Origin of the sequence: Variovorax sp. SPNA7 (genome assembly GCF_033807855.1) — a bacterium.
GTDB classification, from domain to species: domain Bacteria; phylum Pseudomonadota; class Gammaproteobacteria; order Burkholderiales; family Burkholderiaceae_C; genus Variovorax; species Variovorax beijingensis.
The window spans coordinates 563,432-619,332 of the sequence record NZ_CP138514.1; the positions used below are offsets into that span (position 1 = coordinate 563,432).

A 55,901-nucleotide genomic window follows, 5' to 3' on the forward strand; every position below is an offset into this window, starting at 1 on the left:
AATGGCATGGGGCTCGTCCAGCAGTTCGAGCAGGCGCGCGAACGGCGCCAGGATCGCCGGCGTTGCCGCGCCGATGCCCACCCCCACGCCGACCGGGCGGTCGCGCGGCGGCGGCAGGCTGCCCTGGGCGATCAGCTCGGCCAATATGCGCACGTCGAGCTTCAAGACCAGCCCCAGGCAGGGATGCCCGGCGCTTGCCACCTTCACCTCCGAATTGGCGGGCACGTTCAGCGAGGTGACGAGGAACCGCGAGGTGTCGTAGGCATAGGCCTCGCCGCCCACCCACATCTGCTTGGCGCCCTGGGCAACGAGCACGATGCTCGGCTCGACCATGCAGACGACGGGCGGGGCGGGACATTCGCGCCTGAAGAAGCCCAGGCCGGCGATCGGTGTTTCGAAGTCGCCCGCGCCCGGCGTGCGCGCGCCAATGATCTGCGCCATCGCCTCCTGCGGCGGCCCGCCCTGAACCGACGTGCCGTGGTGTCTGGATGCCATGCTGCGTGGAGCCTCCGCGGAAGACTCTAACGCGCCAGCCGAACCTTCATCTCCAAAAGAGAGGCAAAGCCATAGGATCAGGCAAGAAATCGAGTGGAACGCGCAATCGATGGCCTGCGCATCCGTCGCGATCTCGCTCGAACAACTTGCAGTGCACTGCGGCAGGCGCTCAATCGAGCCGCAGCTTCGCCACCCGGGCCAGCGACTGCCAGGCCGCAAGGTCGCGCCGCACGGTGGCCGCGAACTGGTCGGCGTCCTTGATCGGCGGGCGCGGCATGTTCTGGGCGGCGAATTTCTGGATGATCTCGTCGGCCGCGAGAATCCGGTTGATCTCCTGGTTCAGGCGCAGCACCACCTCGCGCGGCGTGCCGGCCGGCGCGAAAACGCCATACCAGCCGTCCGCATCGAAGCGGTAGCCCTGCTCGGTCAGCGTGGGCACGTCGGGCAGCGCCGGCCCGCGCGCGGAGCCCGTGCAGCCCAGTGCCCGCAGCTTGCCGCTGCGGATGTGGGGCACCGGCGAAGCGATGTCGACGAAGCCCACGCCGATGCTGTTGCCCAGCAGATCGCTCAGCAGCGGCGAGACGCCCTTGTAGGGCACGTGCACCATGTCCATGCCGTACTGCGCCTTGAGGCCCTCCATCACCAGGTGGCCGGTCGATCCGCTGCCCCAGGAGCCATAGGCCAGCTTGCCGGGATTGGCCTTGGCATGGCGCACCAGGTCCGCGAGCGACCCGATGCCCGTGGCCGGGTTCGCCACCAGCAGGATGCCCGCGGCGCCGACCTGGGCGACGGGCAGCAGGTCCTTCTGCGCGTCATAGGGCATCTTCGGCTGGATGACCGGATTGATGGCAATGGCCGAGGACGGCGACAGCAGGATCGTGTAGCCGTCGTGCGGCGCCTTGGCGACCGCGTCGTTGCCGATCAGGCCGTTGGCGCCGGGCTTGTTGTCCACCACCACAGGCTGCCCGAGTGCCTGCTGCAGCGGCCCGGCCAGGAGGCGCGCGAAGATGTCCGAGCCAGCGCCTGCGGGGCCGGACACGACCATGCGGATGGGGCGTGCCGGCCAGCCGCCGGCTTCGCCGGCGCGCAGCGGCGCTTGCAGCGCGAGCAGGCCCGCGCCGGCCAGCAGGCGGCGGCGGGAAACGAGGGTGTCGATCATGCAGAGGTCTCCTTGTCTTTGTTCGAGGGTTCGCCCGCGCCCGCGCCGAGCCGCAGCACCTGCCCCGTCAGGAACTGCGCGCGCGCACCGGCCAGGTAGCCGAGCAGCGGCAGGCAGCTGTCCGGCGCGAGGCCGGGCGGCAGTTCCAGCGCGTTGACGCGCAGTCCATGCGCGCCCCATTCGGCGGCCAGTGTGGCCACCAGCATGCGGGCGGCTTCGGCATCGCCGGCCAGCTCCCAGGGGAGCTGCGCAGCAGGCCGCGGCAGCAGCAGCGTGAGGCTGGCCAGCACCGCATGGCGCGCGCGGAAGCAGCGGGCCGCGTCGAGCACGGCATCGAGCTGCGCGCCCGGCCGCGCATCGAAGGCACGGCCGTCGATGACAGCGGGGTAGCTGCTCTTGTTGTCCGCACGATCCGCATGCGAACGCACCCACGTGTCCAGCGCAGCTTGCCAGCCCGGCTCGCGCACCGACTCGCCGTGCGGCTGCAGCGGCGCCTCGAACGCAAGCGGCGCATGCGCGCATGGCGGCAATGGCTGGCTGCCGCCGCAGACGGAGGAGCCGCCATCGAGCACCAGCAACTGCCCGCTGAGCACGCGCGCATCCGCGCCGGCCAGGAAGCACAGCGCCTCGGCCATGTCCTCGGGCTCGGCCATCCGGCCCAGGGGAATCTTCGAGACCGCCTGCGCCGGGTCGAGCCGGCCGCCATCGATCAGGCGCTGCACGAGCTCGGTTCGCACGAAGCCCGGCGCGAGCGTGGTCACCGTCCAGTCGGGCCGGGCTCGCGCCAGCGCCCTGCCCTGCGCGATCAGCCCGGCCTTGCTCGGGCTGTAGAGGCCGCGCCACGGAATGGCGCGCAGCCCCGCGCCGGACGCCACGTTGACGACGCGCGCGCCCGGCCGAAGCCGCGGCGCGCAGGCCTGCACCATGCGGGCGGGCGCCGCCAGGTTGAGCGCCAGCAGGCGCGCGGCCGTGCCGTCGTCGGGGCCGGAGGTGGCTTCGGCGCCGCCAGCCGACAGGCCCGCGTTGTTGATGAGGGCATCGAGCGGCGGGATCTCCTGCCCCAGGCGCTCGATGCGGGCGGCATCGGTCAGGTCGGCCACCAGGCCGAGCGGCCGCTCGGCCTCGATGGGCCAGAGCGCTTCGAGGCGCTGCAGCGCCTGCGCATCGGCATCGACCAGCACGCAGCGCCAGCCGGCGCGCGCGAAGCCCAGCGCCGCGGCGCGGCCGATGCCGCCGCCGGCGCCGGTGAGCAGCACCGTGGCCATCAGGTGTCGCCCCGCACTGCGCGCAGCAGCGCATACACGGCGTCGTGCGGCGCCGCGGCGCCCACCGGCTGGCGCGCGCCGAACAAGGCGGTGTCGTCCTGCTTCAGCTCGGGCCGCGTGCGCTCCTCGATCCAGTCGTAGATCACGGTGCGCGCGGCCACGCGCCACTCGCCGCCGCGGCGCTCGAAGCGGTCCGCATAGCGGCCGCACAGGAAGGTCTCGCGCTCGGGCTGCGCGGCCGTGGCCTGCAGCGCGAAGAAGCTGCTTTCCACCGCGGCGGCGTCGCCGTGCAGTTCGATCAGCACGTTGCCGATCTGGTGGACGCGGCGGCCGCCCTGGCGCAGCTTTTCGAGCGCCTGCGCGATGAAGCCGGCGGCGCTGCCGTTCCAGGCGCCATGGCAGTCGGTGGCGTCTTCCCAGTAGGCCGAACGCAGGGCTTGCTCGTCGCAGCGGTCGATGCCGCGGCAGTAGCGCAGCAGGCAGTCGCGGATCGCCTCGCGGTCGAGCAAAGCCTGCAGCGCTGCCGGATCCGGCGCGGCACTCATGCGGCTGCAGGCGCCGCGCGCCGGAACAGCTGCACCAGGTTGCCCTCGGGATCGCGCAGCGACAGCACAGCACCATGGCTGCCCATGTCGCGCAGGCCCAGCACCTGCCCGCCGGCCGCGCCGATGCGTTCCGCGGCGCCGTCGAAGTCGTCCACCTCCAGCACCATCACCAGTCCGCTGGTGGCGGGCGCCGCCTCCTCGGCGCAGGCCAGCGCCACGTTGGTGCCGCCCACGCCGTACTGGATCCATCGGTCGCCATCGCGGAACTTCATCGGCAGGCCCAGCGCGCCTTTGTAGAAGGCATGCAGGCTGGCTGGCTGCTTCGCCACGACGAACACGTTCTGCACCCGCTTGGGCGGTTGAACGGCGGCGCTCACAGCGAGGTCTCCGAAGCACCGCCGTCCAGCCGCAGCACGTCCGCGTTGAAGAAGCGCGAGGCGTCGCCGGCCAGGAAGCAGATGGCGTCGGCGATGTCTTCCACCGTGCCCAGCCGCCCGAGCGGCGTGCGGCCGATGCGCCGCGCATCGAGCTCCGCATTGCGGTGCCTGGCGGTGCCTTCGGTGGGCACCGCGCCGGGCGCCACGGCGTTCACGCGGATGTTGCGCGCGCCCAGATCGGCGGCCGATGCGCGCGTGATGCCCAGCACGCCGGCCTTGATGCCGCTGTAGACGACCGAGCGCATCGGCGACTTGAAGGCCGCGATGGAGGCCACGTTGATGATCGAACCGCCGCGCTGCGCATCCATGGCCTCGGCCGCGGCCTGGATGCCCCAGATCACCGACTTGAAGCCGATCTCCACCATGCGGTCCATGACCTCCGGCGTGATCTCGGCCAGCGGCTGGTAGCGCACCCAGGCGGCGTTGTTGACCATCACATCCAGCCGGCCCGCATCGCGCGCGAACTGCGCCACGGCCTCGCGCATGCCGTCGCGCGTCGACACGTCGCAAGGCAGCCCGATGGCCTGGCCGCCGAGCGCGCGGATCTCGGCCACGGCCTCCTCTACGAACTCCGGCTTCAGGTCGTTGATGCCGACGGTGGCGCCCAGGCGCGCCATGGCGCGCGCGGTGGCGCGGCCGATGCCGTGGCCCGCGCCGCTGATGAAGGCCGTGCGGCCTGAAAGAGACATGTTCATTGCTTGCCTTTCATGGCGTGTTCCTCGGGCACCAGCAGCGCGTCGAGCGCATGCGCGCCACGGCCCTGTTCCAGCACCACCAGGGGGTTGATGTCGATCTCGGACACGCTGTCTGCATACCGCACCGCAAAGCGCGACAGCGCCACGATCGCCTTCGCGGCCGCCTGCACGTCGGCCTTGGGGCGTCCGCGCGCGCCGTCGAGCAGCGGGAAGGCCTTGAGCGACTGCAGCATCGCCGTGGCCTGCGCCTCGTCGACGGGCGCGGGCTGCAGCGCCACGTCCCTGAAGATCTCGGCAAAGATGCCGCCCAGGCCGACCATCACCATCGGGCCGAACACCGGGTCCTTCCTGGCGCCCAGGATCAGCTCGACGCCGCCCTGCACCATCTGCGCGACCAGCACGCCGGCGATGCGGGCGCCGGGCGCCTTCAGCGCGACGCGCGCCAGCAGCTGGTCGTATTCCTCGCGCAGCTGCGCTTCGGAACGCAGGCCGACGAACACGCCGCCGACCTCGGTCTTGTGCGCGATGTCGGGCGAGACGATCTTGAGCACCAGCGGAAAACCCATGTCGCGCGCGGCGGCGAGCGCCTCGTCAACGCTGCGCGCGACCGCCTCCCGCGGCACGGGCAGCCCCGCCTCGGCCAGCACCGCCTTGGCGCTGGCCTCGGTGGCGAAGGCCTCGGCGGCCAGCGGCACGCGCGCGATGGCCGGCGCAGCAGCCCGTTCGGCATCGCGCGCGCCGAAGCGCAGCAGCGCTGCCATCGTCGCGCAGGCCGCATCGATGCCCTCGACCACGGGAAAGCCCATCGCGTTGAGCCGCGCGCGCACGTCGTCGGGGGCTCGCGCGCACAGCAGGATCAGGCGCGCGGGATGGTCCTTGCGCACCTGCGCCAGCGCCTCCAGGAACACGTCGCGCAGACGCGGCACATGAAAGGCGTTGGCCGACTGCAGGATCAGCGCATCGCAGCTGTCGTCGCGCGCCACGGCATCGAGCATCCGGGCCAGCACCTCGGGCCGGCTCGACACCTGCGCCGTCATGTCCACGGGATTGGACGGCGCGGCGAAGGGCACGGCCGACAGGATGCGCTCCTGCGTCTGCGCCGCGAGCTTGGGCAGTTCCAGGCCCTGTGCGCTGGCCGCATCGGCCAGCAGCACGCCGAAGCCGCCGGAGGCCGTGAGCACCGCCACGCGGTGGCCGCCCGGCACGCGCGCCGGGCCGGCCACCGACAGCGCATGGCCGACCTCGAGCAGCAACTCGATGCTGGGCACGCGCAGCGCGCCGCCCTGGCGCAGCACGGCATCGAACACCGCGTCCGACCCGGCCAGCGCGCCGGTGTGCGAGGCCGCGGCCGCGCTGCCCGCCTCGGAGACGCCGACCTTGAGCACCACCAGCGGCTTGCCGGCCTCGCGCGCCATCGCCATGGCCTGCATCAGCTTGGCGCCGTCGCGGCAGGTTTCCATGCAGCACAGGATCACCGAGGTGCCGGGGTCGGCCGCCAGCGAGGCGATGGCATCGGCAATGTCCACGTCGCATTCGTTGCCCGTGGTCAGCATGCGGCTCACGCCCAGGCCGCGCTCGCCGGCCAGCCGCAAGGTGAAGCTGCCGAGGTTGCCGCTCTGCGAGACGATGCCGACCGAGCCCGCCGCGGGAAAGGACGATTCCAGCGCCACCGAGAAAGTGGCAATGCTCTTGTCGGGCACGCCGATCGCGCCCAGGCAGTTGGGGCCGACGATGCGCATGTCGCTGGCGCGCGCCACCTCGCCGATGCGCGCCTGCAGGCGGCTGCCCTCCTCGCCCATCTCGGAGAATCCTGCGGACAGGATGACCGCGGCCTTCACGCCGCGCTGCGCGCAGTCCTGCACCGCGTCGAGCACGCCCGCGGGCGGCACCGCGATCACCGCGAGCTCGGGCACCTCGGGCAGCTCCGCCAGGCTCGCATAAGCCTGCAGCGACTGCACCAGGCCGCCCTTGCGGTTGATCGGATAGATGCCGCCCGCATAGCCGTACTTCTGCAGAAACTGCAGCGGCCGCCCGCCGATCTTGCTGACGTCGTCGGAGGCGCCGAAGATCGCGATCGAGCGCGGCTTGAACAGCGCGTCGAGGCCGTGGCCCACTTGCGTTGCCTGCATCTCAACGACCTTTGTAGACAGGCGTGCGCTTTTCGAGGAAGGCCTTGCGGGCCTCCTGCGCATCCTCGGTCCTGGCCAGCGCCATGGTGATGTTCTGCTCGAAGCGGTAGCCGTCGCGCTGCGGCATCAGGTCCATCATGTTGGCCGCCTGCTTCGCATAGGCGACGGCGAGCGGCGCCTTCGAGGCGATCTCCTGCGCGATCTCCATGGCCAGCGGCATCAGCTGCTCGCCCGGCACCACCTCGTCGAGCACGCCGCGGCGGTACAGCTCGGCGGCGGGCACCTTCATGCCGGTGAAGAACATGCGGCGCGTGAACGAGCGGCCGAACAGGGTGCGCAGCATCGAGACGCCGCCGGCCAGGCCGACGTTGATCTCGGGCATGGCGAAGGTGGCGTCCTCGCTTGCCAGGAAGATGTCGCAGGCCGCCATGAGACCGAAGCCGGCGCCCAGCGCAGGGCCGTTGACGGCCGCGATCACGGGCTTGGCGCATTCGCGGATCGCATTGCCGGTCTCGCGCGTCCAGCGGTTGTGGTCGAGGAAGTCGCCGGCCTTCTCGGCATCGGGCCGGTCCTTGAGGTCCGCGCCGGAACAGAAGAACTTGCCCGTGCCCGTGAGGATCGCGACGCGCACGTCGGCGCGCTCGGAGACCTCGTCGAAGATCTCGATCAGGCGGCGGCGCGTGGCGCGGTCCAGCGCATTGACCGGCGGCTTGTCGAGCCGGACGACGGCGATGTATTCGGAAACTTCCAGTTCGATGCTCATCGCACACTCCCGGTCTGGTTGGAAAAAGAAACTTGCGGCGCGGGCTCGTGCGGTGCCAGCAGCCGCGCGGCATGCAGCAGCCGGTCGCCGTAGCGGAACTCGGAGGCGATCAGGCGCTGCGCCGTGCGGGTGGCCAGCACCTCCTCGCTCACGCCCATGCCGCCGTGCATCTGGATCGCCGATTCGGCACAGGCGCGCGCCGACTCGGCCAGCGACACCTTGGCCAGGCGCAGCGTGCGGCGCAGGTCGGGCGCGCCCTGCTCCCAGGCGTGGAAGCAGTGGATCACCAGGCCCTTGGCGCCCAGGTACTTCACGTACATGTCGGCCACGCGATGGCGCAGCACCTGGAAGCTCGCGAGCGCCACGCCGAACTGGCGCCGCTCCTTCAGGTGGAGCACGGTCTGGCGGATCAAGGTGGCCAGCGCCGCAACCGTGTCGGCGGCGGTCAGCAGCAAGGCGGCGTCGGTCGCCTTGGCGCGCGCCTCTCGCACCGCGGCGCCGCGTGCGATGCAGGCGCCCTCGGGCACCGCGAGCCGCTCCAGTGCGAAGTCGGCACCCAGCCGGCCTTCCATCGTCCGGTAGCGGGCCTGCGGCGCGCCGGTGCGCTCGGCATCGACCAGGAAAAGGGCATCGTCGCCATCGTCCAGCTGCGCGGGCACGAGGTAGTGCGTGGCGGGCAAGGTCAAGTCGACGCCCTGCACCGCGCCGCTCAGCGCATAGCCGATGTCCAGGTGCCGGGCCGTGATGGCAGGGTCCTCGGGCGTGGCGGACAGCGCGGTCATCGGCGCGATCCGCGCGCTGCCCTCGGCCACCGCCTCCAGCCAACGATGCGCTGTCTCGGCGCCGGCCGCCTGCAGCAGCAGCGGCACCACGGCGCAGGTCTCGACCACCGGCAGCTGCAGGCCGTGGGTGGCCAGCCCCTCGACGATGGAAGCGAGGTCATGGAGGCTGCCGCCGACGCCGCCGGCCTCCTCGGGCACGAGGGTGGCAGTCCAGCCCAGCTCGCGCACGGGGTCGCCCTGGATCTGCTGCGCGATGTGGTCCTCGGCAAAGCGGCTGGCTGCGTCCAGCAGCATGCCGGGAAAGAGCGATGGAAAAGAAGAAGTGGACATGGCTCAGGCTCCCAGCAGTTCGTTGGCGACCACGTTGCGCTGCACCTCGGAGGTACCGCCGGCGATGGTGCGGGCGCGCGTGAACATGTAGTTCTGGATCCAGGTGGCATCGGGCACGTCTTCCCCGGCATCGGCGAGGAAGCGGTGCGCCGCGTCGGGGCCGACCGCATCGAGGGCGATGGTCGTCAGGCGCTGCGCCACGTCGGCGCAGGTCATCTTGATGACCGATGGCTGCACGCCCAGCGGGCGCTGGTGGATCAGGTCGTCGGTGGCCTCGGCCATCATCACGCGGGCGCCTTTCACGTCGGCCTCGCACAGCAGCAGCTTGTGGTGCAGGCCGCTGAAGTCGCGCCGGCCCGCGGCGGCCCGGCTCGCATCCTCGACCAGCCGCGTGACCTGCCGGCGCATGAGCTCCAGCCGCGCCACGTTGGCCGGTGGCAGGCGCTCGCGCTCGAGCAGGAACTTGGCGCAGGTCCAGCCCTTGCCGATCTCGCCGAGCAGGTTGTCGGCGCGCACGCGCACCTCGTCGAAGAAGACTTCGTTCAGGTGGTGCCAGCCGTCGATGGTCTTGATCGGGCGCACGGTGATGCCCGGCGTGTCCATGGGCACCAGCAGCAGCGAGATGCCCTCCTGCTTCTTCGCTTCCTTCGAAGTGCGCACCAGCATGTAGATCATGCTGGCCTCGTGGGCATGCGAGGTCCAGATCTTCTGGCCGTTGACGACCCACGCGTCGCCCTCCAGCCGCGCACTGGTGGACAGCGAGGCCAGGTCGGACCCCGAGCCGGGCTCCGAATAGCCCTGGCACCACCAGTCGGAGCCGTCGAGGATGCGCGGCAGGAAGCGGGCCTTCTGCTCCGGCGTGCCGAAGCGGATGATCACCGGGCCGATGTGGCCCAGGCCGTGGTGATAGAGCGGCGGGCAGTCGTTCTCGGCCATCACTTCCTCGAAGATCAGGCGCTGGCGGATGTCCCATCCGGTGCCGCCCGCTTCGCGCGGCCAGCTCGGCGCACCCCAGCCGCGGGCGTTCAGGATCTGCTGCCAGGCCTGGTATTCGCGCTTGGTGATCTTCTGGCCGGCCGCGACGACGGCGCGGATCTCGGGCGGGCAGGCTTCGCGCGCGAACGCTTCGAGTTCGCGCCGGAAGCCGGCGTAGTCGATGGACATCTTGTCTCCTGTTGGAAATTGGAAAAGGGCTCAGCCCTTGCGCAGCTGCGTGATCAGTTCGTCCAGCGCTGCGGCGGCGCCCTCGGGGTTGCGCTGGCGCAGGTTGTGCGCCACCTTGCGGCGCAACGGAAAGAGATCGGGCCGCGGACGCACCGAAAGCACATGCGTCATGCGCTCGCGCAGCACGCTGGTCATGGTCTGCGCCATCAGCGTCAGCGCCTCGTTGTGGCCGGCGGCCGCAATCGACGAGAAGAAGGCGCTCGCGGAGGCGATGCGCTCCTTGAGCGGTGCGTCGTCGGGATGCGCCTCGATGGCGTCGGCGGCCTCGCGCACTGCGTCCAGCTCGGCCTCGGTGGCGCGCTCGCTCGCCAGGCGCAGCAAGGTGCCGTAGAGCGTGCGGTAGGCCTCGTCGATGTCGGCGTCTCCGAGCCGGCCCTCCACGACCAGCTTGCGCAGCGACTCGGCCAGCATCATGTAGGCGCCCTTGTAGAACACCAGCGCCTGGTCGGGCACGCCGGCGCTCAGGTGCCGGACCTCGCCGATGAAGATGGTGTGGTCGCCGGCCTCGTGGGCGGCATGTGTGCGGCATTCGAAGCTGGCCAGGCAGTCGTCGATCAGCGGCATGCCGAGCCGGCCGGCGCGCCAGGCCACGCCGTCGAACTTGTGCTCGATCCTGCTCGATGCGAAGCGGCCCGACAGTGCGTCCTGGTGCTGCGAGAGGATGTTGATGACGAAGCCCTCCGCGGCCTGGAAGGTCGGCAGCAGGCGGCTGGCATTGCGCAGGCTGAACAGCACGAGCGGCGGATCGAGCGACACCGAGCTGAACGAATTGCAGGTCAGGCCCGCCGGCTGGCCGTCCGGCGTGCAGGTGGTGATGACGGCCACGCCGGTCGGAAAGCATCCGAGCAGCTGGCGCAGTTGCGCGGGCTCGATGGCGGGGCGGATCCCTTCGGCGGCTTCGGACATGGCGTTTCCTCGCGCTCGGCCTCAGGCCGCGGCAAGCTCGGGCCGAACCGCGGGCCGGTGCGGCGGATCGTTGGCGATCTCCTGCTGCACGGCGGGGATGATGACCTTGCCCCAGGTCTCGAGCTGGCGCAGCATCGTCTTGTGGTCGAAATCGCCCATCTGCGTCTGGAAGCAGTAGTGCACCGGCTTGAGCGTGCGGATCTCGTTGACCACGCGCTCGATCACCGTGTCGACGCTGCCCACGGGCAGCAGCGCGCGCATCTCGTCCAGGCTCGGCTCGCCCTCGACGATGCCTTCCTCGACCTGGTAGTCGTCGGCGATCTGCGCGGTGCGGCGCTTCAGGCTCACGGCGATGCGGCGCTGGTAGCGCGCGCACTCCAGGTAGCGTTCGACCTCGTCTTTGTCGTTGCTGGCATAGGCCGCGCGCAGCAGGCCGACCTGCACGCCGGCCGGGTCCTTGCCCTCGGCCGCGGCCACCTTGTCGATCAGCGCGCGGGTGCCGGCCAGCTTCTCCAGGCCGCCGTCGCCGCCCGAGACGAACACATGGTGGCCGGACTTCACGGCACGCGACAGGAAAGCCGGGTCGACGCTGGTGATCCACATCGGCGGCGTGGGACGCTGCACCGCGCGCTGGCTGATCGCGCTCATCGGCTGGCGGTAGTACTCGCCCTCGTAGCTGAACTTGGGCTGCGTGAGGCCGGCCTCGAGCATGTCGAGCATCTCGAAGGTGCGGCCCTTGGCGGATTCCAGCGAGACGCCGAAGCGCTCGAACTCGAAGTGCTGGTAGCCCGAGCCGATACCCAGGTTGAGGCGGCCGTCGGACAGCTGGTCGACCATCGCCACGTCCGCGATCAGGCGCGCCGGCGTGTACAGCGGCGCGACCACGATGCCGGTGCCCAGCCGGATGTTGCGGGTGACCGCGGCGCAGTGCGCGATCATGGTCAGCGGCGAGGAGCACATGCCGTAGTTGCTGAAGTGGTGCTCGGCGTACCATGCGGCACCAAAACCCAGTTCGTCCGCCAGGCGAGTCTGCTCGACGGCGTCGCGCAGGATCTGGTGGGAGGTTTTGTGCTTGTTCCGCTGCTGCATCAGAATGAAGATTCCGAAATCCATCGCTGTGACTCCTGGTTGGCTGGTTTTGATCGAGGTCCATCGTAGGAACCCGGGGCCCTTGCAGATCACCAGCGAACGCACACCTTCTTTGCGTCTTTCGAAATGAAGGCCCTCGATTCGCTGCGCATCTTCGTGGCCACCCAGAAGAAGGGCAGCCTCTCGGCCGCGGCCCGCAGCCTCAGCCTGTCGCCGGCCACCATCTCGCGGCGCATCAGCGCGCTGGAGGAAGAGCTGGGCGTGCAGCTGGTGGACCGCACCAGCCGCAACCTCAAGGTGACCGAAGCGGGCCAGGCCTTCCTGGAGCGGGCCGAGGCGGTGCTGGAACTCATGAGCGAGGCCGAGCAGGTGGTGCACAACGCGCGGCAGCGCCCCGAGGGCCGGCTGCGCGTGCATTCGCGCACCCACATCGGCCTGCGCGTGCTGGCGCCGCTGCTGCCGCGCTTCGCGGAGCTGTATCCGGACATCCGCGTCGAGCTCGAGCTCTCCGAGCATCCGGTCAACCTGGTGGAGCACGACTTCGACGTCGACATCCGCACCGGCGAGTCCACCGATTCAGGCTTCGTCATCAAGCGGCTGCTGTCGAGCGACGAGGTGCTGGTGGCCAGCCCGGCCTTCCTGAAGACCTATTCGCGCATCCGGCATCCGAGCGACCTGCCCCAGGTGCGCTGCCTCACCTACCGGCGCGAGCGCGAGGTCATCACCTGGAAGTACATCGACGAAGCGGGCGAGCAGCAGGAGCTGGTGATCCAGGGCGTGCTGAGCGCCAACAACGGCGAACTGCTGCGGCTGGCCGCAATCGGCGGCATGGGCGTGGCGCTGCTGTCGGAAGCCACCGTGCGCGGCGATCTGCAGGCCGGCACGCTGGTGCGGCTTTTGCCCGACTACCGCTTTGCGGTGCGGGCTTTTTCCAACGGCGTCTTCGCCGTGTTCCGGCAAAGCCGCGTGCTGCCGCTGAAGGTGCGCGCCTTCGTCGACTATGTGGCTGATGCGCTTCGGAGCGAGAAGCGCTAGCAACCGTCGAAGCGATCGGGCAGGCGCCCCGGCGCAGGCAGCCCTTCGATCCGGAACAGCCCGCCATCGTGCGCCTTGCTCCCTTCCAGCCGCGCGCTGCGCGAAATGCTGGTCAGGTAGATGCAGTCCAGGCGCGGCCCGCCGAAGCAGATGCTGGTCGGATAGCTCGCGGGCAGATCGATCAGGCGCTCCAGCCTGCCGTCTGGCGCGTAGCGCGCAAGCCTGGCGGCGCGGGTCAGCACGGTCCAGACGAAGCCCTCCGCATCGACCGTTGCGCCATCGGGGCCTGAATCGAAGTCGTGCGTCCTCACGAACACGCGCTTGTGGCGCAGCGGGCCGTCGGGGTCGTAGTCCCAGGCCCAGATGGTGCGTTCCAGGCTGTCGGCCAGGTACAGCACGCGGCCGTCGGGGCTGAAGCAGGGTCCGTTGGCAAAACCGATGTCGTCGGCCAGCCGCTCCACGCGGCGGTCGGTGCGCAGACGGTAGAGCCCTCCGATGACCGGCTCGCCGGGCTGGCGGTCGATGTGCATGGTGCCGGCCAGAAAATTGCCGGCCGCGTCGCACTTGCCGTCATTGAAACGGACCTTCGGATGGTCCACCGGGACGCAGGCCAGCGGCTCCAGCGTGCGCGTGGCGAAGTCGTAGCGCGCGAAGCTGTTGCGCAGTGCGACCACCACGGCCGCGCCGCGGCAGGGCGCAATCGAGCCCACGGGTGTCGGCAGCTCGTGCCGCTCGGGCTGCCCGGCTCCGGCCTGCAGCCGCCAGAGCGTGCCGCCCAGCGCGTCGATCCAGCTCAGCGCCTGCCCGTCGGCATCCCAGCAAGGGCTCTCGCCCAGCTGGTCCCGGGTCGTTCCGATTCGGGTGATCTGCACGGTCATCGGGCAAGTGTGCAGGGCCGGGCTGCGCGCTGCCGGCGCATCCCGCAAAGCTGCTTTTCATTTCATGCAGCGCAGCGCCAAGGGCGGCCACCTAGACTGGCCCCAGAGCCCGATTCCGGGCCGGAACAGGAGACAAGAATGAGCTACCGCAAACTCGTGATCGGGCTGGCGCTGGGTGCCTGCGCACTCGCCGCCCCGGCACTCGCCCAGCAGGTGACCCGCATCGTCGTGCCCTTTGCCGCCGGCGGCGGCACCGACCAGTACTGCCGCATCCTGGCCCAGGAGCTCAACAAGCAGGGCCTGAACGTCATCATCGAGAACAAGCCCGGCGCGAGCGGCATCCTCGCTGCCGACTATGTGGCGCGCGCCAAGCCCGACGGGCAGACGGTGCTCGTGTCCTCGCTGGGCACGCTCGCGAACAACAGCGTGCTCTACGACAAGCTGCCCTACGACCCCGCGAAGGACTTTGCCGCCGTCACGCAGATCGCCTACCAGCCCGCCATCGTCGTCGGGCGCACCGACCTGCCCTACAAGAACATCAAGGAAATGGTGGCCTATGCCAAACAGAACCCCGGCAAGATCAACCGCGGCTCGCCGGGCGCGGCCATCCTGACCAACCTCGCGCCCATCGCCTTCGAGAAGGAACAGGGCTTCAGCACGCTGCACATTCCCTTCAACGGCGATGCGCCAGCCGTGCAGGCCCTGTTGAGCAACCAGATCGACATCCATGGCACCTCCATCACGGGATCTCTGTCCCATGTGAAATCGGGCAAGCTGCGCGTGCTGGGCGTGATGGATTCGAAGCGCCTGCCGCAGGTGCCCGAGGCGCCCACCTTCAAGGAACAGGGCTTCGACATGGAAGCCACGCTCTGGTATTCGCTCTCGGTGCCCGCCGGCACGCCGCGGCCCGCGATCGAGCGCCTGAACAAGGCCGTCAACCAGGTGATCGCCGACCCCGACTTCGTGGCGCGCGCCCGCGCCATCGGCATGGAGCCGCGCGGCGGCACGCCCGAGGACCTCGACAAGTTCATCAAGGCCGAGGCGGACCGCTGGCTTCCCGTCTTGCGCGGGCTGAACCTGCCCAAGCAGTCGCACTGAAGGCGCCGTCCAAGAGGAAGGATTTTTTGTAGTTACAAAATAACCCTTGCACAGGGTTTAATCGTTACTACAATAAAATCAATGTTCACGGTGATCGAAACTCCGACGTTCCAACGCCTCGCTGCGGATATCTGGAACGAGGAAGAACGCCTGGAATTCGTATCCTTCATCGCCGAGAACACCGAAGCGGGCGACGTGATCCCGGGCACCGGCGGGCTGCGCAAGGTGCGTTGGTCGCGCCCCGGCATGGGCAAGCGCGGCGGCGCCCGTGTGATTTATTTCAACCGCAACGAGCAGGACGATCTGGTGCTGCTGTTGGTCTACGTGAAGGCCAAGTTCGACAACATCCCCGCCGCGACCCTGCTGAAATTGAAGGAGGCCATCGATGCCGAAGATTGACAAGGAAATGGCGCAATTCGAGAAGGACCTGCTCCAGTCCATCGGAGAAATGAAGCGTGGCGCGCATGCGGCCGTGCACACGCCCGCGCAGATCGAGGCGCGCAAGCGTGGCCGGCCTGCTGGCAGTGTGAAGGCCGACGCCAAGGTGTCGACCACCATCCGGCTGGATGCAGTTGTTCTGGAGGCATTGAAAGCGGCCGGGCCCGGTTGGCAGACGCGCGCGAATGACGCGCTGCGCGATGTGTTCGTGGCGAAGGCGACCCCCGGCACTCGTCCAAGACGCTCGCACAGAGCGCCAGAGCGAAGCTGATCACTCCTCTTCAACAAGTCGTCTGGAGATCGCGTTATTTGATAACGCTCCTGCGCGCCAGCGATTCGAACCGGCCCTCCCCCATGTCCAGCAGTTCGCGCAGCACCTCGCCCGTGTGCTCCCCCAGGTGCGGCGGCGGGTGGCGCACATCCGAGCGCGCGCCGTCGATGACGTAGGGCGGCGCATGGACGGCCTGCGCGCCGGCTTCCGCGTCCTCGAACCGGTGCCAGACGCCGGCCTGCGCCGTCCGGTCGGACTGCAGCGCCTCGTACAGGCCCAGCACCTCGCCGCACGGAATGCCGGCCTTGTCCATGCGCACGAGGAGATCGGCGCGCGGGAACTGCGCGATGCGGCCGAGCAGGATCGGCAGCAGTTCGTGCCGGTGCTTCGCGCGCTCGGTGTTGGTGGCGAACTTCGGATCGGCCGGCAGCTCGGGGCAGAGGATCACCTCGTCGCAGAACTTCCTGAACTGGCCGTTGTTGCCGACGGCGATCACCAGCGGGCCGTCCGCAGCCTCGAACACGCCGTAGGGCACGATGGACGGATGCGAGTTGCCGAACTTCGCGGGATCGCCCTTGTGGAGCCAGGCGGTCAGCCCGTAATAGGACGTGATCATCATGCCGCTGTCGTAGAGCGACATCTGGATGTGGCGGCCTTCTCCGGTGCGCGTGCGCTCGTACAGCACCGCGAGGATCGCCTGGGCCGAGTACATGCCCGTGAACATGTCGACCGCGGCGATGCCGAACTTGAGCGGCCCCTGGCCCTCCTCGCCGTTCATGGCCATGAGACCGGTCTCGCCCTGGATCACCAGGTCGTAGCCCGGCCGCGCCTTCTCGGGGCTCAGCACCGAGTAGCCCGAGATCGAGCAGTAGATGATCCCGGGGTTGAGCTTGCGCAGATCTTCGTAGCCCAGGCCCATCTTCTGTGCACCGCCGTACTTGAAGTTCTGGATCACCACGTCGCACTGCGCTGCGAGCTCGCGCACGAGCGCCTGGCCGTCCTCGTCCTGCAGGTCCACGCAGATGGAGCGCTTGTTGCGGTTGCAGCTGTTGAAGTAGGAGGTGTTGTGGCGGCCGATGCGCACGCCCCAGTCGCGCGTGTCGTCGCCGCGCTCGGGATGCTCGACCTTGATCACGTCGGCACCCAGGTCGGCCAGCGCCATGCCGCACAGCGGGCCGGCCATCACGCGCGACAGGTCGAGCACGCGCACGCCGGCCAGGGGTTGCATGGAAAGGTGGTTCTTCATTCGGGGGTCCTCGGGGCACCCGCCCCGGGGCGCCAGAACACCCAGTCTAGGAGCGCACCCCTCCCGCCATGCACCGGCGCATGAAAAGGTGCTTTGTAGTTTCAGTCGAGCCCGTCGAAGTCCGCGTCGTCGGGCCCGATGTGCGCGGGCGAGCGCCAGCCTGCATCGCGCATCGAGCGCGCCACCTGCTGCTCCACGCCCATCAGCACTGCGAAGATCGCCATGCGCACCGGGATGCCGTTGTCGGTCTGCCGGAAGATCGCCAGCCGCGGATCGTGGTTGAGGTCCACGCTCAGGTCGTTCGCGCCCGGGCGCCCGTCGCGCGGCAAGGGATGCATCAGGATCGTGTCGGGCTTGCAGACTGAATCCACCAGGGCCTTGCACACCTGGAACTCGGGCGTGTAGCCCTCCAGCGTTTCTCCGTTCGCGAACCGCTCCTTCTGCACGCGCGTGGCGTAGACCACGTCGGCCCCGCGCAGCCCCTGCGCCAGCGAGGAGGTCTGCTCGACGACGTGGCCGTTGCGCGCGACCAGCTCGACCAGGTAGGCCGGCATCTCCAGCGAGGGCGGCGCCACCAGCGTGAACTTCAGCCCGCGGTACAGCGCCAGCAGCCGGATCAGCGAATGCACCGTGCGGCCGTACTTGAGGTCGCCGACCATCGCCACGTGCGTGCCGTCGACCAGCTTGCCCATGCGCGAGAACTCGCGCTGGATGGTGTACAGGTCGAGGATGGCCTGGCTCGGGTGTTCGCCGGGGCCGTCGCCGGCGTTGATGACCGGAATGTTGGTGGCGCGCGCGAACTCGGCCACCGAACCCTGCTCGGGATGGCGCACCACCAGCGCATCGACATAGCCGCTCATCACGCGGCTGGTGTCGTAGATCGACTCGCCCTTGGCCATCGACGAGAAGGTGAAGCCCGTGGTGTCGCACACAGTGCCGCCGAGCCGGCAGAAGGCGGCGCCGAAGCTCACGCGCGTGCGCGTGCTGGCCTCGAAGAACAGGCTGCCGAGCACGGCGCCTTCGAGGATGCGCGTGACCTTCTGCCGGCGCGCGATCGGCTGCATCACGTCGGCGACGTGGAACAGGTCCTCGAGGCTGCCGCGGTCGAACTGCGCGACCGACAGCAACTGCGGCTTGCCTTCGGCCGCAATGCGCTGCGCGAGCGGGCGCTGCTGCCCTGTGCCTGCCAGGCCGGCGCCGGTGTCGAGCGCCTCGCGCTGAAGAATCTCGGCAACGAACTTGCCGACCATCTCCGGCATCGCGCGCGACTCGCTCGAATCGGACGGCAGCAGCCAGGTGTCGAGCGCGCGGCGGCGCACGCCCAGCCGTTCGGAAAACGCGTCGCGCGTGAGATTGAGGCGGCGCATCGCGTCGCGCAGGAGGTCTTGCTGTTGGCTCATGCGCGAAATATACGCCATGAGCGAAAATTCAGACAGAAAATATACTCATTGCGTATATTTTGTTCCGCCTGCCGGATCGACGGCTAAGGCGCGCTGCCTCGCGCCTTCTTCTTCGGCGCATTCCGGGCCTCCCGCCGCGACGCGCCCGGCGGGCCAAAGTCCGGCAACGGCCGGCGTGCCATGGCCTCGGCGGCCGCAAAGGACATGCCCAGCCCGCGCAGCACCATGGCGGCCACGGTGATGTCATGGTCCGGCGGCGCCGCGCCACTGGCCGCCGTGCGCATCGCCTGCGTGCAGGTGCCCATGATCATGTCGAGGGCGGCCGCCTCGCTGCTCACCTTGAAGACCCCCTGCGCCTGCCCCAGCCGCAGATCGGCCAGCGCATAGGCCGCGACGTGCGACAGCAGCTGGGGTGCCGCCGCCGCGACGTCCATCATCAGCAATGCCCAGGCGGGGCTTTGCCGGGCCAGCCAGAGGTAGCGGCGATTGCCGATTGCCATGCGCCGGGCACCTTCGGCCACGCCGACCTGGCTGTCGGCAATGCGCTCGCACATCGTTTCCGCGAGCCAGACCGCAACCGCCTGCACCACCTCTTCCTTGGTGCTGAAGTGGTTGTAGACGGTGCTCGGCGTCATGCCGGCCTGCCGCGCGATCTCCTGCATGGTGGAAGCGCCCACGCCGCTTGCGGAGAACGCCTGCACGGCGGCCGCCAGCAACTGGCGGCGTGTGCGCTCGCGCTTGCCGAGGCCCTCGGGCTGGGCCGCCAGGGCCTCGGCCAAGGGCATAGGCAATCCGGCCAGTGCCATTCCCTGAAAATTTATCATATCGTTCAATTTTGGACATGCCATCCAAATTTGTCCATACCGATCATTTTATGGGGATCCTCATGTCGGCCGTCCTGAACCTGGCATATCTGCCGCACCGCCACTGCAATCAACAGGCGGAGGCCGCGCGATGAATGCATCTTCGACAAGACCTGCCACCCGCTGGCTGCGTCGCGGCGCCTGGGTGCTGCTGGTGCTCGGGCTGCTGGCCGCAGCCGTGGTGTGGGGCGGCCTGCAGTTGGCCGACCGGAAGATGGCGCGCCGCGTCGATGTCGACGTGCAGCCGGTGGCCCTGCGCGCACTCACCGACACCGCGGCCATCGCACGCGGGCAATATCTCTATGCCTCGCGCGGCTGCGTCGACTGCCACGGCGCGAGCGGCAGCGGCCGCACTTTCATCGACGACCCGAACGGCCTGCGCGTGGCCGGACCGCAGATCGCCCCCGGCAGCGCGAGCGTGACCGCCGGCTATCGGCCGGAGGACTGGGTGCGCGCGATCCGCCACGGCGTGCATCCGGGCGGCCGGCCGCTGATGATCATGCCCAGCGAGGACTACAACCGCTTCACCGACGACGACCTGGCGGCCCTCGTGACCTACATCCGCAGCATGCCGCCCACGCAGGGCACGCCCGCGGTGGTCGACCTGCCCTTGCCCGTGCGCGCGCTCTACGGCTTCGGCATGATCCAGGATGCCGCCGCAAAAATCGACCACGCGCGGCCGCCCGCCGCGCCGGTGCCCGAAGGCGTGAGCGTGGCGCATGGCGCCTACGTTGCGAACATGTGCCTCGGCTGCCACGGAGCGAAGCTGGAGGGCGGCCAGATCCCCGGCGGTCCGCCGGACTGGCCCCCGGCCTCGCGGCTCGCGACCGGCGACGGATCGGTGATGCCGCGCTATCCCGATGCGGAATCGATGATGCGCCTCTTCAAGACCGGCCAGCGCGCCGACGGCACGCCGGTGCGCGTGATGCCCTTCGAGTCGCTGCGCGAGATCAGCGAAACGGACATGCGCGCACTCCATCTGTTCCTGCAGCAGCAGCGGCCGTCGCCCCAGGGCTGAAGGCCTTTGGGAACGATCCGGCAAGGCGCCATCACTGCGCCTGCAGCACCAGCGCCGCCCCCTTTTCCGCAATCATGATCGACGCGGCATTGGTGTTGGTCGACACCATGGCCGGCATCACGGCCGCGTCGATCACGCGCAGCCGCTCGATGCCGCGCACGCGCAGCTGCGGGTCCACCACCGAGAGCGCATCGCCGCCCATGCGGCAGGTGCCCGCGGGATGGAACACGGTGCCGCCCTTGTGGCGCGCGAAGGCCTCGAGCGCGGCGTCGTCGGCCGCATCGCGCCCGGGCAGGTATTCGTCGTCGGTCACCAGGTCGCGGAAGGCCGGCCGGCGGTAGATCTCGCGCAGCATCTTCAGGCCCGCCACCAGCACCTTGGCGTCGCGCGGATCGCTCAGGTAGTTGGAGACGATGCGCGGCGGCGCCAGCGGATCGGCCGAGCGGATCTGCACCGTGCCGCGCGACAGCGGCCGGCACTGGGTGGCCGAGGCCGAGAAGCCCGAAAAGCGGTGCAGCGGATCGCCCGGCTTGTCGACCGACAGCGGCATCACGTTGAACAGCACGTCGGGGCGGCCGCCCTCGGCATGCGGGCTGCAGACCATGCCGCCGACCTGCCCCGCACCTACCGTGAGCGGGCCGCGCTGGCGGAACAGCCACTGCGCACCCATGGCGGCCAGCGCGAGCGGGTTGCGCACCTGGTCGTTCAGCGACATGCGCTTCTTGAGCTTGACGATCACCCGCGCCTGGTAGTGGTCCTGCAGGTTCTCGCCGACCTGCGGCGCATCGGCCTGCACCGCGATGCCGTGGGTGCGCAGCAGGCCGGCCGGGCCCACGCCCGACAGCTGCAGCAGCTGCGGCGACTGCAGCGCGCCCGCGGCCAGCAGCACCTCGGCATCGGCACGGGCGCTGCGCAGCTCGCCGTCCTGCAGCCATTCCACGCCGACCGCGCGGCCCTGCTCGATCAGCACTCGCGTCACGTGCACGCCGGTCAGCACCGTGAGATTGGGCCGGGCGCGCACCGGTGCCAGGAAGGCCGTGGCCGCATCGCAGCGCCAGTGGCCGCGCAGCGTCAGCTGGTAGGCGCCCAGGCCTTCGGTCCGCGCGCCGTTGAAGTCCGGGTTGCGGCCGTGGCCGGCCTGCACGCCCGCCTCTATCCAGGCGGCGCAGTAGGGATGTTCGTTGCGCAGGTCCGAGACGCACAGCTCGCCCGAGGCGCCGTGGTATTCGCTCTCGCCGCCCTGGTAGCGCTCGGATTTCTTGAAGTACGGCAGCACCTCGCGAAAGCTCCAGCCCGTCGCGCCCGCCACGGTGGCCCAGTCGTCGAAGTCGGCGTGCTGGCCGCGGATGTACAAGAGCCCGTTGATCGCGCTGGAGCCGCCCAGCACCTTGCCGCGCGGCCACACGATGGCGCGGTTGCCCGTGGCCTCTTGCGGCTCCACGGCAAACTGCCATGAATAGCGCGTGTCGTAGATGGTGCGGAAGTAGCCGATCGGCATGCGCAGCCAGAAGGCGCCGCCCTCCCCGCCTGCCTCGAGCACCAGCACGCGGCAGCGCGCATCGGCGCTCAGGCGGTTGGCCAGCACGCAACCGGCCGAACCGGCGCCGACGATGATGTAGTCGTAGCCGCCGGCGCCCGCCGTCATGCCTTGACGGTCTCCAGGAAGGGCTTGGCGTCGAAGTACTGCTCGGCCTTCAGCGCGCCCTGGATGTTGGCGTTGGCAACGAAGAAGTCCGTCACCTGCTGCAGCCACTTGGTGACCGTGCCGTCCTGGTAGCGCGTGCGCCACTCGGCATTGGTGTAGTACTTGGAGGCCTTGAACTGCTCCTTGAAGTCGGCCAGCGGCACCTCCTTGTACTGGGTCTTCTGCAGCATCTCGGCCGCGGCGTCGGGCTTGCCGGTGACCACGTCGTTGACCTCGGCCCATGCGGCGATCAGCTTGGTGATGACCGCGCGGTTCTTGTCGTAGTAGTCGTTGCGCGCGGCCCAGCCGCCCATGATGGCGGCCTCGGGGAAGAAGGCCGAGGCATCGATCAGCTTGCGCGCGCCCGGCAGCTTCTGGCGGATCACCGAATCGAAGGGCACCCACAGCGCCACCGCCGGCACCGCGCCGGAGATGAAGGAGGTGACGGCCTCGGTCATGCGCTGGTTGACCAGCCGCACGTCCTTGGCCGGGTCCAGTTGGCCCGAGCGCAGCGCGCGGTCCAGGAACACGTGCGCCGTGGTGCCCGTGGTGGTGGAGATCTGCTTGCCCTTGAGGTCGGCCACGGTCTTGATGCCGGCGTCCTCGCGCACCCACAGCTGGGCCGTCGCGTACTCGATGTTGTTCATCAGGAACACCTTGCCCTGGCCGCGCGCCGGAAAGTTGGACACCACGGCGCCGGTGGACAGCATGTCCAGGCTGCCGCCGATCATGGCCTGGAACAGCTCCAGTCCGGTGGTGAACTGGATCATCTCCAGTTCGAGCCCCTGCTTCGCAAAGGCACCGCGCTCCTGCCCGATCCAGATGTGGCCGTCCACGGCCGGGGTGTGCAGGTAGCCCACCTTGACCTTGGTCCGCGCCTGGGCGAAGGCCGGCATGCCGCCGGCCAGTGCGGCCGCGCCGGCGGCGGCGGCCTGGATCAGTTGTCTGCGTCGAAGGGCCATGGTGTGTCTCCTGTGGCGGGTGGTGAAAACAGCGAAGCGGTTAGGGCCTGTTAACGCTATGGAAGGGGATCGCGTTCCATAGCAACAGGCCCTAGTCCGACATGCGCACGGCCTGCCGAGCCTGGGCGGCGTATTCCTGCATGACGAGGTCGCGGATGTGCGCGCGCAGTTCGGCGAAGCGCGGGTCCTCGTGCAGGTTCTCCGCGCGCGGATAGCCGAAGGGAATGTCGATCACGGTGCGGATGCGCGCCGGCCGCGCGGTGACCACGACGATGCGCGACGACAGGTAGATCGCCTCTTCCACCGAGTGCGTGATCAGCATCACGGTCTTGCCGTCGCTCTGCAGCACCTGCAGCAGCAGGTCCTGCATGGCCGAGCGGGTCTGCGCGTCGAGCGCGCCGAAGGGCTCGTCCATCAGCAGGAATTCCGGCCGCACCGCGTAGGCCCGCGCGATCGCGAGGCGCTGGCGCATGCCGCCCGACAGGTGCTTCGGAAAATGCCCGGCAAAGTCCGACAGCCCCATCAGCTGCATGTAGCGCTGCACGATCTCCCCGCGCTCGCTGGCCGGCACGCGGCTCGCGGAGAGCTTCAGGCCGAACTCGATGTTCTGCCGCACCGTGAGCCACGGGAACACGCCGTACTCCTGGAAGATCACGCCGCGGTCGGGCCCGGGCGCGGCCACCGGTTTTCCATCGAGCAGCACCTGCCCGCTGGTGGGTTGGACGAAGCCGCCGACGATGTTCATCATCGTCGTCTTGCCGCAGCCCGAGGGGCCGATGATCGAGACGAACTCGCCGTTGCGGATGTCGAACGACACGTCGTCGAGCACGCGCATGGGGCCGTGCTCGGTCGGAAAATCCACCGACACGTGGTCGAAGCTGATGCGGACGGGTTGCGGTTGCGTCATGGCGAAGCAGCCCTCCTTCAGGCGATGCGGTCCTGCCAGGCCACGAGCCGGCGCGTGGCCAGCCGCAGCAGCAAGTCCATGACGAGCGCGATCACGCCGATGCAGATGATGCCCACGTAGATGATGTCGAGCTGGAAGAACGACGAGGCGTTCTGGATCAGCGCGCCCAGGCCCTGCTGCGCTGCGATCAGCTCGGACGCGACCAGCGTGGCCCACGCCACGCCGAGCGCCACGCGCACCGCCGTGAGGATGTGCGGAATGGTGAGCGGCACGATCACCTTGCCGAAGATCTCCACGTCGCTGGCGCCCAGCGTGCGCGCCACCTTGATGTAGATCGGGCTGATCTGCGCGATGCCCTCGTACATGACGATCACGCCAGCGAAGAACGAGGCATAGAAAAGAATCGCGGTCTTGGCCGCCTCGCCGATGCCGAAGTACACGATCACCAGCGGGATCAGCGCAATCGGCGGCAGCGCGCGGAAGAAGTTGATGACCGGGTCCATGAAGCTGCGCAGGCCGCGGTACCAGCCGAGGCAGAAGCCCACCGGCACCGCGAGCGACACGCCCAGGGCCACGCCGATGAAGACGCGCTGCGTCGACATGTAGATGTCTTCCCACAGCCTTCCGCGCGACAGCTCGATGAACTTGGCCAGCACCATGTGCGGCGCCGGCACCAGCGCGGGATTGACCAGGCCGCTCGCGCGGATGGCGTACCAGAGCGCGAGGATCAACAGCCACGGCGCCACGATCAGCAGCGCGCGCGTCAGCGGGGAAGAAGAGCTTCTCATCGGCGGTTTGTCTCTCGTTGGCGGACTTGGGCCCGTGGACTTTCGTCTCTATCAATCTGTCATACTATAGACCATACGTTTGCCTGATAAAACATGTCTTCCAAGTTTCTCGACAGTCCGATGCCGCGCTACCACCAGCTGGCGGACCTGCTGCGCCAGCGCATCGCGCGCGGCATCTGGCCGCGCGAGCACCGGCTGCCCTCGCTCGAGGAGCTGACGGCGGAATTCGGCGTGGCGCGCGTCACGGTGCGCCAGGCCATCGACCTGCTCGCGCGCGAGGGCTTGGTGTCGCCGCAGCAGGGCCGCGGGACCTTCGTCACCGGCATGCCCAACCGCGACCGCTTCATCAGCGTGGTCACCAGCCTGGACGAGCTCGCGCGCGTCTACGAGGACACGCAGCCGAAGATCATGAACATCGACGAGGCCGCAACCTCCCCGCCGCTCGCACCGGGCGAAGGCCAGCCCGCCGCGCGCTACGCCTTCATGCGCCGCGTGCACTTCCGCGACGGCCGCGCCTACTGCGTCATCAACATCTACCTGGACGAGCGCATCTTCCGCAAGGCGCCCGAGAAGTTCCGCACCAAGACCGTGATCCCGCTGCTGATCGCGATGAAGAGCGTGAAGATCGCCCAGGCGCACCAGGTGCTGACCATCGGCACCGCCGACATGGAGGTCGCCGGCCTGCTGAAGCTGCCGATGAATGCGCCCGTGGCCGAGGTGCGCCGCATCTTCAAGGACGCGGAGGACACCGTGATCTACCTGGCCGACGTCACCTACCGCGGCGATGCCATCCGCGTCGAAATGAACCTGAAACCATGAAGCCGCTACCCCTCTCCCCCGTCCACGTCGCGCGCATCGAGGCCTTCGTGTTCCGCTGCCCGATCGCCACGCCCGTGCGCACCTCGTTCGGCACCATGCACGACCGGCCGGCCGTCTTCGTGCGCGTGGAAGACCGCGACGGCGCCACGGGCTGGGGCGAGGTCTGGTGCAACTTTCCTTCCTGCGGCGCGGAGCACCGCGCGAGGCTCGTCGACACCGTGATGGCCCCGCTGCTGACCAGCCGCACTTTCGACGGCCCCGCCGAAGCCTTCGACTGGCTGACGCAGCGCACCGCCGTGCTCGCGATCCAGTCCGGCGAACCGGGCCCGATGGCGCAGGTGATCGCGGGCATCGACCTGGCGCTGTGGGACCTGTGCGCGCGCCGCGCCGGCCAGCCGCTGTGGCGCTACCTGGGCGGCGCGCACGACGGCGTAGGCGTCTATGCCAGCGGCATCAATCCCGACCGCCCGCAGGACCTGGCCGCGGCGCGGATGGCCGAAGGCTACCGCGCGTTCAAGCTCAAGATCGGCTTCGGCCGCGAACGCGATCTTGCGAACCTGGCAGCCATGCGCGAGGTGCTGGGCCCCGGCCTGCCGCTCATGACCGACGCCAACCAGGCCTGGGGCCTGGACGAGGCCCGCGCCATGGCGCCGCAGCTGGAAGCCTTCAACCTCGGATGGCTCGAGGAGCCGCTGCGGGCCGACCGGCCGTGGCACGAGTGGCAGCAGCTGTCGCAGGCCACGCGCATTCCGCTCGCGGCCGGGGAGAACATCGCGGGCCCGGCGGCTTTCGATGCCGCCATTGCGCAAGGCGTGCTCTCGGTGCTGCAGCCCGACAGCGCCAAGTGGGGCGGCATCTCGGGCTGCTGGCCCGTGATCGCACGCGGCCAGGCGGCGGGCCTGCGCTACTGTCCGCACTACCTGGGCGGCGGCATCGGCCTGCTGCATTCGGCCCACCTGCTGGCCGCGGCCGGCGGCGGCGGCATCCTCGAAATCGACGCCAACCCCAACCCGCTGCGCACCGCGCTCGCGCCGGCGCTGTCGCGCGTGACCGAAGGCAGCTGCAGCCTGGGCGAGCAGCCGGGCATCGGCGTGGAACCCGACCTGGGCGCGGTGGCGCAGCTGGCCGCGGCGGGCTGCTGACTCAGTCGGTGCGGCTGGCCGGCAGCACGACGGTCATCAGCAGCCTGGCATCTTCGAGCGCGCGCAGGCCGTGCGGCACACCGCCCGCCAGGTACAGGACCTGGTCGGCCTCGAGCAGCTTCACGTCGCCGTCCAGCTGCACCTCGACCTTGCCGCGCATGCACTGCAAGGTCATCGAGGTCGAGACGGCATGCGACGGAACCCGCTTGCCGGCCGGCAGCACCAGCCACATGAGTTCGATGTCGCGGGCCTTCAAGAGCGCGCAGGTCTCGGTTGCCTGCCCGTCGAGCGCGCCGAGGTTCACGACCTGGCCGGAGGATGCGTGAGAAAGTGCCATGGGGGCAGTGTGGCAAGGCGTGTGGGCGCTGTCCAGAGGGCGGTCCTCCCTGCCAATTTCGCCGTGGAGACTGGTTGCCTTGACCGCGAACGTGAATCGCGCCTCTCGGGACCGCGCTGGCTGGCGAACATCGGAGGACTGGACATCGTCATCCGGCGCGCTAAGCTGCCCGTGCTACCTAGCTACTTTGCAGGATCGGACAATGATCACCGTCACCTCCGTCGAGGCGCAAAACAAGTTTGAACAACTCCTGGACACAGCGCAACACGAGCCGGTCAGCATCACTCGCCGTGGGCGCCCCGCGGCCTACATGATCTCGCCTCAAGAGATGAAGGAGCTTCAGGAGGCGCGTGCACGCAGCGGCCACGACAAATCTGCGCGTGACTGGGCCACGACCAGCGCGCAGGCATGGAATGAATTCGACACCAGACTCGGCTCGTTCGCGGACGAACACTCGACTCTCTGAACCCGTGGTGCAATTCGACGTTCGACATTGATGCAATGGCGAGTTGACGACCAGCGCCTGAGGACAAGGGAACAATGCACTCTGGAGGAACCTCGATCACAGGCCCCGATGGCTCGAACTCGGCCATCATCGGTCGGTCACAGAATCGGCATCTAGCTCCGACCCGGACCTTCGCCGACGTCGTCGACGAAATCCGCAGGGTTTCAATACAACTCGACGGTCTGGCGCAGCAAGCCTGATGGCTCGGCACTCGGCCCGACGAGGATCTCGACTTCGCTCGTCTCGAACAAGGGCTGCAGGTCCGGCCCGAGATAGCGCAACTCGGCCGCCGGCAGCGCCAGACTCACCGAGCCGGCAACCCCCGGCTTCAATCGCAGCTTTGCGTAGCCCTTGAGCTCCAGCAGCGGCCGGGTCACGCGGCTCAGCTTGTGGCGAACGAACAGGAAGACCGTCTCTTCGGCCTCGCGCGCGCCGACGTTGCGCAGGCTGACGCTGATCGCAAGCAGGTCCTTCTCGCGCACGCGCCGCGGCTCGACCTGGAACTCGTCGTAGTCGAACCGGCCGTAGGTCAGGCCGTGGCCAAAGTCGTACAGCGGGCTGTTGGCCACGTCCAGGTACTTGCTCGTGAAGTGGTCGGCGGGATTCATCGGCCGGCCGGTGGGACGCTGGCCGAAATGGATCGGCACCTGCCCGAAAGCGCGCGGCCAGCTCATCGGCGTGCGGCCGCCCGGAGATACCCGGCCGGTGACCACGTCGGCAATCGCATGGCCGGCCTCGGTGCCGAGGAACCACGCAGCCAGCAGCGCATCGGCGTGTTCAGCCAGCCAGGGGACGACGAGCGGCCGGCCCGAAAACAAGATGGCGACGACGGGAATGCCGAGCGCGCGAGCACGCGCAGTCACCGCTTCGGCCAGGGCCTGCTGCCGGCCGGGCAGCGCGGGCGTGGCGCGGCTCGCCGCCTCGCCGCTCATGGTGGCGCGCTCGCCCAGGCACAGCACGACCGCGTCGGCACCGTCGCACAGCGCGATGGCCGCTTCGATGCCGCTGTCGTCGCCGCCCTCGATTTCGACGCCGGGCGCATGGCGTATGTCGGCCTGCGGCAGCGCGGCGCGCAGGCCGGCCAGCACGCTGACGGCCGGCTCGTGTTCGCCGGCGCCCCACCACGGGCCTTTCATCTCGGTGCTTGCATCGGCCAGCGGGCCGACGACGCACAGTGCCTTCGGTGCCGCAGGCAAGGGCAGCGTGTCGCGCTCGTTCTTCAGCAGGACGATGGCCTTGCGCGCGGCGTCGCGCGCCACCGCGTGCCGCTCGGCAACGGCCGCCGCGGGTTCCGGCGTTGCGCCGCGGCGGTAGGGGTCGTCGAACAGACCGAGCTGCTCCTTGAGCCGCAGCACGCGGCGCACGCTGGCGTCGATCTCCTCGATCGTCACCCGTCCCTGCTCGAGTGCGATCGGCAGGCCCTTGCGATAGGCGTCGGCCATCATGTCGATGTCGACGCCGGCCTTCAGCGCCAGTACCGCGGCATCGACGAGATCGGCCGCGACGCCGTGCTTGATCAGTTCCGCGATCGCGTTGTAGTCGCTGACGATGACGCCGTCCCAGCCCATCTCGCCGCGCAGCCAGTCGCGCAGCAAGGGGACGTGCGCCGTCATCGGCACGCCGTTGAGATCGGTGAACGCGGGCATCAGCGTTGCGACGCCGGCGCGCACCGCTGCTTCGAAGCCCGGCAGATGCACCTCGCGCAAAGTGCGCTCGGAGATGTCCACCGCGGCGTACTCCCGCCCCGCGGTGACTGCGCCGTAGGCGACGAAATGCTTCGCGCAGGCGGCCAGCGATTCGGCCGACGACAGGTCGGCTCCCTGGAACCCGCGCACCTTGGCCTCTGCGATGCGCGCGTTCAGCCAGGGGTCTTCGCCGGGCCCTTCCGCGGTGCGGCCCCAGCGTGGATCGCGCGATACGTCGAGCATCGGCGCGAAAGTCATCGCCAGGCCCTCGGCCGCGCCTTCGCGCGCGGCCTCGCGCGCCGTGCGCTCCCAGAGACCTTCGTCGAAGCTGCCGGCCTCCGCCAGCGGAATCGGAAAGAGCGTGCGATGGCCGTGGATGATGTCCAGGCCGATCAAGAGCGGAATGCCAAGCCGCGACTTCTCGACCGCCAGCCGCTGCATCTCGTGCGTGGGGCCGGCGCCGACCATGTTGAGCAGATTGCCGACGCTGCCGTCGATGATCGACTGCGTGGAGTCCCCCGCGAGCACCGGTCCGGTGACCGTGTAGCTGGAGGCAGTCATCGTCAGTTGACCCAGCTTTTCGGCCAGCGTCATCCGGGCCATGAGTGTGTCGATGCGGCTCATCAGGGATTTCGAATAGGACCCAAGGGCCTTAATGATGGCATGCTGCGGGCAGAGAGCCCTCGGCCGTGTGGCGCCGCCGACGATTCGGCGAAACCAAACGTGACACCCGGGACCACCAACGAAAGGAGCCATGCGTGTTGAAGAAGGATGACAGGAACCCCAAGGCATTGGCAGCCCTGCCCGATGACGCCTTGCTCGACGCCGTGCAGCGGCAGACCTTTCGCTATTTCTGGGACGGTGCGGATGCCGCCAGCGGCCTGGCGCTCGACCGCCGCACGCTCGTCGGCGCCACCGGCGAAGACCTGGCCGACGAGAGGGTCGCGATCGGCGGCACCGGCTTCGGCATCATGGCCATGATCGTCGCGGTGGAGCGCGGCTGGATCACGCGGGACGCGGCGCTCGAGCGCCTGGGCCGCATGCGGGACGCCCTCCTGCGCGCCAGGCGCTACCACGGCGCCTTCCCGCACTTCATGGACGGGGCGAGCGGCGCGACGATCCCGATGAGCCCCAAGGACGACGCGGGCGACCTGGTCGAGACCTCGTTCCTCTGCATGGGCCTGCTCTGCGCGCGCCAGTATTTCAGCGACGACACGGCCATGGCGCGCCGGTTGCGCGCCGACATCGACACGCTGTGGCACGAGGTCGAATGGAACTGGTTCACCCAGGGCGGACGCGACGTGCTGTATTGGCACTGGAGCCCGAACCACGGCTGGGCCATGAACCATGAGGTGCACGGCTGGAACGAGTGCCTCATCACCTACTTCCTGGCGGCGGCCGCGCCGCGCCATGCGATCGATCCGAAGGTCTACCACCGCGGCTTCGCCTCCGGCCCCGACTTTCTCAACGGCCACTCGTACCACGGCATCGAACTGCCGCTGGGCCCGCCGAACGCCGGCCCGCTGTTCTTTGCGCACTACTCGTTCTGCGGCCTCGATCCGCGCGGCCTGAGCGACCGCTACGCCGACTACTGGGATCTCAACACGCGCCACGTGCAAATCAACCGCGCCCACTGCATCGCCAATCCCCGGGGCTTCCCGGGCTACGGCGAATCGTGCTGGGGCCTGACCGCGAGCGACGACCCCGATGGCTACCTCGCGCACGATCCGAACAACGACAACGGCACCATCTCGCCGACGGCCGCGCTGGCCAGCCTGCCCTACGCGCCCGCCGAGGTGATGCGGGTGCTGCGGCACTTCCTCACCGTGCATGGCGAGCGGGTGTGGCGGGACTACGGCTTCGTCGATGCGTTCTGTGAACGGCGAGACTGGTTCGCAGACACCTACCTTGCGATCGACCAGGGCCCGATCGTCGTGATGATGGAGAACCATCGCACGGGCCTTCTGTGGAAACTGTTCATGAGCGTGCCCGAAGTGCAGGCCGGGCTGCGCGCGCTGGACTTCAGCAGCCCGCATCTCGGGACGTCGGCGGCGTGAGCTTCAGCGTGGCGAGCCCGCAAGACCCGGCATTCGAGCCCTGGCTCGAAACACAGCTGCGCCATTCGGCGACAGCGATGCTGTCGAGCATCTCGCCGGTGTCGATCGTCAAGCACCGGCCGGGCTTCGGCCAGACCGTGCGGCCGATGGCCGGCGCCATCGTCGCCTCGCCCGTGCTCGCCGACTACAACCCGGACCCGGACTACTTCTTTCATTGGTTCCGCGATTCCGCCGTCGTCATCGATGCATTGCGCCTGCTCTATGTTGAGGGGCACATCGGCGACGAAGCCCTGCAGCACCTGCGCGACTTCATCCGCTTCAGCCTGGACTTGAACCGCCTCGACGGCCGCGCCGCAGCCGCGGTGGAGGACCGCAGCGCGTGCGTGGCCCCCGAGCTCCTGCAGTACCTGCGCGAGGACCATGACCTTGCAACAGCTTTCGGCGACCTGGTGGCCGCCGAGACGCGGGTGAACCCCGACGGCACGCTCGACGTCTGCCGATGGAATCGCCCGCAGCACGACGGCGCGCCGCTGCGCGCGCTGGCGCTGCTGCGCTGGGCGGCCGGCGGGCACCTCGACGCGCCGCTGCTGGCGGAAGCTGCCGAGCTGATCCGCTTCGATCTCGACTTCACGCTGCGCCGCTGGCGCGAGCCGTCCTACGACATCTGGGAGGAGGAGCTCGGCCACCACTACTACACGCTGCGCGTCGCAGGGGCCGCGCTGGCCGAAGGCGCGGCATGGCTGGAGGGCCTGGGCGACACGGCGCAGGCGCAGCGCTGCCGGGAAGAGTCGCGCGCGGTGCTGCGCCTGCTCGACGACTACTGGGTGGATGAACGAGATGAACGAGACGCCACGCGCGGCTACTACCGCTCGCGCGCGCCGGAGGACGGCCGGCCCGGTCCGAAGGCACTGGACATCGCGGTGATCCTGTCGGCAATCCACAGCCTAGGCACCGAGGCCGCACATGGACCGGCCGATCCGCGCATGCAGGCCACGCTGGCGCGCCTGGATGCGTTGTTCGATGCGGCCTACCCCATCAACCACGGCCGCGCCGCGGGCCGTGGCGCGGCAATGGGCCGGTATGGCGGCGACGTGTACTACTCGGGCGGCGCGTACTACTTCTCGACGCTCGGCGCCGCCGAGTTCTGCTTTCGCGCTGCCGCGGCGACGGGTGGCGATGCCGGCCATTGGCTCGAACGCGGCGACGCCTACCTCGCCACCGTGCGCGCGTACACGCCGGCCGGCGGTGATTTGTCGGAACAGTTCGACCAGCGCAGCGGCACGCAGACCTCGGCCAGGCAACTGGCCTGGAGCCACGCCGCATTCATTTCGTGTGTCTCGGCGCGCCGCAGCGCGGCCGCCGCCTGCGAGGCGTCGCGGCAGCGATGAGCGCGCGGACAGAGAACCGTGCCGAGCCGGCTGCAAGGACCGGCTTCTTCCGTCAGGTCAGCGAGCTGCTCGGCGCCTTGCGCGTGTCCCCGGTCGCGAAAACGCTCGTCGCGCTGATGGGCGCGATCGTCGTGGTGGTCGCGCTCACGGCGTATGGGCAGATCGAGCTCAACAGCTGGAACAAGCCGTTCTACGATGCGATCTCGCGCCGCGACCTGGGCGAATTCGTCGTGCAGGTCGGCGTCTTCGCAATCATTGCGGGCGCGCTGCTGGTCCTGAACGTGGCGCAGCGGTGGCTCGGCGAAACCTTGCAGCTGAAGCTGCGCGAGGCCGTGGTCAACGACATCGTGGGGCTGTGGCTGCAGCCGCGCCGGGCGTTCTGGCTGCAGGCCAGCGGCCCGATGGGCGCCCACCCCGACCAGCGCATGCACGACGACACGCTGAAGCTGTGCGATCTGTCGGTCACCCTCGGCGTGGGCCTGTTGCAGGCAGCGATGCTGTTCGGCAGCTTTGCGAGCGTGCTGTGGGTCCTCTCCAAGGACTTCAGCCTCTTCTTCAATGGCAAGGACCATGTGCTGCCGGGCTTCATGCTGTGGGCGGCCATTGCCTATGCGATCGCCGGCTCGCTGGTCACCTACTGGGTCGGCAGCGGCCTGATCTCGCGCAATGCCGAGCGCTACGCGCGTGAAGGCGAACTGCGCTTTTCGCTGACGCGCATCAACGAGCATCTCGACGGCATCTCGCTGGCGGGTGGCGAGGCGGACGAGAAGCGCCGCGTCGCCATGCATTTCGGCGACGTCCTGCGCGCCACGTCGCGCGTGGTGCTCGGGCTGACCAACCTGACCTGGGTCACCGCGGGCTTCGGCTGGATCACCATCATCGCGCCGACGCTGGTGGCCGCGCCCCTGTACTTCTCGGGGAAGGTGTCGTTCGGTGGCCTGATGATGGCCGCCGCGGCCTTCACGCAGGCGCAGTCGTCGCTGCGCTGGTTCGTCGACAACTTCAGCATCATTGCCGACTGGCGCGCCACGCTGCTGCGCGTTGCCGACCTGCGCCGGATGCTGGCGTCCGACCTGGAGGCACAGGCAGGCGGCAGCCGCATCGCCTATGAGGAGAGCGAATCCGGGGTGATCGCGATCGACGCGCTCGAGGTCCGCTCCTGGACCGGCCACGATCGGCTGGACGCCCCGGGCCTGGTCGTGCACCGCGGCCAGCGCGTCCTGATCCTCGGCACGCCGGGCACCGAGAAGACCCTGCTGTTCCGCGCGCTCGCGGGCCTTTGGCCCTGGGGCTCCGGCACCGTGCGCCGGCCTGCCGGCGAGACGATCCACTACATGCCGCGCGGCACGCCCTACATTCCCCGCGGCACGCTGGCCGAGGTGCTGTCGTATGCGATGGAACCGTCGAGCTACCCGAGGGAAGCCATGGCGGCCGCACTGGCGAGCGTGGGCCTCCAGCGCCTGGAACCCTTGCTGAACAAGACGGGCCGCTGGGAGAGGGAACTCAGCATGGACGAGCAATTGCGGCTGGGCTTCGCCCGCGTGGTGCTGCAGGCACCGCCCTGGCTGGTGATGGACGAAGCCTTCGGCGCATTCGACGACGACACGCTCGAGCTCATCATCGACCTGCTGGGCAAGCTCGAGCACACGGGCATTGTCCACATCGGCTCGGCCGGAGAAGCGCGCGACCGGCTGTTCACGCAGGTGGTGCATCTGGTCAAGGCGCCGAACACCGTGCGCGAGGAGCAGCGGGCATGAAACACCTCGGTTCCACCGTCGGCCGTGCGCGCCGCGCCCTCATGTGGCTGATGCTTGCGCTGCCCGCGTCGGCCTGGGCGGCGGATTTCGGCTTCAAGCCACCACGCGATCCTGAGGATGCCGCCGCGGCGGACCTGATGCGGGACCTGGCCGGGCGCATCCTGCCGGTATACCAGGACGCGGACACCGATGTCTTCCTGGCCAACCTCGCCGCCCTGCAGATCGTCAGCGGCGCCTACCGTGCAGCCTCCGACAGCAGCCGGGCCCTGCGCACCCGCCGCCAGGGCAAGCCGTTCGACGACCTGGTGCAGCGCGCGATCCTCGACGGCATCTATGCGCGTGCGCGCGCCCTCGAAGCGAACGAGCGCCTCGGCTTCGCCGAAGCCTACGCGCGCGCGTTCCGGGAACTGGTGTCGCCGCTCGACAATGCGCAAGCCCAGGCCATCATGGCGCGGCTCGAAATCCCGGCGGCGGTCTATGCAGAGCCGCTGCGCCGGGCTTTCGATCTCTGGCGCGCGAAGGGCAGCCTCCCGCAGGACGATGCGCTGGCGCTGGTGCGGACCTGGCATTCGTACGAGTCGCGCCGCAGCTTCGGTGCGCTGCTTCCCGAACTGATCGCGGCGGAAAACCGCAACCGCTACGTGGCAGAGGCCGACCTCAGGATTCCCGTGCGCGGAGCTGTCATCCATGCGCGCCTGGTTCGGCCCGGCCGCGCCAATGACGCACCGGGCGCCCTTCCGACGCTGCTGCGCTTCACGCTCGATCCGGCCGAGGACGACGCCCAGCGCAGCGCCGCGAAGGGCTATGTCGGCGTCACGGCGTACGTGCGCGGACGCACGCCCGACGGCAAGGGCGCCGTGTGGCCGTTCGTTCGCGACGGCGAAGACGCCGCTGCCGTCATCGACTGGATTGCCCGGCAGGCGTGGAGCGACGGCCGCGTCTGCATGATCGGCGACGGCTACTCCGGCTATGCCGCCTGGGCCGCCGCCCGCAGGAGACCGGAGGCACTCAAGGCCATCGCCACCATCGCGCCGATGGCGCCGGGCATCGACTTCCCGATGGCCGGACAGATCTTCCGCAACGCCATGGTGCGCTGGGCGCAGGAGCACGCGGATGACGAGCCCCTGCGGACCGGCGCAGACGCCGACCCGGACACGGTATGGCAGGCACTCGACGCACGCTGGTATCGCGGCAATCGCCCCTACTGGGACGTGGACCGCGTCCTGCTCGGCAAGCGCAGCCGGCTGATCCGAACCTGGCTGACGCATCCGAGCCATGATCGCTACTGGCAGAAGTTCCTGCCGTCGGCGGCGCAGTTTGCGCGCATCGACATCCCGGTGCTCAGCTTCGCCGGCTACTACGGCGCCGACGCCGGTGCGCTCTACTTCCACGACGAGCATCGCCGCAACCGGCCGCAGGCCGACACGACGCTGCTGCTCGGCCCCTACGACGCGGCCTCGATCCGGCACGGCACGGCGGCAACGCTGCGCGGCTACACGCTGGATCCGGTCGCACGCGTGGACCTGCCTGAGCTGCGCCTGCAATGGCTCGACCACATCCTGAAGGGCGCGAACAAGCCTGCCCTGCTGATGGACCGCGTCAACTACCAGGTGATGGGCACGGACCAGTGGCGCCATGTGACGGCGCTGGAAGCGCCGCAGCGCACCCGGCTGCGCTTCTACCTCGACACCCGCGAGCGCAGCGATCCGCACCGCCTGTTGCCGTCGCCGGCCGAAGGCGGTGGCAGCGCGCGGCTCTCGGTCGATCTTGCCGACCGGCGTGACGTGCGCACTCCGTGGCCGGACGCGCTGCGCCTTGCGCAGCTGCCGGCGCGCAACAGCATCCGCTTTGTCAGTGATCCACTTCCGCAGGACACCGAGATCTTCGGCAGCTTGAACGGCGTGTTCGACATCACGCCCTCGCGGCAGGATGTGGACTTCAGCATCTCGCTGTACGAGCAGACGGAAAGCGGCGAGTACCAACTGCTGTTCGATCCCTACGACTTCCGCGCCAGCTACGCAGGCCATCGCGTGCGCCGCAGGCTTCTTCGGGCCGGCGAGCGCCAGCTGCTTGCGTTCACCACCGAACGCGCGACGGCTTGCAGGCTTGCGGCGGGCAGCCGCATCGTGCTGCTGGTCGGCCTCAACAAGCGACCCGACCGGCAGGTCAACTACGGCAGCGGCAAGGACGTGAATTCGGAGACCATCGCCGACGCGAAGTGGCCGATTCGAGTGCGCTGGCACGCGCGCAGCTACGTCGAGATCCAGACCGGCACGCCCTGATTGCTCAGCGTGTCGCCGGGCCTTTGCCGTCCAGGGCGCCGATGACGATGCCTTCGCGAGGCGCCAACTCCAGGGACCCCTCGATGGACCCGGCGCGCGCAGGATCGGTCGATGCCAGCACGATCGGCTGGCGCGGCATCAATGCCGGCGAGATCGGCGCCGGGGTGGCGCCGAAGTTCAACAGCACCACCAGCCGCTGCCCTTCGAAGCTGCGCGCATAGGCGAGCACCTCCCCCTCTGCATCGAGCGCTTCGTAGTTGCCCTGGTTCAGCGCAGGCTGCGCACGGCGCAATGCGATGAGGCGCCGGTAGAGCGCCAGCATCGAGCCTGCGTCCTGCGATTGCGCTTCCACGTTGCGCGTGGGCCAGTCGGCCGCCAGGCGCAGCCACGGCGTGCCGGTCGTGAAGCCCGCATGCGCTGCGTCGCTCCACTGCATGGGTGTTCGCTCCGGGTCGCGCCCCAGGCCCATGCCGGGCTTGTTCTTCTCGAACGGGTCCTGCACTTCATCGGCGGGAATGGGGACGTCCGTCATGCCGATCTCGTCGCCGTAGTAGAGCGTCGGCGTGCCGCGCAGCGTGAGCAGCAGCATGGCCGCAAGCCGCGCCATCTGCGGCCCGACGCGGCTCGCGATGCGGGATCTGTCGTGGTTGCCCAGCACCCAGTTCGGCTGGGCGCCGGCGGGCAAGGCGGCTTCGTAGTCGCGCACAAGGCGGTCGATGAGCGCCGCCTGCCACTCGGTCGCGATCAGCTGGAAGTTGAAGGGAAGCTGCACGCCTTCGAGCACACCTTCGGTGTTGAGCCCGTAGTAGGCGACCAGGCGCGCGAGCGGCAGGTAGAGCTCGCCGATCAGCATGCGCGACGAGCGCGCGTCGCTGAACTCGTCGACCACGCGGCGCATCTCGGCCACGATCGGCTGCAGCTCCGGCAGGTCGGTGTTGTAGAGCATCAGCCAGCGAAAGAAGGGGTCCTGGCCTTCGATGAAGTCCGGGTTCGGCGGGTTGTCGCGGAACTGCGCGTCCTTGATGATCTGTGAGAGCACGTCGACGCGGAATCCGTCGACGCCGCGCCGAAGCCAGAAGCGCAGCACCTCGTACATCGCGGCCCGCACTTCGGGGTTGCGCCAGTTGAGGTCGGGCTGCTCCTTCAGGAACGAATGGCCGTAGTACTGGCCGGTGGCCGGATCGAAGGTCCAGGCCGGACCGCCGAAATTGCTGAGCCAGTTGTTGGGCGGCCCGCCGCCCGGCGCCGGGTCGCGCCAGATGTACCAGTCGCGCCGCGGATCACTGCGTGCGCTGCGGCTCTGCACGAACCACGGATGACGGTCCGAGGTATGGTTGGGCACGAAGTCCAGGATGATCTTGAGCTCCCTCGCGTGTGCCTCCTGCACCAGCGCATCGAAGCCCTCCAGCGTGCCGAAGCGCGGATCGATGCCGCAAAAATCGGAGATGTCGTAGCCGAAGTCGGCCATCGGCGAGGGATAGATCGGAGAGATCCAGACGGCATCGACACCGAGCGAGACCAGATGATCCAGCCGGGCGCGGATTCCATCGAGGTCTCCGATGCCGTCGCCGTTGCTGTCCTGGAACGAACGCGGATAGACCTGATAGACGATTCCGCACTTCCACCAGTCGTCGGCTGCCATCTTGATCCTCTCATGGTCGGTTCGAGAGGAGCCATTGTCTCCAGAAAGCGTCGTGGCCGGCCGAAGCCGGCCAAAAGCGGCCGTCCTTCCGCCGCAATGATGTTGCGGTTGCCGCATGGGAGGGCGGGATCGGGTTGCCGCTGACACGACGGTGCGGTAGCCTCCCGGCTCCAATACAGCCAGGAGTCTCCGATGCCCAGTCGTTTACTACTTTCCACTGGCGCCGCCTTCGCAGCCACCGCGCTGATCATCGGTTGCGGTGCCATGCGTTCCTCGAGCGGCAACCCCATGAGCTTCTTCATCACCAGCGCCAACCCCGGCAAGGGCGGCGACCTCGGAGGCTTGGCCGGAGCCGACCGCTTCTGCCAGTCGCTGGCCACGAGTGCCGGGGCGGGCAACAAAACATGGCGCGCTTATCTGAGCACCACTGCCGCGAGCGGGCAGCCGGCCGTCAATGCGCGCGACCGGATCGGCACGGGTCCCTGGACCAATGCCAAGGGAGTGGTCGTCGCGACCAGCGTGGCCGACCTGCACAGCGCCAACGCCAAGGTCGGCAAGGACACCTCGCTGACCGAGAAGGGCGAGGTTGTCTCCGGCTTCGGCGATCCGGTCAATCGCCACGACATCCTCACCGGCTCGCGCCCTGACGGCACCCTGGCCGTGCCCGATCCCGGCAAGGACACCACATGCGGCAATTGGACCAAAAGCGACGGCGGCTCCGCCATCGTGGGTCACCATGACCACAAGGGCACCAATCCCGATCCGGTCGCCAATGCTTCGTGGAACTCTTCGCACGGTACGCGCGGCTGCAGCGTCGACCAACTCAAGACGAGCGGCAGCGCTGGGCTGATGTACTGCTTCGCGACGAACTGACAGTCCAGCAGACCGCCCAACTCCGAGGAGACTCGTATGGGACTTTTAACCTTCAGTCTCAACGTCACCGTGGACGGCTGCGTCGACCACCAGGAAGGAATCGCCGACGACGAGACGCACGCCTTCTTCACCCGCCTCATGGACGAGGGTGGCGCGATGCTGTGGGGCCGCGCTACCTACGAGATGATGGAGAACTACTGGCCGGCGGTCGCCCGCGGCGATGTGGAGGCGCCGCCCGTGGTGCGCGAATGGGCGGTCAAGCTGGAGACCAAGCCGAAGTACGTCGTGTCGTCGGCGCGCACGGAATTCCTGTGGACCAACAGCCACCACGTCGCCGGCGACTTGCGCTCGGGCGTGCAAAAGCTCAAGGACGCGACCCCGGCCGGCGTGCTCCTCGGTAGCGGCAAGCTCGCGACCGAGTTGGACCGGCTGGATCTGATCGACGAGTACAAGTTTCTCGTTCACCCCAGGATCGCCGGCCACGGTCCGACCCTGTACCAGAGCGGGCTGGCCAACACGCGACGGCTCGAACTGGTCTCGGCGAGGCCGCTCGGCAACGGCGCGGTCGCAATGCATTACCGGCGCGGCGGCCAACAATCGGTTGCAGCGGATAGTCCGCTGCGCAGCCCGCCACAAGGCGATCAAACCGATTCGGTAGATGCGCGGTCCTGATCGTGGTGGCCTTGAACATGTCTCTGCGCTCCGTCTTTTCCAGATTCGGCCGGAAGCTGTCCTCGGAGCAGCCGAAGACGTGGTTGGTCCATACGACTTCCGAATGCAAGCTCCACAACCACTCCGAGTTTCAGCTTCGGGTCTCAAATAGCGCCATATCAACAGAAGACATTTCCTGGCTTCTGCGCTTCTTCGAACAACGTGTATCCCAAGGCGAGAAGTTCCGAAGCGGCGAGAGCCTGCAGGTCGGCTGGATGTTCACGATGCTTGAGGACGGGCCGGGAGGGTTCCTGCGAGTTCTGGAGCCCGACATGAAGGTTGTTCCAGTGAAGTTTGTCGATTCGGTCGATGGAACGTTGATGCATCTGCGAAATCAGCGAGATGTTGTCGGAAGCCTCTTCCCGCCGGCAGAGCCAGACTTTCCGTCGCTTCGCCAAAGCGCTGTGGTGCATGTGAACTACAAGGATGCGAGCCGAGTGCTACTCACGCGAAGCGCCGCCGTCGACGGGGCAGACTCTGGTTGGTGGCTCTCGGACCTGGACGACCAGGCGGGTTCCCAAGATCCGACTCGTTTCGTCAAAACTTCTCTCTATCAGCTCGGGATCGACCGTCCGGACCTGGTCAAGTTCTTCGCTGTGCCGGCGGAATTGCAAGTTGCCGTAGACGGCGCCCGCATCAGCGTGCTCGGGCCAGACGGCGAGCTTCAACAGATTCCAGGCTCCTACCTAAGCGAGCTGAACAAGCTCAGGCAGCAACGCGCGTCCTTAACAGCTCCGTCTTCCGAAGGCTGAGGCCAGCTACCGGGCCAGGAGCGAAGGTTCGATTGCTTTCATAACTCTTTACCCGCCTGATCTGTGAAACTCCATTATTCCCTCATCCTCGTTGCAAGCGCGATTTCTGGTTGTGCGACAAAGCAGCTTCCTGAGCCCTCCGCCCCCGAATTTCGTTGCGACATGGCAATTGCGAAACAGGCACTGGCCGGCTACCCTCGGCGTGCCGCCGAGAAAAAAATAGAAGGGTGGGTAGTTGTCACTTATGAGCTCGACGGTTCTGCCAAGGCAAAGAATGTCCGCGTGAGCGAATCGGAACCTATCGATGTATTTGATTCGTCCGCCGTGAGATCAATTGCTGACAGCGTATTCAAGGTCGGCGTGGTTCAAAAGCGTTGCCGCCAAGTGTTTCAGTTTAACTACCAGCGATCGTCTGGCAGGATCGAAACTCCAGTCCACCGCTGACGGCCGAACTGACGGATCTGATCTGCGGCTGTAGTCGGCCAGAACCAAACGCTTGAGGCCCGGCCGGAATTCGCCCCGAAGCAGACATAGGATGTCGAGATGGAAGAGATTGATTGCGAACGCATAAAGCGCGAAAACGAGGCGTTGATTCGCGTGCACGGCGGCGAGATATGTGACTGGCTGCCATCTCCCGACCAGGACACCCCTGCACGTGATGCTCAAGCCGCTGCGCGTCGCGCTCTGGTCCTGAACGCGATGCTGCAAATTGCCTTCAAGGCACCCATTTCTGTCATCAGGGAGTGGATTGCTAGCAATGGCTTGGAAGGGGAACTGTCGAGTTCTGAGCGGGCGATTCTCGATAAAGACGACGGTGATCTCACCGAGCAGGAACGCACCAATCTCTACTGGTACATCGAGGCTCTATGGGCGCTCGCCTGGGCAGCCGGCAAAGTTGAGGACCTCGCATTCAACAAGCCTGTCGGTCCTGAACTTGCGTCTCTGATGCCGAATCTGCGAGAGAACGAGCGTAGCGAGGCCTTCATGAGTCGAGCGAAGCTTCGACCTCGGCAGGAATTGTTCAGGATGAACGACCTCTACTACCGACTCCATTGGTGGACAAGGACGGCCCAGTTGCACGGGGAACCGTCAGGAGACGTGAGCCTGGACATCGTGATGGAGCGACGCAAGGCTCTCGAATGGCTATTGAACGACGACGGAAGCTGGGACGACGTCGAACTCAGCACCTAGAGTCGGGTGCCGGCCAGGACCGGACCTTCGCAACTGCGGCAGAATTCGGCCATTCGAACTCAGGTGATAGGTCAGATGACGCGGCGCTCTACAACTCCTTGGGAAGGTCTGAACAGGTCACAAATTGGCGTGCGCTGAGGGCCAATGGTGTGCATGGTGATGAACCGCATCGCCGGATGCCCCGAAGCGACAAGACCTGCCCCTCATCCAGCGCCCTCAGACTGTTTGCGGACGCACCTGCTCCAGCATCGCAATCAGCTTTCTGCGGGCCATCCACAGGTTCGACAGCGCAAACAGCGTGATCACATGCGCCGTGTTCTTGGCCAGTCCCTTGAACCTCACCTTCACGAGCCCGAACAGCCGCTTGATCACCCGGAACGGGTGCTCCACCTTCGCGCGGATGCTCGCCTTCTGATACTCCAACTTGCGTGCCCTGTCCTTGGCGCGGCCCTCTGGCATCTTCGCCATGTCGCTGGGTCGGCCCGCGATGTGCCATTGCACACCCCGCTTCACACGGCTCTGCGCTCCCCGGTAGCCCGAGTCTGCCCATACGGCGTCCTCTTTGCCGTGAAGCAGGTCGCCCACCTGTTCCACGTCGGCCTCGTTGGCCGCAGTGGTCGTCACCGTGTGAACCAGCCCCGAGTCCGCATCCACACCGATGTGCGCCTTCATCCCGAAGTGCCATTGGTTTCCCTTCTTCGTCTGGTGCATCTCAGGGTCTCGCTCGCCGCTCTCGTTCTTGGTGGAACTGGGCGCCGAGATGATCGTGGCATCGACAATGGAACCTCTCTTCAGCAGCAGCCCCTTCCTGGCCAGGTGGGCGTTGACCTGCTTGAAGATGTCTTCGGCCAGATCGCTGGCTTCCAGCAGGTGGCGGAAGTTCAGGATGGTCGTCTCATCGGGGATGGCCTCCAGACCGAGTCCGGCGAACGTGCGCAGCGAGGCGATCTCATACAGCGCTTCTTCCATCGCCGGGTCGCTCAGGGCGAACCAGTTCTGCATCAGGTGCACGCGCAGCATGGCTTGCAACGGGTAGGGTCGACGGCCTCGGCCTGCCACTGGGTAGTGAGGTTCGATGACCTTGAGCAGCGCCTTCCACGGCACCACCAGTTCCATCTCGCCAAGGAAGACTTCGCGCCTTGTCTTCTTCCTCTTGCCCGCTTGCTCGGCATCCGCAAAACTGATCTGGCTCATCGCTCTTGCTCCTTTGCAGGGTTCAGCCCTCATGCAAGAAACGTGCTCTTGATCAGACCTTCCCCTTGGAAGAAGAGTCGTACCTATGGCGACCTGTATGGTGGCCGAACTCGCCGGAAATTGACTGACAACATCTTTGCTCGCGCGCACTCGCTGCAGCGCCCTGCCGATGGGCAACGCCTGCCCGTGCTCCTGCAGGACAATCCTTCGCGCGACTATGTGTTTCCAGTCAGTGTAGAAGAAGCAGCAGCGGCACTCGAGCGTCTTCCGTCACAGCACCGCGAAGGCATCACTCACATCTGGCTGCGAAAGCGTACGCGTCACCAAGATGGACCAGATGCATCGCTCGCGGAGTTCATTTGTGGCAGCGGCGTGCGCGTAGTTGTTCTGTACGCTTGGCCTGCAGATGGCGTATTACCCTTGGGAAGACGACAGCCTCCACGAGGCGAAATTGCACACTTCATTCGGTTCGGAGGTGTGCTGCGGCAAATGCGAGGCTCGTGGACGATTTTTTTCGAAATGGCAGGACTGCGTCGCTTCTATCTCGAGCACCTGCTATGCCACGAGGTCGGGCACCACGTGGATTGGTTCACCCGTTTTTGGAGCAAGGCGAACGCCAAGAAAGTCGAGGCAGCCGCGGACCAATATGCCTATGCTTGGGGTCCCCTCGTCAGTGGAAAAATCCTTGAGCCCTAGCGGTCTTTCTAGTGAGCTGCATTCGGTCGTGGCTGAACTTCATCGGTTGAAGCGAATCCCTGCCGATGATGCTGGCAAGCTGCTCGACCGTTCCTCTCACAAGTTCGGCAGACGACCTGTAGCGGCCGTTGAATATGCGGGAGAACTCCATGCCTAGAATGGCGCATCTCTTGCCAGCCGACAAGCATGACCTGCCGAAGGCAGAAGCGATCGTCGCTCTTGGCTATCCGGCGGTCGACGCGCTTCTTCCCGAGTTGATCGCTTGGATGAAAGACATCAACTGGCCTGTCGCAAAGGTCTTGTCTCCCTTTCTGGCCGGCATTGGTGAACCATTGGCACCTCATCTGAGGATGATCTTCGAGTCTGAAGATCACGTCTGGAAGTACTGGGTGCTCGACAAACTTGTTGCTCCGTCATCCAGGCTCGCAATAGCCATCAAGCCGCATCTTTTGCGCATGGCCTTGGAGCCGAGCCCAGGTGAAAGCGATGAAGAGGTCGATGAGATCGCTCGAAGGATCCTGGCGAAGAAAGCAGCCTGAGTAGGCAGTGACAAAGTCCTTCGGGTATCTGCTATCGAGGATGAGGGATCCTGAAGCTCCGCCGGTCGCAACCGGCTACAGCCGGCCAGAACCAGATGTTCGAAGCGCAGTTGGTGAATATCAAGATGACAAATAGAAGCTCCGTAAAGCTGAAGAACTCGTTCGCCACTGCTCTCTCGGTCATCGTGGAACCGTGGGCAAATGAGTTTCACCTTCCGCCCGGTTCGGAGTGCGAGGTTGTCTCTATCGGAGGAGCTGTAGATACCGAGATCCTTATCGAACTGGAGGCGCCGTCCACGCTAATCTTTTGGGTCAACACCCCCGGTGCTCTGTATGAGTACTGGCAGGATGGCAAGCTCGTAGACTAGGCTGCAATTTGAATCGCCCCCGGGGCGATTCAGGCCGACATTCGACACTCACCTTGTCGGGCCCATGACCTAGAAGGTGACTAGCGATTCGAGGAAGTTATGCAACGAGGACTCACAGTGCTTCTCATGCTGAGCGTAAGCCTCGGCTTCAGCATTTGCGTACGAGCCGATTCGCGGGCAGCGACCAAAGACGTGATGCTCTTTCTGCCGTCACCTCTAGGACCCGTTGAAGGTGAGAACGCCAAAGCAGTCGAGACCATTTCTTTCTTCTTGGAGCAACGACGTTGCTCGGGGCTTGTTGCGGGCAGCGTGGTGGTAGACGCCATCGGATTCGCCGCGGTCGGCTCTTCAGACCGGGAGGAGAGTGCCGCGCGCGTGCGAAGCCATACCGTGGGTGCTTACTTGACCTCGCATCTCCCGAGCTACGTGCGAATCTACCCATTGGGGCCAATCGCGCCTTTTAAACAAAACAACAGGTGGGATGAATTTGCTTCGCGAACATCCTCACCTGGAGCGGTCATGGTCAGCGTCCGCTGCACTGGGGCTTCCTAAGTGTTTGCGGGGACTCTCCTGCAGACCGGTTTGAATCTCCTCGGCGTTCGCAAAAAAAACCGGGGGCAATTTACTTCAGGTTGCTGCGCGAAACAACGGATGTTGAATGCAGCTTATCGCGTAGACCAACGGCCGCTTTGGAGCAGTCGGAAAGACGGCTTCGGGCCCGTACAGCTGTACACAGGTGCCCCATAGCCGCTATACGCGTCGCACGCACCCGAAACTCCGCTGACCGCGCACCGAGCCAACGCATGGTCTGCGGTTCAATGGGCGGCGTCACACGCCACTTCGGTACAGCTGGTCGGCTGGCCGAAATGGCGCTGGAACGCGCGCAAGAGGGCGGCAATGCTGGCACAGCCCTCCCCCATCGCGACGTCGAGCACCGACAGCTCACGCACAACCAGATAGCCCCTCGAGTCGGATGCGCGATGCTATTCCTCGTCGCGCACCCGATACTGGCTCACCAGCGCCTGCTGGACCGTCGGCGGCACCGCTTCGTAGTGCGACAGCGCAATGGTGTAGCGGCCCTGGCCGCTGGTCATCGCATTGAGCCGCGACTGGTAGCTGGCCAATTCGGCCTCGGGCACCTGCCCGCCAATGGCCACGGTGCCGCCTCCCAGGCCCGAGGTGCCGGTGACCAGGCCGCGGCGCGCCGACAGGTCGCTCGTGACGTCGCCCACGGCATGCTCGGGCACGGCGATCTCGATCTGCACGATCGGCTCGAGCACCACCGGCCGGGCCTCGCGGATCGCGGCCATGAAGGCCTTGCGGCCGGCGGTCGCGAAGGCGATGTCCTTGCTGTCGACGCTGTGGTGCTTGCCGTCGTACACCACCACGCGCACATCGACCACGGGGTAGCCCGCGATCGCGCCGTACGCCAGCACCTCGCGCACGCCCTTCTCCACCGCGGGAATGAACTGGCCCGGGATCGCGCCGCCCCTGACCTCGTCGGCAAACTGGAAACCCGCGCCGCGCGCGAGCGGCTCGATGCGCAGGAAGACCTCGGCGAACTGGCCGGCGCCGCCGGTCTGCTTCTTGTGGCGGTGGTGGCCCTCGGCCGGCGCGCTCACGGTCTCGCGGTAGGCGATGCGCGGCGGCCGCGTCTGGACCTCGAAGCGGTACACCTCGCGCAGGCGCTCGAGCACGATGCGAAGGTGCAGCTCGCCAAGCCCGTAGAGCACCGTCTCGTTGGTCGCGGCCACATGCTCGATGCGCAGGCACGGATCCTCGGCCGCGAGCTTGCCGAGGATCTCCCACGCACGCTGCTCGTCGCCATGGCGCTTGGGCTCCACGGCCAGGCCATGCACCGGCACCGGGAACGGCAGCGGCGCGAGGTGCACGTGGGCGTCTTCCGCCGCGTCGTGCAGCACGGCATCGAAATGGATCTCCTCGACCTTGGCCACCGCCACGATGTCGCCCGGCACCGCACGCGACACCTCGACATGGTCCTTGCCCTGGAGCATGAACAGGTGCGCCACCTTGAAGGGCTTGCGGCCGTCGCCGATGTAGAGCTGGCTGTCGCGCGTGACCGTGCCCTGGTGCACGCGGAAGATGCCCATCTTGCCGACATAGGGGTCGACCGTGACCTTGAACACATGCGCCAGCACGTGCAGCGACGGGTCGGGGCTGGCCTCCATGGGCTTGGCCTCTGCGCCTTCGCCCATGATGAAGTCCGGCGGATTGGCCTCGGTCGGGTCGGGCAGCAGCTTGACGATCACGTCCAGCAGCTCGGCCACGCCGGCGCCGCTGCGCGACGAGACGAAGCACACCGGGATCAGGTGGCCTTCGCGCAGTGCCTGTTCGAGCGGCGCGTGCAGCTCGGCCGGGTCGACGTCGCCCTCCTCGAGGTAGCGGTCGACGAAGGCGGCGTCGACCTCGACCACCTGCTCCACCAGCGCGCGGTGCGCCGCCTCGACCGGGCCGAAGTCGGACTGCCCGAAGCGGTTGAAGAAGCAGTCCACCACCTGCCGGCCGACCCCGTCAGGCAGGTTCAGCGGCAGGCATTCGCGGCCGAAGGTGGCCTGGATGTCGGCCAGCAGGCCCGCCAGCGAGACGCCCTGCGAGTCGATCTTGTTGACGATGATCATGCGCGTCAGGTGGCGCGAGGCCGCGTACTCCATCATGCGCACCGCCATCGGCTCGATGCCGGTGGCGGCGTTGATGACCACTGCCGCCGTCTCGACCGCCTCCAGCGCCGGCAGGCTCTGGCCCAGGAAGTCGGGCCCGCCGGGCGTGTCGATCAGGTGGATGCGCGTGCCGGCGTGCGTGAGGTGCATCACCGATGCGTTGAGCGAGTGCTGCATGCGGCGCTCGAGCGGGTCGTGGTCGCTGACGGTGCTGCCGCGTTCGATGCTGCCGCACGCCGCGATGGCGCCCGCCTTGTGCAGCAGGTTCTCGGCCAGCGAGCTCTTGCCGGCGGCCGCCGCGCCCACCAGCGCCAGCGTTCGCACGGCCTGCATTTCGGCCGCAAGGCCGTTCGATCGGCTTGGCATGGCATGCACTCCTTTGCGCGCCCGCAAGGCCGGCCCGGCGGCCCGCCAGGGCTCGGGTGCTGCGCATGGACGCCAGGCCAGCGTACGGGATTGGCCGTGCCGACGCAAGCAGGTGGCTGCCCGGGGCCTGCTTCGAACGCCCGTCGAAATGCTGCACCGGTACGGCGTCCAGGCAGCCATGCCTGCACGGCTTCGGCATGGAGCCGCCGGTGCGGGGCCGGCTTACTCGGACGGCCGCGTCGCCGTCAGACCGGTGGGTGGGCCGTCGATCGCGGTCCAGCCGCCATCCACCGACAGCGAGCTGCCCGTGATGTAGCTGGCCGCGTCGGACGCGAGAAAGGCCACCGCCGAACCCACTTCCGACGGCTGCCCCCAGCGATTGAAGACCGTGTGGGCGGCATAGGTGTCGTAGATGGCCGGGCGCTCCTTGAGCGGCGCGGTCAGCCTGGTCTCGATGATGCTGGGCATGACCGCATTGACGCGCACGCCATAGCTGCCCACCTCCGAGGCGAAGCCCTTGACCATCTGCGCGATGCCGGCCTTGGTGGCTGCATAGATCCCGAGGCCGGGCTCGATCGTCACCGCGCGCATCGACGAGCACAAGATGAGGCTGCCGCTCCCCTGCTTCATCATCGGCGCGCCGAAGCGGCGCATGAAGTGGAAGGCGCCCTTGAGGTTCAGGTTGACGACCTGGTCGAACTCTTCGTCCGTGTAGTCGACGATGAGCTTGCGGATATTGAGCGCCGGCGTTGCCACGGCAATGTCGATGCGCCCGCGCACCGCCAGCGTGTGCGCAGCCAGTGCCGCGATGTCCGCGCCGCTGGCCGCGTCGGTGCAGCGCCATTCGGCCGAGCCCGCGCCCGATTGCGTGATCTGCTCGGCCGTCGCCTGTGCGCCGTCGGCGTCGCGGTCCGCGCACACGACGTGCGCACCGAGCGCGCCCAATGCATGGGCCGACGCCTGGCCGATGCCCGACGCCGCGCCCAGCACCACGGCCGTCTTGCCGCTCAGATCGAAGAGTTGGCGGTAGTTCTGCATGTTGGATCTCCGTGGATCAGGAAGTGTAGGAATTCAGGGAAGCATCCAGGCCAGCGGGCCTGCCTGCAAGTAGACCAGCGTGGAAAGCGCCAGCAGCAACAGCAGGCTCCAGCCGATCACCTTGCGGAAGATCGCGCCCTCCTGCCCGATGATGCCGACCGCGGCCGCGCCGACGGCCAGGCTCTGCGGCGAGATCATCTTGCCGAGCACGCCGCCGGATGCGTTGGCCGCGGCCAGCAATGCGGGACGGATGCCGGTCTCGTTGGCCGCGGCGACCTGCAGCGCGCCGAACAACGCGTTCGAGGAATTGTCCGACCCCGTCACGGCCACGCCGATCCAGCCGATCACCGGCGAGAGAAAGGCGAAGGCCGGGCCGGTCTGCGCCATCCAGCGGCCGAGCGTGATCGTCTGGCCGGAGTAGTTCATCACGAAGGCCAGGGCCAGCACGCACAGCACGGTGGGAATGGCCCAGCGCAGCTGCCTGAGCGTGGCGCCATAGGTGCGAACGGCCGCGGCGGGCCGCACGCGCAGCAGCATCGCCGACAGCAGTCCTGCCACCAAAAGGAGCGTGCCGGTCGCCGACAGCGAATTGAGCGTGAAGACCGAGGACACGGGCTTGCCCGCCGCATTGACGATGTCCACCCCCGGCCACGGAAAGCGCAGGGTGCCCGCCGAGAGCCATTGCTGCACGCCCTTGATCTGCGCCAGGGAGAAGATGGCAATGATCAGGATGTAGGGTGCGTAGGCGATCCATACGGTGCGTGCGTCGTGCCGCGCCACCGCCAGCTGCGACGGCTCCACGTCTTCGATGCGCCCGGGCTGCACCGGCTGCCACACGCGCAGGAACAGCATGAGCGCGCCGGCCGAGCCAAGGGCACCGAACACATCGGCCAGCTCGACCGAAATGTGGTTGGCGGCAATCCACTGCGCCGCGCCGAACGCGAGGCCCGCAACCACGGCGGCGGGCCAGGTCTGGCGAAGGCCGCGCCTGCCGTCGAGCAGGCCGACGAGGATCAGCGGCACGAAGGCCGCCAGGATCGGCGTCTGGCGCCCGACGATCGCACCCAGCAGGCCGAAGGGTTCGCCCGACACCTGTGCCAGCGTGACGATCGGCACCGCGAGCGCACCGAAGGCGACGGGCGCCGTGTTGGCCACCAGCGCCAGCACGGCGGCCTTCATCGGCTTGATGCCGATGGCCAGCAGCATGGCGCCCGAGATGGCAATGGGGGTTCCGGCGCCGGCCAGGGCCTCGATCAGCGCGCCGAAGTTGTAGGCGATGATGATCGACTGGATGCGCGGATCGGGGCTGATGCGCGCGAAGCTGTCCTTGAGCACCGCGAAATGGCCCGACTGCACGGTCAGGTTGTAGAGCCAGATCGCATTCACGATGATCCACAGCACCGTGAGCACGCTGAAGGCTGCGCCGTAGAGGCCGAGGTTGAGCGTCGTGGCCCACGGCATGCGGTAGGCGAACACCGCCACCAGAACGCAGATGGCGAGCGAGACGAAGGCCGCGACGTGCGGCGCGACGCGCAGCCAGCCCAGCATGACGAACATGGTGAGAAGCGGCAGCGCGGCCAGCGCCGACGACAGCAGCAGGGACCCGCCGACCGGGTCGTAGATCTGTTGATACAAGGGATGTCTCCAAGGGTCTTGTGGCGGCGCGGCCGTCTTTGCGGCTGCCGGGGCTGCGCGTGCGCGCAGCAGCGCGATGTCAGGGTTTGAAGAAGGAGGTCGGCACCATCAGCCTCGTCTCCTGCGAAACGAGGTAGGCGGCCGCCGCGCTCTTCTCGAGGTAGCTCGCCCAGGCCGGGTCGCGCTGCATCGCGGCGCGCTTGTTCGCGCGATCGGCCGCGTCGGCAAAGACCCAGATGTGCGTGTAGCTGTTGACGTTGCCGGTCTCGGTCTGCAGATAGGCCAGCGGTTCGCCGAGGTGGCGGCGCTGGATGTCGAAGCCGTGCTCGGCATACAGCGCCAGGTGGCGCTTGAGGGTGCCGGGGCGGCAGGTGTAGGTGCGTACGTCGTAGAGCATGTGTTTTCCGTTTCTTTGAGGTTCTTTGCGGTTCAGGAGGGTTCTTTCATTCAGTCCACGGTCGCGCCGGAACGCTCGACCAGTGCGCCCCAGCGCTTCACTTCCTGTGCGACGAAGGGCTGGAAGGCTTCGTGCGTGTCGCCGATGGCGTCGGCGCCGAGTTCCTTGAGGCGCGCCTGCACGGCCGGGTCGGCCACCGCTTGCGCGATCGAGGCGGACAGCCGGGCCACCACCGGTGCCGGCGTGCCGGCCGGCGCGAAGAGGCCGAACCATGAGCGCGCCTCCATCTGCGGATAGCCGGCTTCGGCGAAGGTCGGCACCTCGGGCAGGTTGGCGCGGCGGGCCTTGCCGGTCAGCGCCAGCGGCCGCAGCTTGCCGGCCTGCACCTGCGACAGCACTTCGGGCAGGTTGGCGAACATCGCCTGCACCTGGCCGCCGATCAGGTCGGTCTGGGCCAGCGCGCCGCCCTTGTAGGGCACGTGCAGCATGCGCGTGCCGACCAGGGTGTTGAACTGCTCGCCGGCCAGGTGCGCGGCAGTGCCGGTGCCGCCGGAAGCGAAGTTGAGCCTGTCGCCCTGCCCTTTTGCATAGGCCGCGAACTCGGCCGCGCTGCGTGCCGGCACGCCCGGGTTCACCACCAGCACCAGCGGCACCGACGCCAGGTTCGACAGCGCCGCAAAGTCCTTCGTCAGGCTGTAGTCGAGCTTGCGGTAGAGCGTCTGGTTGATCGCATGGCTCGAGGTCGCCATCAGGATCGTGTAGCCGTCAGGCGCGGCGCGGGCCACGGCCACGGCGCCGATGTTCCCGTTGGCCCCGGCCTTGTTGTCGACCACCACGGGCTGGCCGAGCTGGTCCGACATCTTCTGTCCCACCACGCGGGCGATCACGTCGGTGGCGCCGCCGGCGGCAAAGGGCACCACGATCCGTATCGGGCGTGTCGGAAAGTCGGCTGGGCCTTGCGCATGGGCCTGCACGAGCGCGCAGGCGCCCAGTGCCGCCAGGGCCGAGGCCCGCAGCAGTTTGTTCATGTCTATGTCTCCTTTATGGGATCGCGAAAAAGTCGGTCAGGACGCGGCGCGCAGTGCCTTCTCGCGCAGCTCGCTCAGGGTGGCGCGCGGCGTCAGGATCTCGGGCTCGATCGCGAGCTCGATGAGTGCGCTGCCGCCTGCGCCGAGCGCGCGCTGCAGCGCGGGAGCAAAGTCGTCGCTGCGCTCCACCCGCTCGGCATGCAGCCCGAAGGACTGCGCATAACGCACGAAGTCGGGGTTGCACAGGTCGGTGCCGATCGGCCGGCCGGGGTAGTTCACTTCCTGGTGCATGCGGATCGTGCCGTACATGCCGTTGTTGAACACGATGAAGAGGATCGAGAGCGCATGGCGCCTGACGGTCGCGAGTTCCTGCGAGGTCATCAAAAAGCAGCCGTCGCCCGCCAGGCAGACCACCTGGCGCGACGGATGCTGCAGCTTGGCAGCGATGGCGGCCGGAACCCCGTAGCCCATCGCGCCGCTGGTGGGCGCGAGCTGGGTGTTCGGCCGCGAGAACGGGTAGTAGCGGTGCGCCCAGGCGCTGTAGTTGCCCGCGCCGTTGGTGAGAATGGCATCGGGTTCGAGCGTGTCGCGGAGGGTCTGGATCACGCGGGCGGGATCGAGCTTGGCCTCGCGCGCCGAGGGTGCGACATGGCGCTCATAGCTTGCGCGCAGCTGGCCGAGCCATGCCCGCCAGGGCGCCGGGTCGGCCGGCGGCATTGCGGCGGCGGCCTGCGCGAACGGCACCGGGCTGCTCAGGATCTTGAGCACCGGCTGGTACACGCGCCCGAGCTCCTCGGCCGAGGGCAGCACGTGCACCAGTTGCTGGCGCGGCACCGGCACCTCGAGCAGCGTGTAGCCGCTCGTGACGATCTCGCCCAGCCGCGTTCCCACGGCGAGCAGCAGGTCGGCCTCGCGCACCGCGCGGGCCAGCTCGGGATTGATGCCGATGCCGACCTCCCCCACGTACTGCGGATGGCGATTGTCGAACAGGTCCTGCCGACGGAAGGCGCAGGCCACGGGCAGCGCGTTCTGCACGGCAAAGCACTCGATCGCCTCGCGGCCTGCCGCACTCCAGCCCGGGCCGCCGAGCAGCAGCAGCGGCTGCTTCGCCGCGGCAAGATGGTCGCGCAGGCGCAGCATCGCGTCGGGGTCGGGATGCGCCTGCGGCACTTCCACGCGCGGCGCCGCAACGGGAAAGGCGGAATCGGTCAGCATGTCCTCGGGCAGTGCGAGCACCACGGGGCCGGGGCGCCCGGACATCGCCACCGAACAGGCGCGCGCCATGAATTCGGGAATGCGTGCGACGTCGTCGATCTGCGCCACCCACTTCACGAAGGGGCCGAACATGCGCCGGTAGTCGATCTCCTGGAAGGCCTCGCGCTCGATCATGTCGCGCCCGACCTGGCCGATCAGCAGGATCATCGGCGTGGAGTCCTGGAAGGCGGTGTGCACGCCGATGCTCGCGTTGGTGGCGCCGGGTCCGCGCGTGACCATGCAGATGCCGGGCCGGCCGGTGAGCTTGCCCTGGGCCTCGGCCATGAAGGCGGCCGCGCCCTCGTGGCGGCACACCACGACACGCAGCGCGTCCTGCTGCGCATGCAGCGCGTTGAGCACGTCGAGGTAGCTTTCGCCGGGCACGCAGAACACGGTGTCCACGCCTTGCGCGAGCAGCGCGTCGACGATCAGCTGGCCGCCGGTGCGCAGTTTGGGGGAATCGTTCATCGCCAGCCATCGGGCCACCATTGCGGCGGCGGAGTTGAGATGGATCGACTTTAGGCAGCCGAGCGCCCGGGGCGGTAGGACGATTGCGAGCTCGTCTTGTACTTTTCGACGGCCCGCACTAGGGGCTTACGCCAGCCAGCTAACGGGGCGTGCCGTAGCGCTTCTTGAACTCGCCGGGTGTCAGCTGCGTGCGCTTCTTGAAGAAGCGGCTGAAGTAGGCGTGGTCTTCGAAGTGAAGATGGAACGCGATCTCGGCCACGCCCATGTCGGTGTTGCACAGCAGCCGCTTGGCCTCGAGCACCAGGCGCTCATGCACCAGCTCGCCCGCGGTCTTGCCGAGCGTGCGCTTGACGGCGTCGTTGAGCTGGCGCTCCGTGACATGCAGCCGCTGCGCGTAGTCGCGCAGCGGGCCGAAGTCGAGGTAGTGCTGGTCGATCAGGAGCTTGAAGCGCTTGGTCAGCGAGTAGCTTTGCGGCGAGGCGCCGTCGGCCGCGCGCGCCGGATAGAGCCGCCGCAACCGCGTCAGCAAAACGAGCAGGTAGGAACGCACGATGTCCAGCCGCGCCTCGGCCCGCCCGAGCATCTCGCTTTCCATTTCGAGCAGCAGCGGCAGCAGCTCGTCGTGCTGCGCTTGGTCAAGGTAGAGCACAGGCGCGTCCGACGCGATGTGAAAGAACGGGTACTTCGCGATGTCGTCCGAGCGCGGAAACATCTGCACGAAGAACTCGGTGCTGAAGTTGATGACGAAGCCCTTGGGCTGCACGGTCGAGGCCCAGGCATGCAGCTGGCCGGGCGAGACGAAGAACACGGTGTTGGCGCGCGCCTCGAAGGTTTCGAAGTCGAGCAGGTGCGTGCCCGCGGCCTCGCTCATCCACAACAGGTGGTAGTAGTTGTGGCGGTGCGGGAAACCGCGCGGGATGTCCGGGCGGTCTTCGAGCCGCACCAGGTCGAAATGGAATGCGCCTGCCTCGCCGCTGAAGTCGGAGCTGTCGAAGACAGGAAAATCGGCGGGAGGCGGCGTGTACACGAGCGGGCTTGCGATGGCGGATCGAAGCCATCGATTATCGGACAGCGGTGCATGCCGCTGTGCGGCACCCACCGCATGGCAGCCCGCTCAGCCGCCGGTCTTCTCCCCCGTACCCGGTGGCGTCTGCGGCTGCTCGGCGCCCTTGAGCGGGCGGTGCAGCGGCTGCCTGCTTTCCCTGTCCCCGCCCGTGGCGCCTTCGGTGGCGACGTCGGTCGGCGGATGCAACTTGTCCGGATTCAGGCCCGCCTTGCTGGGCCGCTGCGGCTGCTTGTCTGCATGTTTCATGGGCTGCGCTCCTTCGATCAATCATTCGTGACGATGATCTGCCCGCGGCCTGCGGTGCCGGGCAGGGGTGCGCAGCACGCGGATGTAGGACGCGGGGCTACAAGTCCCGCGATCAATCCTTCGACTTGTAGGCCGCCAGAAACGCGTCGGAAGACACCTGGTCGGCCAGGGCCCGGAGGCTCGCCGCCGAGGCAGGGCCCAACACGGCCTCCACGCGGTCGTTTGCCGCAGCCCAGCGCACCGCCGCTTCTGACAAACGGGCCTTGCCGAGCGGAGTGAGCACGCCGTGCTTGGTGCGCCGGTCCTTGGCGTCTGCACGCAACTCGACGAAGCCATCGCGCACCAGCGGCCTGAGCGCGTGGGTCAGCGCCGACAGCTGGATGGCGAGCCGGGCTGCAAGGTCCTGCAGCGTCGGTCCTTGCGGGGTGGCAACGGTGAGCTTGTCGATTTCCGCGATCAGCGCGAGCTGCGTGGCCTTGAGGTCCAGCGGCGCCAGCGCTTCGTCATACAGCTGGCCGAGCCGGCGGGCGGCAAGGCGCAGTGCCGTGTTCGTGCAGACACGCCCGCCCAGCACGCCCGGCTCGTCCGCGGCCGGCTGGTCCAGGCTGCTCTTCGCGTCGGCGGCTTTGGTGTTGATTCCCATGTTCAAAAATGGTTGAGTGCTGCACCAACGGCAGCCGGTGGCGGATCGCTTCTACATTTGAGCCCTCAACTTTTTTGGTTGAGCCCTCAAATTTTATTGGAAAACCATCCATGACACATCCCAGCTCCAGGAAAGTCGCTCTTGTCACCGGGGCTTCCTCCGGCATCGGCGCCGTCTATGCGGACCGCCTCGCCGCGCGCGGCTACGACCTCATTCTTGTCGCCCGTCGCGCCGACCGCCTCGAAGCCCTCTGCGCACAGGTCTCGAAGGCGCACGGCATCAAGGCCGAGCCGGTCGTTGCCGACCTGACCCAGGAAGAGGACCTGGCGCGGATTGAGACGATCCTGTCCACCCGTGCCGACCTGCGCGTGCTGGTGAACAACGCCGGCATCGCGCGGCTGGGACCGGTGGCCCAGCGATCCGCGGGCGACGCGCTGTCGCAGATCGCCCTCAACGTCACGGCGCTGACGCGCCTGACCCAGGCGGTAGTGCCGGCCTTCATCGCCAGAAACGACGGGGTGATCATCAACATCGCTTCGGTACTGGGCATCCATGCGCTGCCCATCAGTGCCGTCTACAGCGGCACCAAGGCCTTCGTACTGCAATACAGCCGCGGCCTGCAGGAGGAGCTGGCCGGCACTGGCGTGAAGGTTCAGCTGGTCCTGCCGGCCTCGACGGCCACCGAGATCTGGGACCTGTCGGGCGTGCCGCTGGCGGCCCTCAACAAGGACGCCCTG

53 protein-coding genes and 1 pseudogene (2 of these 54 running past the window's edge) are annotated in these 55,901 nt (G+C 67.9%); 21 read left to right on the top strand and 33 right to left on the bottom strand.

What is annotated here, in order from left to right; genetic code table 11:
- The 12 genes from RZE77_RS30345 to RZE77_RS30400 all read right to left on the bottom strand — a co-directional run.
- Positions 1–495, bottom strand: partial view of an AraC family transcriptional regulator gene (locus RZE77_RS30345; protein ID WP_319443397.1) — the 5' portion only. 468 nt of this gene lie to the left of the window's left edge; 495 of the gene's 963 nt are visible here — the first part of the coding sequence; the start codon lies at positions 493–495; its stop codon lies off the left edge, out of view.
- Positions 496–664: 169 nt separating this feature from the next.
- Entirely contained in the window at positions 665–1,654 is a 990-nt protein-coding gene (locus RZE77_RS30350; RefSeq protein ID WP_319443398.1) for a Bug family tripartite tricarboxylate transporter substrate binding protein, read from the bottom strand.
- Positions 1,651–2,919 carry an SDR family oxidoreductase gene (locus RZE77_RS30355; RefSeq protein ID WP_319443399.1) on the bottom strand — a complete coding sequence of 423 codons (1,269 nt, stop codon included), beginning with the start codon at positions 2,917–2,919 and terminating at the stop codon, positions 1,651–1,653. The genes RZE77_RS30350 and RZE77_RS30355 overlap by 4 nt, the downstream gene beginning before the upstream one ends.
- Positions 2,919–3,464: a nuclear transport factor 2 family protein gene (locus RZE77_RS30360; RefSeq protein WP_319443400.1), complete on the bottom strand. Its 546-nt coding sequence runs from the start codon at positions 3,462–3,464 to the stop codon at positions 2,919–2,921. Before RZE77_RS30360 ends, RZE77_RS30355 begins: the two co-directional genes overlap by 1 nt.
- On the bottom strand, positions 3,461–3,841 hold the full coding sequence (locus tag RZE77_RS30365; protein WP_319443401.1) for a VOC family protein: 381 nt from the start codon (positions 3,839–3,841) through the stop codon (positions 3,461–3,463). The genes RZE77_RS30360 and RZE77_RS30365 overlap by 4 nt, the downstream gene beginning before the upstream one ends.
- Positions 3,838–4,596, bottom strand: a complete 759-nt coding sequence (locus RZE77_RS30370) for an SDR family NAD(P)-dependent oxidoreductase (RefSeq protein ID WP_319443402.1) — start codon at positions 4,594–4,596, stop codon at positions 3,838–3,840. The genes RZE77_RS30365 and RZE77_RS30370 overlap by 4 nt, the downstream gene beginning before the upstream one ends.
- On the bottom strand, positions 4,593–6,725 hold the full coding sequence (locus tag RZE77_RS30375; RefSeq protein WP_319443403.1) for an acetate--CoA ligase family protein: 2,133 nt from the start codon (positions 6,723–6,725) through the stop codon (positions 4,593–4,595). Before RZE77_RS30375 ends, RZE77_RS30370 begins: the two co-directional genes overlap by 4 nt.
- A 1-nt stretch (position 6,726) precedes the next feature.
- Entirely contained in the window at positions 6,727–7,488 is a 762-nt protein-coding gene (locus RZE77_RS30380; protein WP_319443404.1) for an enoyl-CoA hydratase/isomerase family protein, read from the bottom strand.
- Positions 7,485–8,600, bottom strand: coding sequence for an acyl-CoA dehydrogenase family protein (locus RZE77_RS30385; RefSeq protein ID WP_319443405.1), 1,116 nt, complete (start codon positions 8,598–8,600; stop codon positions 7,485–7,487). The genes RZE77_RS30380 and RZE77_RS30385 overlap by 4 nt, the downstream gene beginning before the upstream one ends.
- Positions 8,601–8,603: 3 nt before the next feature.
- A complete protein-coding gene (locus RZE77_RS30390) occupies positions 8,604–9,764 on the bottom strand; it encodes an acyl-CoA dehydrogenase family protein (RefSeq protein WP_319443406.1) in 1,161 nt (386 codons plus the stop codon).
- Positions 9,765–9,794: 30 nt separating this feature from the next.
- Positions 9,795–10,730: a flavin reductase gene (locus RZE77_RS30395; protein ID WP_319443407.1), complete on the bottom strand. Its 936-nt coding sequence runs from the start codon at positions 10,728–10,730 to the stop codon at positions 9,795–9,797.
- A 21-nt stretch (positions 10,731–10,751) separates the two neighbouring features.
- Positions 10,752–11,843 carry an LLM class flavin-dependent oxidoreductase gene (locus RZE77_RS30400; RefSeq protein WP_319443408.1) on the bottom strand — a complete coding sequence of 364 codons (1,092 nt, stop codon included), beginning with the start codon at positions 11,841–11,843 and terminating at the stop codon, positions 10,752–10,754.
- Positions 11,844–11,945: 102 nt separating this feature from the next.
- On the opposite strand from RZE77_RS30400, the gene RZE77_RS30405 reads away from it, so the two are divergent.
- Entirely contained in the window at positions 11,946–12,854 is a 909-nt protein-coding gene (locus tag RZE77_RS30405; RefSeq protein WP_319443409.1) for a LysR family transcriptional regulator, read from the top strand.
- On the opposite strand, the gene RZE77_RS30410 is transcribed toward RZE77_RS30405, so the two are convergent.
- Positions 12,851–13,732, bottom strand: coding sequence for an SMP-30/gluconolactonase/LRE family protein (locus RZE77_RS30410; protein ID WP_319443410.1), 882 nt, complete (start codon positions 13,730–13,732; stop codon positions 12,851–12,853). The two genes, RZE77_RS30405 and RZE77_RS30410, sit on opposite strands and share 4 nt — an antisense overlap.
- 138 nt (positions 13,733–13,870) lie before the next feature.
- Here RZE77_RS30410 and RZE77_RS30415 point away from each other — a divergent pair, with 138 nt between their 5' ends.
- The 3 genes from RZE77_RS30415 (at position 13,871) to RZE77_RS30425 (ending at position 15,539) form a co-directional block, all read left to right on the top strand.
- Positions 13,871–14,830: a Bug family tripartite tricarboxylate transporter substrate binding protein gene (locus RZE77_RS30415; RefSeq protein ID WP_319443411.1), complete on the top strand. Its 960-nt coding sequence runs from the start codon at positions 13,871–13,873 to the stop codon at positions 14,828–14,830.
- A gap of 81 nt (positions 14,831–14,911) precedes the next feature.
- Positions 14,912–15,229, top strand: a complete 318-nt coding sequence (locus tag RZE77_RS30420; protein WP_319433572.1) for a transcriptional regulator — start codon at positions 14,912–14,914, stop codon at positions 15,227–15,229.
- Positions 15,216–15,539: a BrnA antitoxin family protein gene (locus RZE77_RS30425; RefSeq protein WP_319443412.1), complete on the top strand. Its 324-nt coding sequence runs from the start codon at positions 15,216–15,218 to the stop codon at positions 15,537–15,539. Before RZE77_RS30420 ends, RZE77_RS30425 begins: the two co-directional genes overlap by 14 nt.
- A 34-nt stretch (positions 15,540–15,573) precedes the next feature.
- On the opposite strand, the gene RZE77_RS30430 is transcribed toward RZE77_RS30425, so the two are convergent.
- From RZE77_RS30430 to RZE77_RS30440, 3 genes are all read right to left on the bottom strand, one after another.
- The gene (locus RZE77_RS30430) at positions 15,574–16,785 is read right to left on the bottom strand and encodes a CaiB/BaiF CoA transferase family protein (protein ID WP_319443413.1); all 1,212 of its coding nucleotides are present in this window, start codon (positions 16,783–16,785) and stop codon (positions 15,574–15,576) included.
- 101 nt (positions 16,786–16,886) lie between these two features.
- Positions 16,887–18,185 (bottom strand): aspartate carbamoyltransferase, encoded by a 1,299-nt coding sequence (locus tag RZE77_RS30435; RefSeq protein ID WP_319443414.1) that lies wholly within the window; start codon positions 18,183–18,185, stop codon positions 16,887–16,889.
- 83 nt (positions 18,186–18,268) lie between these two features.
- The gene (locus RZE77_RS30440) at positions 18,269–18,970 is read right to left on the bottom strand and encodes a TetR/AcrR family transcriptional regulator (protein WP_319443415.1); all 702 of its coding nucleotides are present in this window, start codon (positions 18,968–18,970) and stop codon (positions 18,269–18,271) included.
- A 169-nt stretch (positions 18,971–19,139) separates the two neighbouring features.
- Here RZE77_RS30440 and RZE77_RS30445 point away from each other — a divergent pair, with 169 nt between their 5' ends.
- Positions 19,140–20,066, top strand: a complete 927-nt coding sequence (locus tag RZE77_RS30445; RefSeq protein ID WP_319443416.1) for a c-type cytochrome — start codon at positions 19,140–19,142, stop codon at positions 20,064–20,066.
- A 31-nt stretch (positions 20,067–20,097) separates the two neighbouring features.
- On the opposite strand, the gene RZE77_RS30450 is transcribed toward RZE77_RS30445, so the two are convergent.
- From RZE77_RS30450 to RZE77_RS30465, 4 genes are all read right to left on the bottom strand, one after another.
- Complete coding sequence (locus RZE77_RS30450; RefSeq protein WP_319443417.1) at positions 20,098–21,711, bottom strand: GMC family oxidoreductase; 1,614 nt, start codon at positions 21,709–21,711, stop codon at positions 20,098–20,100.
- Positions 21,708–22,712 carry an ABC transporter substrate-binding protein gene (locus RZE77_RS30455; protein WP_319443418.1) on the bottom strand — a complete coding sequence of 335 codons (1,005 nt, stop codon included), beginning with the start codon at positions 22,710–22,712 and terminating at the stop codon, positions 21,708–21,710. Before RZE77_RS30455 ends, RZE77_RS30450 begins: the two co-directional genes overlap by 4 nt.
- Positions 22,713–22,803: 91 nt before the next feature.
- Entirely contained in the window at positions 22,804–23,619 is an 816-nt protein-coding gene (locus tag RZE77_RS30460; protein ID WP_319443419.1) for an ABC transporter ATP-binding protein, read from the bottom strand.
- Positions 23,620–23,636: 17 nt separating this feature from the next.
- The gene (locus RZE77_RS30465; protein ID WP_319443420.1) at positions 23,637–24,407 is read right to left on the bottom strand and encodes an ABC transporter permease; all 771 of its coding nucleotides are present in this window, start codon (positions 24,405–24,407) and stop codon (positions 23,637–23,639) included.
- A gap of 93 nt (positions 24,408–24,500) precedes the next feature.
- On the opposite strand from RZE77_RS30465, the gene RZE77_RS30470 reads away from it, so the two are divergent.
- Both RZE77_RS30470 and RZE77_RS30475 read left to right on the top strand, forming a co-directional pair.
- The gene (locus tag RZE77_RS30470) at positions 24,501–25,226 is read left to right on the top strand and encodes a GntR family transcriptional regulator (RefSeq protein ID WP_319443421.1); all 726 of its coding nucleotides are present in this window, start codon (positions 24,501–24,503) and stop codon (positions 25,224–25,226) included.
- Positions 25,223–26,368, top strand: coding sequence for a mandelate racemase/muconate lactonizing enzyme family protein (locus RZE77_RS30475; RefSeq protein WP_319443422.1), 1,146 nt, complete (start codon positions 25,223–25,225; stop codon positions 26,366–26,368). The genes RZE77_RS30470 and RZE77_RS30475 overlap by 4 nt, the downstream gene beginning before the upstream one ends.
- A gap of 1 nt (position 26,369) precedes the next feature.
- Here the strand turns inward: RZE77_RS30475 and RZE77_RS30480 are convergent, their stop codons facing one another.
- Entirely contained in the window at positions 26,370–26,705 is a 336-nt protein-coding gene (locus RZE77_RS30480) for a cupin domain-containing protein (protein WP_319443423.1), read from the bottom strand.
- 202 nt (positions 26,706–26,907) lie between these two features.
- Here RZE77_RS30480 and RZE77_RS30485 point away from each other — a divergent pair, with 202 nt between their 5' ends.
- A complete protein-coding gene (locus RZE77_RS30485) occupies positions 26,908–27,171 on the top strand; it encodes a type II toxin-antitoxin system Phd/YefM family antitoxin (protein ID WP_319433600.1) in 264 nt (87 codons plus the stop codon).
- A gap of 203 nt (positions 27,172–27,374) precedes the next feature.
- Here RZE77_RS30485 and RZE77_RS30490 read toward each other — a convergent pair whose 3' ends face one another.
- Positions 27,375–29,519 (bottom strand): glycoside hydrolase family 3 N-terminal domain-containing protein, encoded by a 2,145-nt coding sequence (locus tag RZE77_RS30490; protein ID WP_319443424.1) that lies wholly within the window; start codon positions 29,517–29,519, stop codon positions 27,375–27,377.
- Between the two features lie 134 nt (positions 29,520–29,653).
- On the opposite strand from RZE77_RS30490, the gene RZE77_RS30495 reads away from it, so the two are divergent.
- Genes RZE77_RS30495 through RZE77_RS30510 form a run of 4 tightly spaced genes read left to right on the top strand, consistent with a single transcriptional unit; the run spans position 29,654 to position 36,379 of the window.
- Entirely contained in the window at positions 29,654–30,952 is a 1,299-nt protein-coding gene (locus RZE77_RS30495; RefSeq protein ID WP_319443425.1) for a glucoamylase family protein, read from the top strand.
- Positions 30,949–32,340 carry a glycoside hydrolase family 15 protein gene (locus RZE77_RS30500; RefSeq protein ID WP_319443426.1) on the top strand — a complete coding sequence of 464 codons (1,392 nt, stop codon included), beginning with the start codon at positions 30,949–30,951 and terminating at the stop codon, positions 32,338–32,340. The genes RZE77_RS30495 and RZE77_RS30500 overlap by 4 nt, the downstream gene beginning before the upstream one ends.
- Positions 32,337–34,097 (top strand): ABC transporter ATP-binding protein/permease, encoded by a 1,761-nt coding sequence (locus tag RZE77_RS30505; protein ID WP_319443427.1) that lies wholly within the window; start codon positions 32,337–32,339, stop codon positions 34,095–34,097. Before RZE77_RS30500 ends, RZE77_RS30505 begins: the two co-directional genes overlap by 4 nt.
- Positions 34,094–36,379, top strand: coding sequence for a CocE/NonD family hydrolase (locus RZE77_RS30510; protein ID WP_319442428.1), 2,286 nt, complete (start codon positions 34,094–34,096; stop codon positions 36,377–36,379). Before RZE77_RS30505 ends, RZE77_RS30510 begins: the two co-directional genes overlap by 4 nt.
- 4 nt (positions 36,380–36,383) lie before the next feature.
- On the opposite strand, the gene RZE77_RS30515 is transcribed toward RZE77_RS30510, so the two are convergent.
- Complete coding sequence (locus RZE77_RS30515; RefSeq protein ID WP_319442429.1) at positions 36,384–38,021, bottom strand: alpha-amylase family glycosyl hydrolase; 1,638 nt, start codon at positions 38,019–38,021, stop codon at positions 36,384–36,386.
- Between the two features lie 192 nt (positions 38,022–38,213).
- On the opposite strand from RZE77_RS30515, the gene RZE77_RS30520 reads away from it, so the two are divergent.
- The 5 genes and pseudogenes from RZE77_RS30520 to RZE77_RS30540 all read left to right on the top strand — a co-directional run bounded on the left by RZE77_RS30520 (position 38,214) and on the right by RZE77_RS30540 (position 41,548).
- Entirely contained in the window at positions 38,214–38,894 is a 681-nt protein-coding gene (locus tag RZE77_RS30520; RefSeq protein ID WP_319442430.1) for a hypothetical protein, read from the top strand.
- 36 nt (positions 38,895–38,930) lie between these two features.
- Positions 38,931–39,479, top strand: a pseudogene (locus RZE77_RS30525) (dihydrofolate reductase family protein); the annotation flags it as partial.
- A gap of 104 nt (positions 39,480–39,583) precedes the next feature.
- Positions 39,584–40,357 carry an immunity protein Imm33 domain-containing protein gene (locus tag RZE77_RS30530; RefSeq protein WP_319442431.1) on the top strand — a complete coding sequence of 258 codons (774 nt, stop codon included), beginning with the start codon at positions 39,584–39,586 and terminating at the stop codon, positions 40,355–40,357.
- Positions 40,358–40,420: 63 nt separating this feature from the next.
- A complete protein-coding gene (locus RZE77_RS30535; protein WP_319442432.1) occupies positions 40,421–40,801 on the top strand; it encodes a TonB family protein in 381 nt (126 codons plus the stop codon).
- Between the two features lie 99 nt (positions 40,802–40,900).
- Positions 40,901–41,548 carry a DUF4272 domain-containing protein gene (locus tag RZE77_RS30540; protein WP_319442433.1) on the top strand — a complete coding sequence of 216 codons (648 nt, stop codon included), beginning with the start codon at positions 40,901–40,903 and terminating at the stop codon, positions 41,546–41,548.
- Between the two features lie 216 nt (positions 41,549–41,764).
- Here the strand turns inward: RZE77_RS30540 and RZE77_RS30545 are convergent, their stop codons facing one another.
- On the bottom strand, positions 41,765–42,742 hold the full coding sequence (locus RZE77_RS30545; protein WP_319437985.1) for an IS5 family transposase: 978 nt from the start codon (positions 42,740–42,742) through the stop codon (positions 41,765–41,767).
- Positions 42,743–42,790: 48 nt separating this feature from the next.
- Here RZE77_RS30545 and RZE77_RS30550 point away from each other — a divergent pair, with 48 nt between their 5' ends.
- The 3 genes from RZE77_RS30550 to RZE77_RS30560 all read left to right on the top strand — a co-directional run bounded on the left by RZE77_RS30550 (position 42,791) and on the right by RZE77_RS30560 (position 44,345).
- Positions 42,791–43,438 (top strand): hypothetical protein, encoded by a 648-nt coding sequence (locus RZE77_RS30550; protein WP_319442434.1) that lies wholly within the window; start codon positions 42,791–42,793, stop codon positions 43,436–43,438.
- Positions 43,439–43,587: 149 nt separating this feature from the next.
- Positions 43,588–43,977, top strand: a complete 390-nt coding sequence (locus RZE77_RS30555) for a DUF5071 domain-containing protein (RefSeq protein ID WP_319442435.1) — start codon at positions 43,588–43,590, stop codon at positions 43,975–43,977.
- Positions 43,978–44,072: 95 nt separating this feature from the next.
- Positions 44,073–44,345, top strand: coding sequence for a hypothetical protein (locus tag RZE77_RS30560; RefSeq protein WP_319442436.1), 273 nt, complete (start codon positions 44,073–44,075; stop codon positions 44,343–44,345).
- A 983-nt stretch (positions 44,346–45,328) separates the two neighbouring features.
- Here the strand turns inward: RZE77_RS30560 and fusA are convergent.
- From fusA to RZE77_RS30605, 9 genes are all read right to left on the bottom strand, one after another.
- The gene (gene fusA / locus RZE77_RS30565) at positions 45,329–47,389 is read right to left on the bottom strand and encodes an elongation factor G (protein WP_319442437.1); all 2,061 of its coding nucleotides are present in this window, start codon (positions 47,387–47,389) and stop codon (positions 45,329–45,331) included.
- Positions 47,390–47,611: 222 nt separating this feature from the next.
- The gene (locus RZE77_RS30570) at positions 47,612–48,427 is read right to left on the bottom strand and encodes an SDR family NAD(P)-dependent oxidoreductase (RefSeq protein WP_319442438.1); all 816 of its coding nucleotides are present in this window, start codon (positions 48,425–48,427) and stop codon (positions 47,612–47,614) included.
- Between the two features lie 33 nt (positions 48,428–48,460).
- The gene (locus RZE77_RS30575; protein WP_319442439.1) at positions 48,461–50,062 is read right to left on the bottom strand and encodes an L-lactate permease; all 1,602 of its coding nucleotides are present in this window, start codon (positions 50,060–50,062) and stop codon (positions 48,461–48,463) included.
- 79 nt (positions 50,063–50,141) lie between these two features.
- Complete coding sequence (locus RZE77_RS30580) at positions 50,142–50,459, bottom strand: NIPSNAP family protein (protein WP_015865600.1); 318 nt, start codon at positions 50,457–50,459, stop codon at positions 50,142–50,144.
- 50 nt (positions 50,460–50,509) lie between these two features.
- Positions 50,510–51,487 (bottom strand): tripartite tricarboxylate transporter substrate binding protein, encoded by a 978-nt coding sequence (locus RZE77_RS30585; protein WP_319442440.1) that lies wholly within the window; start codon positions 51,485–51,487, stop codon positions 50,510–50,512.
- 36 nt (positions 51,488–51,523) lie between these two features.
- On the bottom strand, positions 51,524–53,209 hold the full coding sequence (locus RZE77_RS30590) for a thiamine pyrophosphate-binding protein (RefSeq protein WP_319442441.1): 1,686 nt from the start codon (positions 53,207–53,209) through the stop codon (positions 51,524–51,526).
- A gap of 139 nt (positions 53,210–53,348) precedes the next feature.
- Positions 53,349–54,236, bottom strand: a complete 888-nt coding sequence (locus RZE77_RS30595; RefSeq protein ID WP_319433651.1) for a helix-turn-helix domain-containing protein — start codon at positions 54,234–54,236, stop codon at positions 53,349–53,351.
- An 87-nt stretch (positions 54,237–54,323) separates the two neighbouring features.
- A complete protein-coding gene (locus RZE77_RS30600; RefSeq protein WP_319442442.1) occupies positions 54,324–54,521 on the bottom strand; it encodes a hypothetical protein in 198 nt (65 codons plus the stop codon).
- A 112-nt stretch (positions 54,522–54,633) separates the two neighbouring features.
- Positions 54,634–55,164, bottom strand: a complete 531-nt coding sequence (locus RZE77_RS30605) for a MarR family winged helix-turn-helix transcriptional regulator (protein ID WP_319442443.1) — start codon at positions 55,162–55,164, stop codon at positions 54,634–54,636.
- 110 nt (positions 55,165–55,274) lie between these two features.
- On the opposite strand from RZE77_RS30605, the gene RZE77_RS30610 reads away from it, so the two are divergent.
- Positions 55,275–55,901, top strand: partial view of an SDR family NAD(P)-dependent oxidoreductase gene (locus RZE77_RS30610; protein WP_319442444.1) — the 5' portion only. 174 nt of this gene lie beyond the right edge of the window; 627 of the gene's 801 nt are visible here — the first part of the coding sequence; the start codon lies at positions 55,275–55,277; its stop codon lies beyond the right edge, outside the window.

Bases quoted from the DNA above. Each gene is read 5' to 3' on its own strand.
- RZE77_RS30350 (WP_319443398.1), bottom strand. From the start codon at position 1,654: ATGATCGACACCCTCGTTTCCCGCCGCCGCCTGCTGGCCGGCGCGGGC.
- RZE77_RS30355 (WP_319443399.1), bottom strand. From the start codon at position 2,919: ATGGCCACGGTGCTGCTCACCGGCGCCGGCGGCGGCATCGGCCGCGCC.
- RZE77_RS30360 (WP_319443400.1), bottom strand. From the start codon at position 3,464: ATGAGTGCCGCGCCGGATCCGGCAGCGCTGCAGGCTTTGCTCGACCGC.
- RZE77_RS30370 (WP_319443402.1), bottom strand. From the start codon at position 4,596: ATGAACATGTCTCTTTCAGGCCGCACGGCCTTCATCAGCGGCGCGGGC.
- RZE77_RS30375 (WP_319443403.1), bottom strand. From the start codon at position 6,725: ATGCAGGCAACGCAAGTGGGCCACGGCCTCGACGCGCTGTTCAAGCCG.
- RZE77_RS30380 (WP_319443404.1), bottom strand. From the start codon at position 7,488: ATGAGCATCGAACTGGAAGTTTCCGAATACATCGCCGTCGTCCGGCTC.
- RZE77_RS30385 (WP_319443405.1), bottom strand. From the start codon at position 8,600: ATGTCCACTTCTTCTTTTCCATCGCTCTTTCCCGGCATGCTGCTGGAC.
- RZE77_RS30390 (WP_319443406.1), bottom strand. From the start codon at position 9,764: ATGTCCATCGACTACGCCGGCTTCCGGCGCGAACTCGAAGCGTTCGCG.
- RZE77_RS30395 (WP_319443407.1), bottom strand. From the start codon at position 10,730: ATGTCCGAAGCCGCCGAAGGGATCCGCCCCGCCATCGAGCCCGCGCAA.
- RZE77_RS30400 (WP_319443408.1), bottom strand. From the start codon at position 11,843: ATGGATTTCGGAATCTTCATTCTGATGCAGCAGCGGAACAAGCACAAA.
- RZE77_RS30405 (WP_319443409.1), top strand. From the start codon at position 11,946: ATGAAGGCCCTCGATTCGCTGCGCATCTTCGTGGCCACCCAGAAGAAG.
- RZE77_RS30410 (WP_319443410.1), bottom strand. From the start codon at position 13,732: ATGACCGTGCAGATCACCCGAATCGGAACGACCCGGGACCAGCTGGGC.
- RZE77_RS30415 (WP_319443411.1), top strand. From the start codon at position 13,871: ATGAGCTACCGCAAACTCGTGATCGGGCTGGCGCTGGGTGCCTGCGCA.
- RZE77_RS30420 (WP_319433572.1), top strand. From the start codon at position 14,912: ATGTTCACGGTGATCGAAACTCCGACGTTCCAACGCCTCGCTGCGGAT.
- RZE77_RS30425 (WP_319443412.1), top strand. From the start codon at position 15,216: ATGCCGAAGATTGACAAGGAAATGGCGCAATTCGAGAAGGACCTGCTC.
- RZE77_RS30430 (WP_319443413.1), bottom strand. From the start codon at position 16,785: ATGAAGAACCACCTTTCCATGCAACCCCTGGCCGGCGTGCGCGTGCTC.
- RZE77_RS30435 (WP_319443414.1), bottom strand. From the start codon at position 18,185: ATGAGCCAACAGCAAGACCTCCTGCGCGACGCGATGCGCCGCCTCAAT.
- RZE77_RS30440 (WP_319443415.1), bottom strand. From the start codon at position 18,970: ATGCCCTTGGCCGAGGCCCTGGCGGCCCAGCCCGAGGGCCTCGGCAAG.
- RZE77_RS30445 (WP_319443416.1), top strand. From the start codon at position 19,140: ATGAATGCATCTTCGACAAGACCTGCCACCCGCTGGCTGCGTCGCGGC.
- RZE77_RS30450 (WP_319443417.1), bottom strand. From the start codon at position 21,711: ATGACGGCGGGCGCCGGCGGCTACGACTACATCATCGTCGGCGCCGGT.
- RZE77_RS30455 (WP_319443418.1), bottom strand. From the start codon at position 22,712: ATGGCCCTTCGACGCAGACAACTGATCCAGGCCGCCGCCGCCGGCGCG.
- RZE77_RS30460 (WP_319443419.1), bottom strand. From the start codon at position 23,619: ATGACGCAACCGCAACCCGTCCGCATCAGCTTCGACCACGTGTCGGTG.
- RZE77_RS30465 (WP_319443420.1), bottom strand. From the start codon at position 24,407: ATGAGAAGCTCTTCTTCCCCGCTGACGCGCGCGCTGCTGATCGTGGCG.
- RZE77_RS30470 (WP_319443421.1), top strand. From the start codon at position 24,501: ATGTCTTCCAAGTTTCTCGACAGTCCGATGCCGCGCTACCACCAGCTG.
- RZE77_RS30475 (WP_319443422.1), top strand. From the start codon at position 25,223: ATGAAGCCGCTACCCCTCTCCCCCGTCCACGTCGCGCGCATCGAGGCC.
- RZE77_RS30480 (WP_319443423.1), bottom strand. From the start codon at position 26,705: ATGGCACTTTCTCACGCATCCTCCGGCCAGGTCGTGAACCTCGGCGCG.
- RZE77_RS30485 (WP_319433600.1), top strand. From the start codon at position 26,908: ATGATCACCGTCACCTCCGTCGAGGCGCAAAACAAGTTTGAACAACTC.
- RZE77_RS30490 (WP_319443424.1), bottom strand. From the start codon at position 29,519: ATGAGCCGCATCGACACACTCATGGCCCGGATGACGCTGGCCGAAAAG.
- RZE77_RS30505 (WP_319443427.1), top strand. From the start codon at position 32,337: ATGAGCGCGCGGACAGAGAACCGTGCCGAGCCGGCTGCAAGGACCGGC.
- RZE77_RS30510 (WP_319442428.1), top strand. From the start codon at position 34,094: ATGAAACACCTCGGTTCCACCGTCGGCCGTGCGCGCCGCGCCCTCATG.
- RZE77_RS30515 (WP_319442429.1), bottom strand. From the start codon at position 38,021: ATGGCAGCCGACGACTGGTGGAAGTGCGGAATCGTCTATCAGGTCTAT.
- RZE77_RS30520 (WP_319442430.1), top strand. From the start codon at position 38,214: ATGCCCAGTCGTTTACTACTTTCCACTGGCGCCGCCTTCGCAGCCACC.
- RZE77_RS30530 (WP_319442431.1), top strand. From the start codon at position 39,584: ATGTCTCTGCGCTCCGTCTTTTCCAGATTCGGCCGGAAGCTGTCCTCG.
- RZE77_RS30540 (WP_319442433.1), top strand. From the start codon at position 40,901: ATGGAAGAGATTGATTGCGAACGCATAAAGCGCGAAAACGAGGCGTTG.
- RZE77_RS30545 (WP_319437985.1), bottom strand. From the start codon at position 42,742: ATGAGCCAGATCAGTTTTGCGGATGCCGAGCAAGCGGGCAAGAGGAAG.
- RZE77_RS30555 (WP_319442435.1), top strand. From the start codon at position 43,588: ATGCCTAGAATGGCGCATCTCTTGCCAGCCGACAAGCATGACCTGCCG.
- RZE77_RS30560 (WP_319442436.1), top strand. From the start codon at position 44,073: ATGTTCGAAGCGCAGTTGGTGAATATCAAGATGACAAATAGAAGCTCC.
- fusA (WP_319442437.1), bottom strand. From the start codon at position 47,389: ATGCCAAGCCGATCGAACGGCCTTGCGGCCGAAATGCAGGCCGTGCGA.
- RZE77_RS30570 (WP_319442438.1), bottom strand. From the start codon at position 48,427: ATGCAGAACTACCGCCAACTCTTCGATCTGAGCGGCAAGACGGCCGTG.
- RZE77_RS30580 (WP_015865600.1), bottom strand. From the start codon at position 50,459: ATGCTCTACGACGTACGCACCTACACCTGCCGCCCCGGCACCCTCAAG.
- RZE77_RS30585 (WP_319442440.1), bottom strand. From the start codon at position 51,487: ATGAACAAACTGCTGCGGGCCTCGGCCCTGGCGGCACTGGGCGCCTGC.
- RZE77_RS30590 (WP_319442441.1), bottom strand. From the start codon at position 53,209: ATGAACGATTCCCCCAAACTGCGCACCGGCGGCCAGCTGATCGTCGAC.
- RZE77_RS30600 (WP_319442442.1), bottom strand. From the start codon at position 54,521: ATGAAACATGCAGACAAGCAGCCGCAGCGGCCCAGCAAGGCGGGCCTG.
- RZE77_RS30605 (WP_319442443.1), bottom strand. From the start codon at position 55,164: ATGGGAATCAACACCAAAGCCGCCGACGCGAAGAGCAGCCTGGACCAG.